The organism is gamma proteobacterium symbiont of Scutellera amethystina, assembly GCF_059730845.1.
In genome coordinates, this window is sequence record NZ_AP035935.1 from 4,114,319 (window position 1) to 4,169,709 (window position 55,391).

At 58.2% G+C, this 55,391-nt stretch carries 56 protein-coding genes and 1 riboswitch (2 of these 57 running past the window's edge); of the genes, 30 read left to right on the forward strand and 26 right to left on the reverse strand.

The window, feature by feature from the left end; genetic code table 11:
• The 3 genes from eptB to AC6I79_RS19410 form a co-directional block, all read right to left on the reverse strand.
• Positions 1 to 90: the start of a kdo(2)-lipid A phosphoethanolamine 7''-transferase gene (gene eptB, locus AC6I79_RS19400; RefSeq protein ID WP_104094238.1), read on the reverse strand. It extends 1,605 nt beyond the left edge of the window; 90 of the gene's 1,695 nt are visible here — the first part of the coding sequence; its start codon is at positions 88 to 90; its stop codon lies beyond the left edge, outside the window.
• A gap of 269 nt (positions 91 to 359) precedes the next feature.
• Complete coding sequence (locus tag AC6I79_RS19405) at positions 360 to 788, reverse strand: organic hydroperoxide resistance protein (RefSeq protein WP_021507024.1); 429 nt, start codon at positions 786 to 788, stop codon at positions 360 to 362.
• Between the two features lie 96 nt (positions 789 to 884).
• Positions 885 to 1,349 carry a MarR family winged helix-turn-helix transcriptional regulator gene (locus AC6I79_RS19410; RefSeq protein WP_010616544.1) on the reverse strand — a complete coding sequence of 155 codons (465 nt, stop codon included), beginning with the start codon at positions 1,347 to 1,349 and terminating at the stop codon, positions 885 to 887.
• A 60-nt stretch (positions 1,350 to 1,409) separates the two neighbouring features.
• On the opposite strand from AC6I79_RS19410, the gene AC6I79_RS19415 reads away from it, so the two are divergent.
• A complete protein-coding gene (locus tag AC6I79_RS19415; protein ID WP_021507025.1) occupies positions 1,410 to 2,003 on the forward strand; it encodes an HD domain-containing protein in 594 nt (197 codons plus the stop codon).
• A 46-nt stretch (positions 2,004 to 2,049) separates the two neighbouring features.
• Here the strand turns inward: AC6I79_RS19415 and AC6I79_RS19420 are convergent, their stop codons facing one another.
• From AC6I79_RS19420 to AC6I79_RS19450, 7 genes are all read right to left on the reverse strand, one after another.
• A complete protein-coding gene (locus tag AC6I79_RS19420) occupies positions 2,050 to 2,346 on the reverse strand; it encodes an HTH-type transcriptional regulator (RefSeq protein ID WP_021507026.1) in 297 nt (98 codons plus the stop codon).
• Positions 2,347 to 2,611: 265 nt separating this feature from the next.
• Positions 2,612 to 6,211, reverse strand: a complete 3,600-nt coding sequence (gene uca / locus AC6I79_RS19425) for an urea carboxylase (protein ID WP_498027485.1) — start codon at positions 6,209 to 6,211, stop codon at positions 2,612 to 2,614.
• Between the two features lie 80 nt (positions 6,212 to 6,291).
• On the reverse strand, positions 6,292 to 6,927 hold the full coding sequence (locus AC6I79_RS19430; protein WP_021507029.1) for an urea amidolyase associated protein UAAP2: 636 nt from the start codon (positions 6,925 to 6,927) through the stop codon (positions 6,292 to 6,294).
• Positions 6,927 to 7,634 (reverse strand): urea amidolyase associated protein UAAP1, encoded by a 708-nt coding sequence (locus AC6I79_RS19435; protein ID WP_136548400.1) that lies wholly within the window; start codon positions 7,632 to 7,634, stop codon positions 6,927 to 6,929. The genes AC6I79_RS19430 and AC6I79_RS19435 overlap by 1 nt, the downstream gene beginning before the upstream one ends.
• An 11-nt stretch (positions 7,635 to 7,645) precedes the next feature.
• Positions 7,646 to 8,407 (reverse strand): ABC transporter ATP-binding protein, encoded by a 762-nt coding sequence (locus AC6I79_RS19440; RefSeq protein WP_136548398.1) that lies wholly within the window; start codon positions 8,405 to 8,407, stop codon positions 7,646 to 7,648.
• A 10-nt stretch (positions 8,408 to 8,417) separates the two neighbouring features.
• Positions 8,418 to 9,230 carry an ABC transporter permease gene (locus tag AC6I79_RS19445; RefSeq protein WP_058771035.1) on the reverse strand — a complete coding sequence of 271 codons (813 nt, stop codon included), beginning with the start codon at positions 9,228 to 9,230 and terminating at the stop codon, positions 8,418 to 8,420.
• A gap of 14 nt (positions 9,231 to 9,244) precedes the next feature.
• Complete coding sequence (locus AC6I79_RS19450; RefSeq protein ID WP_058758070.1) at positions 9,245 to 10,303, reverse strand: putative urea ABC transporter substrate-binding protein; 1,059 nt, start codon at positions 10,301 to 10,303, stop codon at positions 9,245 to 9,247.
• Positions 10,304 to 10,366: 63 nt separating this feature from the next.
• A riboswitch (guanidine-I (ykkC/yxkD leader) is annotated at positions 10,367 to 10,461 on the reverse strand.
• A 270-nt stretch (positions 10,462 to 10,731) separates the two neighbouring features.
• Here AC6I79_RS19450 and AC6I79_RS19455 point away from each other — a divergent pair.
• The 5 genes from AC6I79_RS19455 to rraA all read left to right on the forward strand — a co-directional run bounded on the left by AC6I79_RS19455 (position 10,732) and on the right by rraA (position 16,319).
• A complete protein-coding gene (locus AC6I79_RS19455; RefSeq protein WP_010616539.1) occupies positions 10,732 to 11,448 on the forward strand; it encodes a DUF3053 domain-containing protein in 717 nt (238 codons plus the stop codon).
• A 433-nt stretch (positions 11,449 to 11,881) separates the two neighbouring features.
• On the forward strand, positions 11,882 to 13,816 hold the full coding sequence (locus AC6I79_RS19460; protein ID WP_058771034.1) for a PTS mannitol transporter subunit IICBA: 1,935 nt from the start codon (positions 11,882 to 11,884) through the stop codon (positions 13,814 to 13,816).
• A 94-nt stretch (positions 13,817 to 13,910) separates the two neighbouring features.
• On the forward strand, positions 13,911 to 15,059 hold the full coding sequence (gene mtlD, locus AC6I79_RS19465) for a mannitol-1-phosphate 5-dehydrogenase (protein ID WP_021507035.1): 1,149 nt from the start codon (positions 13,911 to 13,913) through the stop codon (positions 15,057 to 15,059).
• A gap of 60 nt (positions 15,060 to 15,119) precedes the next feature.
• Positions 15,120 to 15,668: a mannitol operon repressor MtlR gene (mtlR, locus tag AC6I79_RS19470; RefSeq protein ID WP_264441806.1), complete on the forward strand. Its 549-nt coding sequence runs from the start codon at positions 15,120 to 15,122 to the stop codon at positions 15,666 to 15,668.
• A gap of 165 nt (positions 15,669 to 15,833) precedes the next feature.
• Positions 15,834 to 16,319: a ribonuclease E activity regulator RraA gene (gene rraA, locus AC6I79_RS19475; RefSeq protein ID WP_021507037.1), complete on the forward strand. Its 486-nt coding sequence runs from the start codon at positions 15,834 to 15,836 to the stop codon at positions 16,317 to 16,319.
• Positions 16,320 to 16,370: 51 nt separating this feature from the next.
• On the opposite strand, the gene zapB is transcribed toward rraA, so the two are convergent.
• A complete protein-coding gene (gene zapB, locus AC6I79_RS19480) occupies positions 16,371 to 16,610 on the reverse strand; it encodes a cell division protein ZapB (protein WP_021507038.1) in 240 nt (79 codons plus the stop codon).
• Between the two features lie 416 nt (positions 16,611 to 17,026).
• Here zapB and AC6I79_RS19485 point away from each other — a divergent pair, with 416 nt between their 5' ends.
• From AC6I79_RS19485 to glpX, 3 genes are all read left to right on the forward strand, one after another.
• Positions 17,027 to 17,875, forward strand: a complete 849-nt coding sequence (locus AC6I79_RS19485; RefSeq protein WP_021507039.1) for an MIP/aquaporin family protein — start codon at positions 17,027 to 17,029, stop codon at positions 17,873 to 17,875.
• 29 nt (positions 17,876 to 17,904) lie between these two features.
• Positions 17,905 to 19,416 (forward strand): glycerol kinase GlpK, encoded by a 1,512-nt coding sequence (gene glpK / locus AC6I79_RS19490; protein WP_021507040.1) that lies wholly within the window; start codon positions 17,905 to 17,907, stop codon positions 19,414 to 19,416.
• 96 nt (positions 19,417 to 19,512) lie between these two features.
• The gene (glpX, locus tag AC6I79_RS19495; RefSeq protein ID WP_125309586.1) at positions 19,513 to 20,523 is read left to right on the forward strand and encodes a class II fructose-bisphosphatase; all 1,011 of its coding nucleotides are present in this window, start codon (positions 19,513 to 19,515) and stop codon (positions 20,521 to 20,523) included.
• Here glpX and emrD read toward each other — a convergent pair.
• The gene (emrD, locus tag AC6I79_RS19500; RefSeq protein WP_325970617.1) at positions 20,513 to 21,706 is read right to left on the reverse strand and encodes a multidrug efflux MFS transporter EmrD; all 1,194 of its coding nucleotides are present in this window, start codon (positions 21,704 to 21,706) and stop codon (positions 20,513 to 20,515) included. The genes glpX and emrD overlap by 11 nt on opposite strands.
• Before the next feature lie 291 nt (positions 21,707 to 21,997).
• Here emrD and fpr point away from each other — a divergent pair, with 291 nt between their 5' ends.
• The 3 genes from fpr (at position 21,998) to tpiA (ending at position 24,329) form a co-directional block, all read left to right on the forward strand.
• On the forward strand, positions 21,998 to 22,744 hold the full coding sequence (gene fpr / locus AC6I79_RS19505) for a ferredoxin--NADP(+) reductase (protein ID WP_241798869.1): 747 nt from the start codon (positions 21,998 to 22,000) through the stop codon (positions 22,742 to 22,744).
• A 105-nt stretch (positions 22,745 to 22,849) separates the two neighbouring features.
• Positions 22,850 to 23,440: a YiiQ family protein gene (locus AC6I79_RS19510; protein WP_241798868.1), complete on the forward strand. Its 591-nt coding sequence runs from the start codon at positions 22,850 to 22,852 to the stop codon at positions 23,438 to 23,440.
• A 121-nt stretch (positions 23,441 to 23,561) separates the two neighbouring features.
• Positions 23,562 to 24,329: a triose-phosphate isomerase gene (tpiA, locus tag AC6I79_RS19515; RefSeq protein WP_125309590.1), complete on the forward strand. Its 768-nt coding sequence runs from the start codon at positions 23,562 to 23,564 to the stop codon at positions 24,327 to 24,329.
• A 66-nt stretch (positions 24,330 to 24,395) separates the two neighbouring features.
• Here the strand turns inward: tpiA and AC6I79_RS19520 are convergent, their stop codons facing one another.
• The 5 genes from AC6I79_RS19520 to cpxP form a co-directional block, all read right to left on the reverse strand.
• Positions 24,396 to 25,148: a CDP-diacylglycerol diphosphatase gene (locus AC6I79_RS19520; RefSeq protein WP_498027486.1), complete on the reverse strand. Its 753-nt coding sequence runs from the start codon at positions 25,146 to 25,148 to the stop codon at positions 24,396 to 24,398.
• A gap of 127 nt (positions 25,149 to 25,275) precedes the next feature.
• Entirely contained in the window at positions 25,276 to 26,265 is a 990-nt protein-coding gene (locus AC6I79_RS19525; RefSeq protein WP_211725470.1) for a sulfate ABC transporter substrate-binding protein, read from the reverse strand.
• 147 nt (positions 26,266 to 26,412) lie between these two features.
• Positions 26,413 to 27,375 carry a 6-phosphofructokinase gene (gene pfkA / locus AC6I79_RS19530; protein ID WP_021507047.1) on the reverse strand — a complete coding sequence of 321 codons (963 nt, stop codon included), beginning with the start codon at positions 27,373 to 27,375 and terminating at the stop codon, positions 26,413 to 26,415.
• Positions 27,376 to 27,582: 207 nt separating this feature from the next.
• A complete protein-coding gene (gene fieF / locus AC6I79_RS19535) occupies positions 27,583 to 28,485 on the reverse strand; it encodes a CDF family cation-efflux transporter FieF (protein WP_494260559.1) in 903 nt (300 codons plus the stop codon).
• Between the two features lie 194 nt (positions 28,486 to 28,679).
• Positions 28,680 to 29,192, reverse strand: a complete 513-nt coding sequence (cpxP, locus tag AC6I79_RS19540; RefSeq protein ID WP_021507049.1) for a cell-envelope stress modulator CpxP — start codon at positions 29,190 to 29,192, stop codon at positions 28,680 to 28,682.
• A 150-nt stretch (positions 29,193 to 29,342) separates the two neighbouring features.
• Here cpxP and cpxR point away from each other — a divergent pair, with 150 nt between their 5' ends.
• Genes cpxR through trmL form a run of 3 tightly spaced genes read left to right on the forward strand, consistent with a single transcriptional unit; the run spans position 29,343 to position 31,923 of the window.
• Entirely contained in the window at positions 29,343 to 30,041 is a 699-nt protein-coding gene (cpxR, locus tag AC6I79_RS19545) for an envelope stress response regulator transcription factor CpxR (protein ID WP_007885339.1), read from the forward strand.
• On the forward strand, positions 30,038 to 31,414 hold the full coding sequence (cpxA, locus tag AC6I79_RS19550; RefSeq protein ID WP_031279625.1) for an envelope stress sensor histidine kinase CpxA: 1,377 nt from the start codon (positions 30,038 to 30,040) through the stop codon (positions 31,412 to 31,414). Before cpxR ends, cpxA begins: the two co-directional genes overlap by 4 nt.
• 35 nt (positions 31,415 to 31,449) lie before the next feature.
• Positions 31,450 to 31,923, forward strand: a complete 474-nt coding sequence (gene trmL / locus AC6I79_RS19555; protein ID WP_058775484.1) for a tRNA (uridine(34)/cytosine(34)/5-carboxymethylaminomethyluridine(34)-2'-O)-methyltransferase TrmL — start codon at positions 31,450 to 31,452, stop codon at positions 31,921 to 31,923.
• Here trmL and cysE read toward each other — a convergent pair.
• The 5 genes from cysE to AC6I79_RS19580 form a co-directional block, all read right to left on the reverse strand.
• On the reverse strand, positions 31,920 to 32,735 hold the full coding sequence (gene cysE / locus AC6I79_RS19560; RefSeq protein ID WP_021507052.1) for a serine O-acetyltransferase: 816 nt from the start codon (positions 32,733 to 32,735) through the stop codon (positions 31,920 to 31,922). The two genes, trmL and cysE, sit on opposite strands and share 4 nt — an antisense overlap.
• Before the next feature lie 68 nt (positions 32,736 to 32,803).
• On the reverse strand, positions 32,804 to 33,823 hold the full coding sequence (gene gpsA, locus AC6I79_RS19565; protein ID WP_021507053.1) for an NAD(P)H-dependent glycerol-3-phosphate dehydrogenase: 1,020 nt from the start codon (positions 33,821 to 33,823) through the stop codon (positions 32,804 to 32,806).
• The gene (gene secB, locus AC6I79_RS19570) at positions 33,823 to 34,287 is read right to left on the reverse strand and encodes a protein-export chaperone SecB (protein ID WP_021507054.1); all 465 of its coding nucleotides are present in this window, start codon (positions 34,285 to 34,287) and stop codon (positions 33,823 to 33,825) included. The genes gpsA and secB overlap by 1 nt, the downstream gene beginning before the upstream one ends.
• Positions 34,288 to 34,327: 40 nt before the next feature.
• On the reverse strand, positions 34,328 to 34,582 hold the full coding sequence (gene grxC / locus AC6I79_RS19575; RefSeq protein ID WP_010616518.1) for a glutaredoxin 3: 255 nt from the start codon (positions 34,580 to 34,582) through the stop codon (positions 34,328 to 34,330).
• 19 nt (positions 34,583 to 34,601) lie between these two features.
• Complete coding sequence (locus AC6I79_RS19580) at positions 34,602 to 35,033, reverse strand: rhodanese-like domain-containing protein (RefSeq protein WP_058759412.1); 432 nt, start codon at positions 35,031 to 35,033, stop codon at positions 34,602 to 34,604.
• 249 nt (positions 35,034 to 35,282) lie between these two features.
• Here AC6I79_RS19580 and envC point away from each other — a divergent pair, with 249 nt between their 5' ends.
• The 4 genes from envC to AC6I79_RS19600 all read left to right on the forward strand — a co-directional run bounded on the left by envC (position 35,283) and on the right by AC6I79_RS19600 (position 39,694).
• A complete protein-coding gene (gene envC, locus AC6I79_RS19585; protein WP_104094245.1) occupies positions 35,283 to 36,584 on the forward strand; it encodes a murein hydrolase activator EnvC in 1,302 nt (433 codons plus the stop codon).
• Between the two features lie 3 nt (positions 36,585 to 36,587).
• The gene (locus AC6I79_RS19590) at positions 36,588 to 37,493 is read left to right on the forward strand and encodes a divergent polysaccharide deacetylase family protein (RefSeq protein ID WP_104094275.1); all 906 of its coding nucleotides are present in this window, start codon (positions 36,588 to 36,590) and stop codon (positions 37,491 to 37,493) included.
• 67 nt (positions 37,494 to 37,560) lie between these two features.
• The gene (locus tag AC6I79_RS19595) at positions 37,561 to 38,790 is read left to right on the forward strand and encodes a glycosyltransferase (RefSeq protein ID WP_104094246.1); all 1,230 of its coding nucleotides are present in this window, start codon (positions 37,561 to 37,563) and stop codon (positions 38,788 to 38,790) included.
• A complete protein-coding gene (locus AC6I79_RS19600) occupies positions 38,783 to 39,694 on the forward strand; it encodes a hypothetical protein (RefSeq protein ID WP_058775481.1) in 912 nt (303 codons plus the stop codon). The genes AC6I79_RS19595 and AC6I79_RS19600 overlap by 8 nt, the downstream gene beginning before the upstream one ends.
• Positions 39,695 to 39,724: 30 nt before the next feature.
• Here the strand turns inward: AC6I79_RS19600 and tdh are convergent, their stop codons facing one another.
• Both tdh and AC6I79_RS19610 read right to left on the reverse strand, forming a co-directional pair.
• Positions 39,725 to 40,753 (reverse strand): L-threonine 3-dehydrogenase, encoded by a 1,029-nt coding sequence (gene tdh, locus AC6I79_RS19605; protein WP_058759416.1) that lies wholly within the window; start codon positions 40,751 to 40,753, stop codon positions 39,725 to 39,727.
• Positions 40,750 to 41,961: a glycine C-acetyltransferase gene (locus AC6I79_RS19610; RefSeq protein WP_159377802.1), complete on the reverse strand. Its 1,212-nt coding sequence runs from the start codon at positions 41,959 to 41,961 to the stop codon at positions 40,750 to 40,752. The genes tdh and AC6I79_RS19610 overlap by 4 nt, the downstream gene beginning before the upstream one ends.
• 231 nt (positions 41,962 to 42,192) lie before the next feature.
• Here AC6I79_RS19610 and rfaD point away from each other — a divergent pair, with 231 nt between their 5' ends.
• From rfaD to rfaC, 3 genes are read left to right on the forward strand one after another with little or no spacing between them, the layout of a single operon-like run.
• Positions 42,193 to 43,125, forward strand: coding sequence for an ADP-glyceromanno-heptose 6-epimerase (gene rfaD, locus AC6I79_RS19615; protein ID WP_021507062.1), 933 nt, complete (start codon positions 42,193 to 42,195; stop codon positions 43,123 to 43,125).
• A gap of 17 nt (positions 43,126 to 43,142) precedes the next feature.
• Positions 43,143 to 44,186: an ADP-heptose--LPS heptosyltransferase RfaF gene (gene rfaF, locus AC6I79_RS19620; RefSeq protein WP_104189248.1), complete on the forward strand. Its 1,044-nt coding sequence runs from the start codon at positions 43,143 to 43,145 to the stop codon at positions 44,184 to 44,186.
• A gap of 2 nt (positions 44,187 to 44,188) precedes the next feature.
• On the forward strand, positions 44,189 to 45,160 hold the full coding sequence (gene rfaC / locus AC6I79_RS19625; protein ID WP_159377803.1) for a lipopolysaccharide heptosyltransferase RfaC: 972 nt from the start codon (positions 44,189 to 44,191) through the stop codon (positions 45,158 to 45,160).
• Positions 45,161 to 45,174: 14 nt separating this feature from the next.
• On the opposite strand, the gene AC6I79_RS19630 is transcribed toward rfaC, so the two are convergent.
• Complete coding sequence (locus AC6I79_RS19630) at positions 45,175 to 46,140, reverse strand: polysaccharide deacetylase family protein (protein ID WP_159377804.1); 966 nt, start codon at positions 46,138 to 46,140, stop codon at positions 45,175 to 45,177.
• A gap of 314 nt (positions 46,141 to 46,454) precedes the next feature.
• On the opposite strand from AC6I79_RS19630, the gene AC6I79_RS19635 reads away from it, so the two are divergent.
• The 8 genes from AC6I79_RS19635 to coaD all read left to right on the forward strand — a co-directional run bounded on the left by AC6I79_RS19635 (position 46,455) and on the right by coaD (position 54,624).
• The gene (locus AC6I79_RS19635; RefSeq protein ID WP_159377817.1) at positions 46,455 to 47,579 is read left to right on the forward strand and encodes a glycosyltransferase; all 1,125 of its coding nucleotides are present in this window, start codon (positions 46,455 to 46,457) and stop codon (positions 47,577 to 47,579) included.
• A gap of 43 nt (positions 47,580 to 47,622) precedes the next feature.
• The gene (locus tag AC6I79_RS19640; RefSeq protein WP_058759423.1) at positions 47,623 to 48,744 is read left to right on the forward strand and encodes a glycosyltransferase family 9 protein; all 1,122 of its coding nucleotides are present in this window, start codon (positions 47,623 to 47,625) and stop codon (positions 48,742 to 48,744) included.
• A complete protein-coding gene (locus tag AC6I79_RS19645; protein WP_072208994.1) occupies positions 48,725 to 49,726 on the forward strand; it encodes a glycosyltransferase in 1,002 nt (333 codons plus the stop codon). Before AC6I79_RS19640 ends, AC6I79_RS19645 begins: the two co-directional genes overlap by 20 nt.
• A gap of 73 nt (positions 49,727 to 49,799) precedes the next feature.
• The gene (gene rfaQ / locus AC6I79_RS19650) at positions 49,800 to 50,876 is read left to right on the forward strand and encodes a putative lipopolysaccharide heptosyltransferase III (protein ID WP_021507069.1); all 1,077 of its coding nucleotides are present in this window, start codon (positions 49,800 to 49,802) and stop codon (positions 50,874 to 50,876) included.
• A complete protein-coding gene (locus tag AC6I79_RS19655; RefSeq protein WP_159377805.1) occupies positions 50,869 to 52,002 on the forward strand; it encodes a glycosyltransferase family 4 protein in 1,134 nt (377 codons plus the stop codon). The genes rfaQ and AC6I79_RS19655 overlap by 8 nt, the downstream gene beginning before the upstream one ends.
• Positions 52,003 to 52,087: 85 nt before the next feature.
• Entirely contained in the window at positions 52,088 to 53,362 is a 1,275-nt protein-coding gene (gene waaA / locus AC6I79_RS19660; protein ID WP_021507071.1) for a lipid IV(A) 3-deoxy-D-manno-octulosonic acid transferase, read from the forward strand.
• Positions 53,363 to 53,365: 3 nt separating this feature from the next.
• Positions 53,366 to 54,142: a glycosyltransferase family 2 protein gene (locus AC6I79_RS19665; RefSeq protein WP_498027487.1), complete on the forward strand. Its 777-nt coding sequence runs from the start codon at positions 53,366 to 53,368 to the stop codon at positions 54,140 to 54,142.
• Positions 54,139 to 54,624, forward strand: coding sequence for a pantetheine-phosphate adenylyltransferase (gene coaD / locus AC6I79_RS19670; protein WP_021507073.1), 486 nt, complete (start codon positions 54,139 to 54,141; stop codon positions 54,622 to 54,624). The genes AC6I79_RS19665 and coaD overlap by 4 nt, the downstream gene beginning before the upstream one ends.
• On the opposite strand, the gene mutM is transcribed toward coaD, so the two are convergent.
• Positions 54,625 to 55,391 carry the 3' portion of a bifunctional DNA-formamidopyrimidine glycosylase/DNA-(apurinic or apyrimidinic site) lyase gene (gene mutM, locus AC6I79_RS19675; RefSeq protein WP_159377806.1) on the reverse strand. Its footprint extends 43 nt past the window's final position, so 767 of the gene's 810 nt are visible here — the last part of the coding sequence; the start codon falls outside the window, past its right edge — the gene reads right to left on this strand; the stop codon is at positions 54,625 to 54,627. It abuts the gene before it with no gap.

Consider the following 55,391-nt stretch of genomic DNA (forward strand, 5'->3'; position numbering starts at 1 on the left):
ATAAAAGATTGGCAAATTCAATAAGATGCCAAGATAGAGCGCCAGCAAAAGCGACAACTTTTGCTGCGTTAAACTTTTAATGTAATTCATATAAATTTCTGTTCCCGACCTGGTGTCGATGCTTCAACCGTAAATGTGACTGTGCAAAGAGCGTAAGGTTCGCTTGCGTAGCAGAAAAGCGTGACCTGGCGAGTAGGATCGGGACGAATCTGAACCCAAATAATTACGATGATGCACGGAGCGCAGCAGTAGAACATTTAACCAATGGTAAGACCAGAAAATTCTTTAGTTCGATGGGATGCGGGATGGTGTTCGTGATAAAAAAGGCTCCCGCAGGAGCCTTTTATGCATGCATCAACTTAGTTGATGATATTCAGCGTCACGTCGATGTTGCCGCGCGTCGCATTTGAGTACGGACAAACAATGTGTGCCGCATCAACCAGCTTCTGCGCTTCCGCCGCGTCCATCTCTGGCAGATGGATATTCAGTTTTGCTTCAATGCCAAAACCGGTGGGGATAGGACCAATCCCCACTTCGCCCTCAATCCACGCGTCTTTTGGCATGGCGATTTTGTCGCGGCCGGCGACAAATTTCATCGCGCCGAGGAAGCAGGCAGAGTAGCCGGCAGCAAACAGCTGCTCCGGGTTCGTCACCTCGCCGCCCGCGCCGCCCATCTCTTTTGGCACGCCCAGCTTCACGTCCAGCACGTTATCAGACGAGGTGGCGCGGCCATCGCGGCCACCGGTTGCTTTGGCTTTGGCGGTGTAAATCACTTTTTCTAAAGACATCATAACCTCACTATTCGCTATACAATCGCGTGCTATTTATAAGGCACAAGGGAAAACTTCACTCTCAGGATGCCGCCGCAGCGACATCCCTGATGCTCAGGTGGCGCGATTCAGGTTGCCGCGCAGATCGTCCAGCTGCTGTTTCAGCGCCGCCATAGTGTCGGTATCGCAGGCGGTCGCACACTGTACCGCTTCCGGAATGCTGGCGGCTTTTTCCTGCAGCGCGCGCCCCTGGTCGGTCAGCGTGACCACGACCTGGCGCTCATCCTGACGCGAACGCTGGCGGCGCAGCAAACCAGCGCTCTCCAGTCGTTTCAGCAGTGGCGTCAGGGTGGCCGAATCGAGAAACAGCTTTTCACCAATCTCCGATACCGTCAGATCATCCTGATGCCACAGCACCAGCATCACCAGATATTGCGGATAGGTGATCTCCAGCGCCGCCAGCAGTTGGCGATAGACTTTATGCATCGCCAGGTTCGCCGAATAGAGCGCGAAACACAGATGCTGATCAAGCTGGAGTGGCGCAGGCTTCACTTTTTTGTCATCTTGATTACTGTTCATGCGACTCAATATAGATAGCGCGCTAGATAATTGCAAGCAACTTTTTCCTGGAGTGTGAAGATGCGTGATTCACTGGAAGAGCAGGCGCGCCGTTATGCCACGCAGGCACATGCCGATGCGGGCCAGCGTCGCAAATACACCGACGAACCCTATATTGTGCATCCGGCTGCCGTCGCGGAGCTGGTACGCAGCGTCAGCGATGACGAAGCGATGATCGCTGCCGCCTGGCTGCACGACACGGTGGAGGACACCGCTAGTACCTTACAGGATATTGAAGAACACTTTGGTGCGCGCGTTGCACACCTGGTGGACATGCTCACCGACAGCGCCCAGCCGCAGGCAAAGAATCGTACCGCCCGTAAGCTGGCACACTTTCGCCACACTGCCGAAGCCTCGCCCGAGGCGCAAACCATCAAGCTGGCCGATATCATCGATAATACCCGTGCCATCGTGCAGTTCGATCCCAATTTTGCCCGGGTTTACCTGGTCGAGAAACAGATTCAGATTCAGCTGTTACAGCAGGGGGATCGGCGTTTATGGCAGCAGGCGAATCACATCATTGAACAGGGCATCGCGCAGCTGGCAAAACCGCCGTACAGCGTGCCGGAAAGCTGGTTTGTCAAACAGGCGGCGAAATACGGTGGCTTAAGCTGAAAAAAACCCGCCGTGCAGGCGGGTCACAGAGAACCGATAGTCGGCGTTATTCCAGCAGCTGTCGGCCCAGATACGGATTGGCCTGCAGCAGTTTCATCAGTTTGCGAGCCGTGGCGGATGGGCGCGTACGTTGCGCTTCCCAGCTTTTTACTGACGAGACGCTCACCCCCATCACGCGGGCGAATTCATCCACCTGCATGCCGGTCATCTCGCGTAAACGCTGCGGTTCGGGAACGGAAACGGTATTGAGTGCAATTTCTGATACGGGAGTCTGTGCATCACGTGTCAAAACAATTTGCTCAAGACTGCTGAGTAATTCGACCATTGGATCTTTTATTTCCATAGAGAACTCCTTAAAACTCACTATGAAGCACGTGAAAGTAGAGAGGTAAGCGCCACCAGGCGCTGAAACCGGCCTTATCAGGCTGTATCCCGAAACAGTTTTCCCTTATCAGGGCGAAAATAGTGTTTTAATGAAACCGTTACGGGACACAGCCTGTTGCACACTGCGAAAAGATGTCAGGGCAATGCAACATTGAACCGGGTCTCTAAGTATGGGTCAGATCCCCGGCTTTGCTGCCTGTTTCCTGATTATTTTTTCTTCTTTCTTATACTGCAAACGGATCGATCACCATAAGTAACTGACCCGCCTGCACTTGCTGCCCGGCCTGGCGTTGCAGGCTGTGGATTTTGCCACTGACCGGCGCCACGATCGGGATTTCCATCTTCATGGATTCGAGAATGCCTACCGTGGCACCCGCGGTCACATCACTGCCTTCCGCCACCAGCCATTGCCACACGCTGCCCGCCACCTGGCTCTCCACGCTGTGGCAGCCCGCCGGCACCACCACTTCCTCGCTGCTCTGCGCCTGCAGCTGGCTGTCGAAGGTGAACTGGCCATCGGCGCGCCAGCGCGCCAGCTCTGCGTCAAACGCCTGCTGACGCTTCTGCTGGAACGCGTCGATCTCCGTCGCCTGGGCAGTCAGCAGCGCCTGATACTCGGCGAGCCGGAACTCACCGGCTTCCACGCGCAGCGGATAATCGCCCCACGGGAAACGTTCGCGGATTTGCAGCAGTTCGTCGGCACTGACCGGATAAAAACGGATTTGGTCGAAGAAACGCAGCAGCCACGGCTGGGTAAAGGCGCTGGTGCGGCGATCGCGATTCCACATCTGCAGCGTACGTCCGACGAACTGGTAGCCGCCCGGCCCTTCCATGCCATAAACACACAGATACGCGCCGCCGATGCCCACCGAGTTTTCCGCCGTCCAGGTGCGCGCCGGATTGTATTTGGTGGTCACCAGGCGGTGTCGCGGATCGAGTGGCGTCGCCACCGGTGCGCCGAGATAGACATCGCCCAGCCCCATCACCAGATACGAGGCGCTGAACACAATCTGTTTCACCGCCTCCACGCTTTCGAGCCCGTTGATGCGCCGGATAAACTCAATGTTGCTCGGGCACCAGGGCGCATTCGGACGCACCGACTGGCTATAGCGTGTCACGGCTTCACGGCAGGCGGCATCATCCCAGCTGAGCGGCAGCCACACAGTGCGCGATGGCACAGCCGCGTCGGCGAGGTCGCCCAGCAGATTATCAGCTTGCAAAATTTGCGCCAACAACTCACTTCTTGCGCACTGCTGCGCATCATAATGCACCTGTAACGAGCGGATGCCGGGCGTCAGCTCCAGCTGACCCGCCAGCGGATGCGCCTCCAGCCACTGCATCAGGGCGTGAACGCGGAAACGCAGCGCGATGTCCAGCGTCAGCGCGCCATACTCCACCAGCAGAAAACGGTCTCCCGCGGCGCGCACGCACAGTGCAGGCCGCCCTGCGGTTGCTGCATGCTGGTGCAAGATCGGATCGATCAGCGGCAGTGCTGGCGCCACGCGCACTGCTTCCGCTTGCAGATGCGCGATCTCGCTGCGCTGCGCCTGTGCCAGACGATCGGCATCAGCAAGGGCGATCGGCACAAAGCGCAGTCGATCGCCCGCTTTGAGCTGACCCAGCTTCCACAGATCGGCGTCGATCACCGTCGCCGGACAGACAAAGCCGCCCAGCGAAGGGCCGTCCGGCCCGAGGATCACCGGCATATCGCCGGTAAAATCCACCGTACCAAAGGCATAGGCGTTGTCGTGAATATTGGACGGATGCATGCCCGCCTCACCGCCGTCGCTGCGCGCCCAGTCAGGTTTCGGGCCGATCAGCCGAATCCCGGTGCGGCTGGAGTTGTAGTGCACCTGCCACTCGGCAGCGAAAAATTCGCTTATATCGTCATCGGTAAAAAAGGCGGGCGCGCCGTGCGGACCATAAATAACGCGCAGCTGCCATTCACCGTTAAGCGGCGGCAGCAGCGTCTCAGGCAGGCGCGCCGCCGTAGCCTGACGCGGCGCGGCCAGCTGCAGCACGTCGCCGGCGCGCAGCGCCCGCCCGGCATGACCGCCAAACTTACCCAGCGTAAAGGTACTGCGGCTGCCCAGATAGCGCGGCGTATCCAGCCCGCCCGCCAGCAGCAGATAGCTGCGGCAGCCGTCGCGCACGTCACCCAGCGTCAGGGTTTGCCCGGCCTGCGCATGCAGCACCTGATGCATCGCCAGCGGCTGGCTGTCGAGGTTGGCTGCCAGCGGCGCGCCGCTCAGTACAAAGCTGCACGCCTGATTAAAGCGCAGCGTCGGGCCGCGCAACGTGATTTCCAGCCCGGCCGCCTGGGCCTCATTACCCAGCAGGCGATTGCCGAGCTGAAAGGCGCGGCTGTCGAACGGCCCGGAAGGCGGTACGCCGACGTGCCAGTAGCCGACGCGGCCCGGCGCATCCTGCACCGTGGTGAGAGTGCCGCCGCTGAGGATATCCAGCGTCGGCGGCTGCCACGCCACGCTGCCGAGCGTGGCGGTAATGATGCGTCCCTGCTGCACGTCCGGCAGCGTACAGAGCTGACGCAGCCAGCGCAGGTTGGTCTCGATGCCATACAGCTCACTCTGCGCCAGCGCCGCGATCATGCCATCAAGCGCGCGGCGGCGATCGGCCGCGTGTACGAGGATCTTCGCCAGCATCGGATCGTAAAACGGTGAAACTTCCATGCCGCTCTCTACACTGCTGTCGATGCGCAGCGTAGCGTGATCGAGCGCCGTCGGGAACTGCACGTGGCTGAGCAGTCCGGCGCTTGGTTGAAACTGCTTCGCCGGATCCTCAGCGTACAGCCGCACCTGAATGGCATGGCCCTGCGCCACCGGTTGCAGCGTCGCCAGCGGCGGCAGGCGCTGCTGCGCCAGTTCGACCATCCAGCGCACCAGATCCACGCCGTACACCAGTTCAGTGACGCCATGCTCAACCTGCAGGCGGGTATTCACCTCCAGGAACCAGAATTGCTGGCTGACCTCATCATAGACATACTCCACCGTCCCGGCGCTGCGATAGTTAACCGCGCGCGCCAGCCGTACGGCGGTGGCCTGCAACTGCGCGCGCACCGCATCGCTGAGCCGCGGCGCGGGGGTCTCCTCCAGCACCTTCTGATTACGGCGCTGCGCCGAGCAGTCGCGTTCGCCCAGCGCAATCACGTTGCCGTGGCCATCGCCAAAAATCTGTACTTCGATATGGCGCGCCCGGGCAATAAATTTCTCTAAGAAGACGCCATCGTCGGCGAAGTTGTTACCAGCCAGACGCTTCACGCGGGTAAAGGCGTCTTCCAGCTCGTCCGCGCTGTTGCAGCGCTGCATGCCGATGCCGCCCCCGCCGGCGGTGCTTTTCAGCATCACCGGATAGCCAATCTGTTGCGCGGCAGCCTGAGCCTGCTGCAATGAGGTCAGCAGGCCGCTGCCCGGCAGCAGCGGCACCGCGTTCTGCTCAGCCAGTTCACGTGCGCGATGTTTCAGGCCAAACGCCAGCATCTGCGCCGCGTCCGGTCCGAGAAAATGCAGGCCCGCCGCTTCGCAGCGCGTGACGAACTCCGGTTTTTCACTGAGAAAGCCATAGCCCGGATGCAGCGCCTGTGCGCCGCTCTGCGCGGCAATCGCCAGCAGTTTGTCCTGGTTGAGGTAAGTGTCGCGCACCTGGCCCTCGCCCAGCGACCAGGCTTCGTCGGCCAGCCGCACGTGGCGCGCGTGGCGATCGGCTTCGGCATAGACGGCAATCGCCCGGATATTCATGGCCTGCAGGGTACGGATAATGCGCACGGCAATCGCGCCACGGTTGGCAATCAATACGCGATCAATCATGACTGAATACTCTTATTGCGGCAGGTCGTCCTGCACCAGCTGTGACGGCGTATAACGGGTCGTCCCGTTGCGTCAGAGAATCACCACACGCTGACGGCAATCGGCGTTGGGTTGTAACCGTTACAGGGATTGTTGAGCTGCGGACAGTTGGAGATCAGCACCAGAATGTTCATCTGCGCCACCATCTCAACATATTTACCCGGCGCGGAGATGCCATCGGCAAACGTCAGGCCGCCGTCGTGGGTCACCGGCACATTCATGAAGAAGTTAATGTTGTGCGTGATATCGCGGCGCGTCAGGCCAGACTCCGGATGCGCGGCGACCGCCAGCATCCAGCTGTCACGGCAGGAGTGCATGTGGCGCTTTTCGAGGTCATAACGCACCGTATTACTCTCGCACGAGCAGGCGCCGCCGAGCGTATCGTGACGGCCACAGGTATCGGCGGTGATGGTCAGCATCGGCCGATCAAGATTAGAACGCAGCACGCTGCCGGCCGTGAGAAACACGTTGTGCTGGCCGCGCAGCGTCTCGCTCATGCTGTAGCGCTCGGCGGTATCGTCGGCGTTGAAAAACAGCGTATCCGCCGCCTGATTGCCTTCCAGATCGGTAATGCGCAGCGTTTCTCCGGCGGCAATGCGCTGCAGCCAGTAATCACCGGCGTCGATCTGCTGCTGCAGACGCGCCTGCGCCGGGTTTCGTTCACTCTCTTTAATCATCACACTTCTCCCTGCAGTTGATAAAGGGCGTTATTACGCAGGCCGCGCTGGTTTTCCGCGCGCTGCAGACAGATTTCCGGCAGCGGCGCGCGCTGCGCATCCAGCGTCAGCTGCAGCGGCTGACGCGGATAATCGCTTGCCGGGCTGAGCGGGTGCGGACAGGTGTGCAGCAGCACCAGCGTGTCCATGGCGAAACGCAGCCGAACCTGCGCGCCGGCTTCGCCCTGCCGTTCCAGCGTTAAGCGCCCGCTGTCATCGGCGCGCACCTGCGCAAACAGGTTGAGGCTGGCCGCCATGTCGCGCTGGCCAAGGCCATATTTCGCCAGCTCGACGAGGAAGCTGTCGTAGCCGTTTTGATGGCGCAGGTTGCGCGCCTGCTGATAGTCGCTGACCCCATAGCGCGCGGCCGTTTGTGCCGCGTTCAGCGTGCCGCACACACTCTCGTGCCAGCCGAAACTGTCGTGTTCAATGCCGCAGAAAATGCGCCCCATGTCCGAGTAGAGACAGTGGCCGGCGGTGAGCCGGAAAGTGTGCTGGCACTTGAGCGTGTCCGGCGCGTTGTAGCGCTCCAGCAGGTTTTCCGGGTTATAAAACAACAGGCTGGCGCTGGCGCCGCCCTCCACATCGGTCAGCGTCAGCGCGCTGCCGCTGCGCATGACAAAAGACCAGTGCGCCCCGGCGGGCAGCAGGGTTTGGTATGGCTGCATCGTGCTCTCCTTTAAGCCACCTGCGTTGCGGACAGCACTTCAGCGGCGGGCTGAGTGCGATCCAGCGGCAGGTCGTAAGTGATAGTGGCGCCCCAGGCTTGCGGCGCGTGCGGATCGTGGCGCAGTTTGTCGAACACCAGCAGGCGTGACGCGAGGCTGAAGCCCTCTTTCAGATCGTGGGTGATCATGAAAATGGTCAGCTGATGCTGCTGCCACAGCTGGGTGATCAGCTGATGCATCTCGCTGCGAATACCGGGATCGAGCGCGCCAAAAGGTTCATCCAGCAGCAGAATGCGCGGCTGTTTCATCAGCGCCTGCGCCAGGGCCAGACGCTGCTGCATGCCGCCCGACAGCTGATGCGGATATTTGCTCTGCGCCTGTTCCAGTCCGACCTGCGCCAGCATTGCCTGCGCGCGCTGGCGAATCGCCAGACGTTTGCGCCCCCAGACGCGTCCCAGCCAGCGTGCGCTGCTGAACTCGTCGGCCAGCATCACGTTGCCGAGCACCGTCAGATGCGGAAACACCGAGTAGCGCTGAAACACCACGCCGCGATGGGCGTCCGGCTCGTCGGGAATCGGTGCGCCATCCAGCAGCAGCTCGCCTTTGGTCGGCGCTTCGGTGCCGAGCAGCATATTCAGAAACGTGGTTTTGCCGCAGCCGGAGGCGCCGACAATCGCCACGAACTCGCCGCGCTCGACCTGTATATTCAGCCGCTCCAGCACCACCTGATCGCCGTAGTGTTTTTCCAGATTTTTCAATTGCAGTAAGGGCATCGCGCATTCCTTATTTGGCGTGATACCACGGCCAGCAGCGTCGGCTGACGAGCCGCAGCAGCAGGTCGAGGGCAAAGGCCAGCAGGGTGATCCATGCCACGTACGGCAGAATCACATCCATGGCCAGATAGCGGCGCATCAGGAAGATGCGATAACCGAGGCCTTCCGTGGCCGCAATCGCTTCGGCAGCAATCAGGAACAGCCACGCCGAACAGAGCGACAGCCGCACCGCATCGCACAGGCGCGGCATCAGCTGCGGCAGAATCACCCGCCACAGAATCTGTGCGCTATGCGCACCCAGCGTCTGCGCTTTGACCAGCTGCTCCTGCGGGATTTTCTGTACCTGCAGCTGCAGATCGCGGGCGATCAGCGGCGTGATGCCGATAACGATCAGCACCACTTTGGAGACTTCCCCGAGGCCAAAGCAGATAAACAGAATCGGCAGAATCGCCAGCGGCGGCACCAGCGCAAACAGCGTCACCAGCGGCGCCAGCACCGCGCGCACCACCGGCAGCGCGCCGGTGAACAGGCCAATTGCCAGCGCCAGCAGCGCGCTGATAGCAACGCCGCTCAGCAAACGCAGCAGGCTGGCGGCGGTATCGCTCCACAGCAGATACTCGCCGGTGCGCGGGCTGGGCTGAAACGCCATCCGGCTGATGGCCTCGCCCATGGCGTTGAATCCCGGCAGCAGTTTGTCTGCCGCGTTCAGGCTGAGGCGCGCATCCGACGCGAACAGATACACCAGCAGCACCGCCAGCAGCGGCAGAATGCCAAGCAGCAGGCGGCCGAGCGGCAGCGGTTGGTAGTTGATCAATTTACGCATCGGCAGCGCCTCGCTTACAGCTGACCGGCGGCGGCCAGTTTGGTGAAGGTGTCGGTAAAGCGCAGTTTGATGTTGCCGGCATCGCCCCAGTTACCGGCCGGGGTCGCGACCCCTACCGCATCGGCCCCCGGCGCGCCTTCGCCCAGCAGGCCGTGTTTAAAGGAGAATTCGGCCACCAGCTGCATCGTGGCTTTTAACTGTGGGCTGTCGACAAAATCCAGCGTGGTTTTGGCATCGCTGAACAGGTGTGTCGCGGCAAGCTGCTGATCAAAACCGGCCAGATCGGTACCGGATGCCTGCGCCATCTGCGTGCGCGCCGCTTTGGCACTGTCGCTCTGTCCGGCCATGCTGTGCAGCGTCTCGTACCAGGCGCCGGTCAGCGCTTTGCCGAGCTGAGGATATTTGTTGAGCGTGGCGGTGTTGACCACCAGCAGGTCGAGGATTTCGCCCGGGATCTGCGCTGAGGAGAACACCAGATGGCTGTCCGGCTGCTTCTCTGCTTCCGCCAGCAGCGGATTCCACGTGACGATGGCGTTAACGTCAGCAGTGCCAAACGCCGCCACCAGATCGGCATCGGCGGTGTTAACCACCCTGACGTCTTTCTCGCTCATGCCGGATTTCTCCAGCGCGCGCGCCAGCAGATAGTGTGAGACCGAGAGTTCGACGAGGTTGATGGGTTTGCCTTTCAGCGCGCTGACGCTGTCCGCGCCTTTAAGCAGAATGCCGTCGTTACCGTTGGAGTAGTCGCCGACAATCAGCGCGGTGCTGTCGACGCCGCCAGTGGCCGGAATGGTCAGCGCATCCATGTTGGTCATGGTGCAGCCGTCAAAGCCACCTGCGGTGTACTGATTGACCGACTCGATATAGTCGTTAACCTGCACAAACTGAATATCGATGCCGTACTTATCGGCCCACTTTTTCACGATGCCGCTTTGCTGGGCGTAATCCCACGGCATCCAGCCAGCGTAGATGGACCAGCAAAGCTTAAAGGATGGTTTAGCGGCGGCCAGCGACGGAACGCTGAACAGGGCGACGCTGCAAATCAGCAGCAGGCGCAGACAGGCTTTAATCATGATGATTCCTCTGGCGTTAACGGACGAAAATCAGGCAGGAGGCGGCGAGCAACGTTCTCGCTTTCCTCCCGGGCTTTTTTCCCGCCGTGTAACCGTCAGAGGACGGTCGGTCACTCTCGGACCAGCATCTCGCGATCGGAACCCTAGTGACCCATTGCAAATTGTGTGGCGACGTCGGTTGCCCGCGATCGCTCCTGCATCTGCCAGAAAGCAGGCAATATCAATGCCAGGTTGCTATCAGCCTGAATTACATATGTTATTGCACAGCGCTGCGCTCGCAGGCAGGCTGGGCTGCACAGTTCTGCAGCAGGCACGCACCAGCGTGAAGCACTGCAGACCAGCCGTTGTACAGCCGGGGCCATTGCACTATTCTTTAGGACCTTTCCCAGCGAATCGAATTTAGCCATCGTCACAACAGGAGTTGAATTATGGCGTCAGGAATTTCCCGCATCTGGATGCGTAGCGGCATGCTGCTGACCGGCGTGCTACTTGTGCTGCAGCTTACCGCCTGCGGCGATAAAGAGGGCGATCAGCGCAAAGCCTTTACTGATTTTCTGCAAAACACCGTGATGCGCAGCGGTGAACATCTGCCCAGCCTGAGCGAAAACCAGAAGCAAACCTTCGGTAATTACGCCAGTGATTACGCCATCCTGTATGGCTTCTCGCAGCAGGTGAATCAGGCGGTGGATCAGGGCATGCGCCCGGTGGTTGATGAGCTGGCGGCCATCCGCGTGCCGCAGGATTATCTGACGCGCCGCGACAGCCTGCGCCAGGCGAGCGGCAATCTGAGCGTGCTGACGCAGCAGATTCAGAGCGCCAAAATGCAGGCCGACAGCAGCAAAGCCACGCTGAAGCAGCCGGACGATCTGAAGAAAGTGTACGACAGCGTGTACGCTAAAGTGGTGACTCAGCCAGCCAGCACGCTGATTCCGCTGCTGCCGCAGCTGCAGGCGCTGAGCCAGTCGGCAGTTCAGGCCGGCGATTATCTGCAGTCGCAGGGCGCACGCGTCAGCTTCAATGACGGCGGCGTTCAGTTCCCGACGCAGGAGCAGGCCACGCAGTACAACACGCTGATGAGTAATCTCGCCAGCAATACGCAGGCGCTGACCCAGGCACAAAATGCCGTACAGGGTGGTTTGCAGTAAGCCGCTCAGCGGGCAGTTCTCCCCTGCCCGCTTTTTCAGATTTTCGTCACTTCCTTACATCGGCTTTTTCTGTCAGCACAGAGTGTGATCTGGCGCATTTTCAACCAAAAATAGTTTGTGATCTCAATCACATTTGTGAAACAAACCGGCCCAGGTGAAAGGTGATTTTTGTCACATTTCTACCGCTAATGCGCGCATTTTTTCGCCGGCGTTGCTTTCTTACAGGGTATTTTTGTGATCAAAGTCACCTTTAATCCCCCTGCCCACCCCAACTTAGCGTGATATGTATCACACTTTTTCCTGACGCTACGCAGTGTAATCAACTAGTGCTAGAGTCCGCGTGCATACAGTAATGCCACGGCCCCCGCCGTAACGTCTTAACAAAAACAAACGCGCTCTCTTATTGCAGCGCGTCTCAATAAGGGGTGGGTTTATGTCCTCATCAGTCAAGGTCAAGGTTCAGAGCTTTGGTCGCTTTCTGAGTAATATGGTGATGCCAAACATCGGTGCGTTTATCGCCTGGGGTATCATCACAGCACTGTTCATTCCAACCGGATGGATTCCTAACGAAACGCTGGCCAAGCTGGTCGGCCCGATGATTACCTACCTGCTGCCGTTGCTCATCGGCTTCACCGGTGGTCGTCTGGTGGGTGGCGATCGCGGCGGCGTGGTCGGTGCCATCACCACCATGGGCGTGATCGTCGGTGCCGATATGCCGATGTTCCTTGGCTCGATGATTGCCGGTCCGCTGGGCGGCTGGGCGATCAAGTCGTTTGACCGCGCGGTTGACGGCAAAATCAAAAGCGGCTTCGAGATGCTGGTCAACAACTTCTCGGCCGGTATTATCGGTATGCTGCTGGCGCTGCTGGCCTTCCTCGCTATCGGTCCGCTGGTAGAAGGTCTGTCACACATTCTCGCCGCCGGCGTAAACCTGATGGTGCAGAACAACCTGCTGCCGCTGACCTCAATCTTTGTTGAACCGGCGAAAATCCTGTTCCTCAATAACGCCATCAACCACGGTATCTTCTCGCCGCTGGGTATCCAGCAGGCCAGCGAAGCGGGCAAATCGATCTTCTTCCTGATTGAAGCGAACCCGGGTCCGGGTATGGGCGTGCTGGTTGCTTATATGATCTTCGGCCGCGGCAGCGCCAAGCAGTCGGCGGGCGGTGCAGCGATCATCCACTTCCTTGGCGGTATCCACGAAATCTACTTCCCGTACGTGCTGATGGCGCCGCGCCTGCTGCTGGCAGTAATCCTCGGCGGTATGACTGGCGTGTTCACCCTGACGCTGCTGAACGGCGGTCTGGTATCACCAGCTTCACCAGGTTCGATTCTGGCCGTGCTGGCGATGACGCCAAAAGGCGCTTACTTCGCTAACATCGCGGCTATCGTTGCGGCTTTCGCCGTCTCCTTCGTGGTCTCCTCGATTCTGCTGAAAACCAGCAAAGTAAAAGAAGAAGACGACATTGAAGCGGCGACCCAGCGCATGAAAGACATGAAAGCGCAGTCAAAAGGCCAGGCCGTTGCCGGTTCACCGGTGGTAGCCGATGCCAGCAGCGTTGACGTCAGCCACGTGCGCAAAATCATCGTCGCCTGTGATGCCGGTATGGGCTCCAGCGCGATGGGTGCAGGCGTGCTGCGCAAGAAGGTGCAGGATGCGGGCCTGAGCAATATCTCTGTGACCAACAGCGCGATTAACTCGCTGCCGGGCGATGTTGATCTGGTGATTACTCACCGCGATCTGACCGAACGTGCGATGCGTCAGGCGCCACAGGCGCAGCACATCTCGCTGAACAACTTCCTCGACAGCGCGCTGTACACCAACCTGACTGAGCGTCTGGTGGCGGCGAACCGCAGCGAAGCCCACCGTGAAACAGTGCAGACCGCGCTGGCAGACAGCTATGACGACGGCAGCGCGCACCTGTTCAAACTGGGCGCTGATAACGTGTTCCTCGGCCTGAGCGCCAGCAATAAAGAGCAGGCGATTCGCTTCGCCGGCGAGCAGCTGGTGAAAGGCGGTTACGTGCAGCCGGAATACGTTGAAGCGATGCTGGCGCGCGAGCAGCTGACGCCAACCTACCTCGGTGAATCCATCGCTGTGCCGCACGGCACCGTCGAAGCCAAAGACCGCGTGCTGAAAACCGGCGTGGTATTCTGTCAGTATCCGGCCGGCGTGCAGTTTGGCGATGAGCCGGACGAAGTCGCGCGACTGGTGATTGGTATTGCCGCACGCAATAACGAACACATTCAGGTGATCACCAGCCTGACCAATGCGCTCGACGACGATAGCGTAATTGAGAAGCTGGCGAACACCACCAGCGTGCAGGATGTGCTGGATCTGCTGTCTGGCAGCACTGCCAACGCGTAATTCGCGGTTTTAACTTCCCTGGGGCGGGCAAGCCCGTCCCCACTTTCCGGGGCGGACATGCCCGCCCCTTCGTCATTTGATATGGGTCAAATTTATGAAAGCGTTACATTTTGGAGCAGGTAACATCGGCCGTGGATTTATCGGTAAGCTGCTGGCGGATGCCGGTATCGAACTGGTGTTTGCTGATGTGAATCAGGTGGTGCTTGATGCCCTTAACGCCCGTCATGAGTATCCGGTTCACGTGGTGGGCGAGCAGGCGCAGGTTGAAATCGTTACCGGCGTCAGCGCGGTGAACAGCACCAGCGACGACATCGTCACGCTGATTGCTGAGGTTGATATCGTTACCACGGCGGTTGGTCCGCAGATCCTTGAGCGCATCGCAGGCAGCGTGGCGCAGGGTCTGGCCAAACGCAGTGACAACGGTAATGTCCGTCCGCTGAATATCATCGCCTGTGAAAACATGGTGCGCGGCACCAGCCAGCTGAAGCAGCACGTACTGAAAGCGCTGCCGCAGCAATATCATGCGTGGGTTGAAGAGCACGTTGGCTTTGTTGATTCGGCAGTTGACCGCATCGTGCCGCCATCTGAAGCCGGCAGCACCGATCCGCTGGAAGTCACGGTAGAAACCTTCAGCGAGTGGATCGTCGACAAAACCCAATTCAAAGGCGCATTGCCGGACATTCCTGGCATGGAGCTGACCGATAACCTGATGGCATTCGTCGAGCGCAAGCTGTTTACCCTCAACACCGGCCACGCCATTACCGCTTATCTTGGCCAGCTGGCCGGTCACGCCACCATTCGCGAAGCCATTCTTGACCAGAAAGTACGTGCCGTGGTGCAGGGCGCGATGCAGGAGAGCGGCGCGGTGCTGATCAAGCGTTATGGTTTCGATGCGGAGAAACATGCCGCGTATATCCAGAAAATCCTCACGCGTTTCGAAAACCCGTACCTGAAAGATGACGTCGAGCGCGTGGGCCGTCAGCCGCTGCGCAAGCTGAGCGCCGGCGATCGCCTGATCAAGCCGACGCTGGGCACGCTGGAGTATCAGCTGCCGCACGCCAGCCTGGTGCAGGGCATTGCCGCCGCGATGCACTATCGCAGCGAAGCCGATCCGCAGGCGCAGGAGCTGGCGTCACTGATCGCGCAGAAAGGCCCACAGGCGGCGCTGGCGGAGATTTCTGGCCTTGATGCCAATAGCGAAGTGGTGAGCTCAGTGGTGAGCGCTTACCACGCTATGGCATAATGCGCGCCCTTTAGTGGTCAATTCGGGCACGGCAGCCGCGTGCCCGTCGACGGTAGCTGAATGATGCAGGCAATAATGGAAGAGAAGCAGGCTTTTGAAAACCGGGTGCTTGAGCGGCTGAACGCCGGTCGTTCGGTGAGAAGCTTCCTGATCGCCGCTGTCGAACTGCTGGCGGAAGCAGTCAATCTGCTGGTGCTGCAGGTCTTTCGCAAAGACGACTACGCGGTGAAATATGCGGTGGAACCGCTGCTGCTGGGCGACGGCCCGCTGGGCGAGCTGTCGGTACGCCTGAAGCTCATCTACGGCCTGGGGGTGATCAATCGCCACGAATACGAAGACTGCGAGCTGCTGCTGGCGCTGCGTGAGGAGCTGAATCACGACACCAGCGACTACCGCTTTACCGACGATGAAATACTCGGCCCGTTCGGCGAACTGCACTGCGTGCTGGCCTGGCCGCCGCAACCCGATTTCACCCGCGACGACGCCGCGCTGCGCGCCATGCAGCAGCAGCGCTACCTGCAGATGGTGCGATCCACCATGGTGCTGTCGCTGACCGAGCTGATTTCCCGTATCTCGCACAAACAGGCCTTCAAGAAGCCCGCCTTGTAACGCTTCCCCTGCGGCGCTGTCGCCACGCGCCGCTGTTCTCTCCGCCGCAGACAAAATATTACGCAGGATATTGATGCAGCGCTTTTTTTGGCGGTTGATGATTTTGCCAACAATCGTCAGATAGCGATATACTTACCGCTCCTGTGGCAAACAGACGACATCCCTATGAAATACGATACATCTGAACTCTGCGACATCTACCATGAAGAAGTGAACGTTGTTGAACCGCTTTTTTCGAACTTTGGTGGGCGCACCTCATTCGGTGGTCAAATTACCACAGTGAAATGTTTCGAAGACAACGGCCTGCTGTATGACCTGCTCGAAGAGAACGGTCGCGGTCGCGTGCTGCTGGTCGATGGCGGCGGCTCAGTGCGGCGCGCGCTGGTTGACGCACAGTTAGCAAGACTGGCGGCGCAAAACGAGTGGGAAGGCATCGTGGTGTACGGCTCGGTTCGCCAGGTCGATGAGCTGGAAGAGCTGGAGATCGGCATTCAGGCGATTGCGGCCATTCCGGCTGGCGCCGCAGGCGAAGGCATCGGCGAGAGCGACGTGCGGGTTAACTTCGGCGGCGTCACCTTCTTCTCCGGCGATCATCTCTACGCCGACAACACCGGCATGATCCTGTCTGAAGACGCACTCGACATCGAGTAAGCGACAAACAAAAACGGGTGCCGCGGCACCCGTTGGTTTAAGCGCTGAGGCTTAAACTTCTTCCATTTTTCCCAGCAGTGCACGCAGGCGCTCCTGCCATACATGCTGCTCTTCTTTCAGGTGCTGATTTTCACGCGCCAGCGCTTCGTGATTGCCGGATGCCTGGCTCATTTCGTTTTTCAGGTTATTATTCTGCTCTTTCAGCTCTTCAATTTCCATCTGCAGCAGGGTGATGGTATCAATCGCCTGCTGTACTTTCGCTTCCAGTTTCTCGAATACTTCAAATGACATCTTTCTGACCTCTCCTAAATCGTGCAAGGCGTTGATAGACCGGGCGTGCCTTAAAATAGTGCGTCCAGCCACGATGTCCCGATTGTATGTAGCCACACCCGGCAAGTCCAGCAGCACAAGGCCTGCGAGGGAAGTCTGTAACACTTTTCAGTTTATACCTGGAAAACGCGCAACTTCGCGCATTTTGCGCGCGGTCACACGCGCGAGGTGCAGCGCAGCGGGGGTTTTTGGCCCTAAACACAGGCAAAAGACGCGAAAACGCGCATTTTTATGACACGGCACACAAAATTCGATTTCGCTATTTCTCGTTTATGCTCGTTAACGATAAATTCACATCAACCCTACATTAGAGCTGGGCGACTCAAGGATTGAGAACAAAAACTGATAAAATTTAACCTCGCTTCAGGAATTCCATTATGAGTCAGACAACGAACACACTCAAAGGTCAGTGCATCGCCGAGTTCCTCGGTACCGGTTTGATCATCTTTTTTGGTGCCGGCTGTGTGGCGGCGCTGAAGCTGGCCGGTGCCGCATTCGGCCAGTGGGAAATTTGTATCATCTGGGGTCTTGCTGTCTCCATGGCGGTTTATCTGAGCGCAGGCGTATCCGGCGCTCACCTCAATCCGGCAGTCACGGTTGCCCTGTGCCTGTTCGCCAACTTCGAAGGCCGCAAAGTTTTACCTTATATTGTGTCGCAAATCGCTGGCGCGTTCTGTGCGGCGGCGCTGGTCTACGGTCTTTACTACAATCTGTTCTTTGATTACGAAGCCAGCCACCAGATGGTACGCGGCAGCGTGCAGAGCCTCGATCTGGCCGGTATCTTCTCCACCTATCCGAACCCGCACATCACCGTGGCGCAGGCGTTCCTGGTGGAAATGGTAATTACCGCCGTGCTGATGGCGGTGATCATGGCGCTGACCGACGACGGCAACGGCGTACCGCGTGGCCCGCTGGCGCCGCTGCTGATTGGTCTGCTGGTGGCGGTGATTGGTGGTTCCATGGGTCCGCTGACCGGCTTCGCCCTGAACCCGGCGCGTGACTTCGGTCCGAAGCTGTTCGCCTTCTTCGCGGGCTGGGGTAACGTGGCGTTCACCGGTGGTAAAGATATTCCTTACTTCCTGGTGCCAATTTTTGGCCCGCTGGTCGGTGCCTGCCTCGGTGCCTTCGGTTATCGTGCGCTGATTGGCCGTCACCTGCCGGGCAACCTTGCAGAAACCAGTAAAACAGAAAAACCGGTCGCGCGCGCTGAGCAGCGTAAAGCGTAAGTTTCATCGTTAATCATCAGGAAACCATAATGACTACGACTGATAAAAAATATATTGTCGCGCTCGATCAGGGCACAACCAGCTCACGTGCCGTGGTGCTCGATCATGACGCCAACATCGTCGCCGTCTCACAGCGCGAATTCACCCAGATCTACCCGAAAGCCGGCTGGGTTGAACACGATCCGATGGACATCTGGGCCTCGCAGAGCTCCACGCTGGTGGAAGTGCTGGCGCACGCTGATATCCGTTCTGACCAGATCGCCGCCATCGGTATCACCAACCAGCGTGAAACCGCGATTGTCTGGGACAAAGAGACCGGCAAACCAATTTACAACGCCATCGTCTGGCAGGATCCACGTACCGCCGACTACTGTAACAAGCTGAAGAAAGAGGGTCTGGAAGAGTACATCCAGCACACCACCGGCCTGGTGATTAACCCGTACTTCTCCGGCACCAAGGTGAAATGGATTCTCGACCACGTGGAAGGCGCACGCGAGCGGGCGAAACGCGGCGAACTGCTGTTCGGTACCGTCGACACCTGGCTGGTGTGGAAAATGACCCAGGGCCGCGTGCACATCACCGATCACACCAACGCATCGCGTACCATGATGTACAACATCCACAAGCTGGAGTGGGATGCACGCATGCTGGAGATTCTGGACATTCCGCGTGAAATGTTGCCGGAAGTGAAAGGATCGTCCGAAATCTACGGCCAGACTAACATTGGTGGTAAGGGCGGTACGCGTATTCCTATCGCCGGTATCGCCGGTGACCAGCAGGCTGCGCTGTATGGTCAGCTGTGTGTGCAGCCTGGCATGGCGAAAAACACCTACGGCACCGGCTGCTTTATGCTGATGAACACCGGTACCGAAGCGGTTACCTCGACTCACGGTCTGCTGACCACCATCGCCTGCGGTCCACGCGGCGAGGTGAACTACGCGCTGGAAGGTGCCGTGTTCATCGGTGGTGCGTCCATTCAGTGGCTGCGCGATGAGATGAAGCTGATCAGCGATGCGGGCGACTCCGAATACTTCGCGATGAAAGTCAAAGACACCAATGGCGTGTACATGGTGCCGGCCTTTACCGGTCTCGGCGCACCGTACTGGGACCCGTATGCGCGCGGCGCAATCTTCGGCCTGACCCGTGGTGCCAATGCCAACCACATCATTCGCGCCACGCTGGAGTCCATCGCTTACCAGACGCGTGATGTGCTGGAAGCGATGCAGAACGATGCCGATACCCGCCTGCAGTCGCTGCGCGTAGATGGCGGTGCGGTGGCCAACAACTTCCTGATGCAGTTCCAGTCCGATATTCTCGGCACGCGCGTGGAGCGTCCGGAAGTGCGCGAAGTGACTGCGCTGGGTGCGGCTTACCTCGCCGGTCTGGCGGTCGGCTTCTGGAACGATCTGGAAGAAGTTCGTGCTAAAGCCGTGGTGGAACGCGAATTCCGTCCAAGCATCGAAACCACCGAACGCAACGTGCGCTATGCCGGCTGGAAAAAAGCCGTGGCACGCGCCCAGGCGTGGGAAGAAGAAGAGTAACACTGTGCTGACCCGCGGCGCCCTGCCGCGGGTTTTTCCCGTCCCCCCTGCCCCGCTGTGCTACACTGCCCGCCTGTTTTTTGTCAGGTGCAGACCATGAAACGAGAACTCGCGATTGAATTTTCCCGTGTGACCGAAGCCGCTGCGTTAGCGGGCTATCACTGGTTAGGACGCGGCGACAAGAATGCCGCCGACGGCGCCGCCGTCAACGCCATGCGCATTATGCTCAACACCATCAACATCGACGGCCAGATCGTGATTGGCGAAGGCGAAATCGACGAAGCGCCGATGCTCTACATTGGTGAGAAAGTCGGTACCGGCCACGGCGATGCAGTGGACATTGCAGTCGATCCTATCGAAGGCACGCGCATGACTGCGATGGGCCAGGCCAACGCGCTGGCAGTGCTGGCGGTGGGCGATAAAGGCAGTTTCCTGCACGCACCTGATATGTATATGGAAAAGCTGATTGTCGGTCCGGGCGCGCGCGGCGCTATCGATCTCAACCTGCCGCTCGCTACTAATCTGCAGGCGATTGCGCAGGCGCTTAATAAACCGCTCAGCCAGCTGACGGTGTCGATTCTCGCCAAACCGCGTCACGATGCGGTCATCGCCCAGCTGCAGCAGCTGGGCGTGCGCGTGTTTGCGTTCCCGGACGGTGACGTCGCGGCCTCGATTCTCACCTGCATGCCGGACAGCGAAGTGGACGTGCTGTATGGCATCGGCGGCGCGCCGGAAGGCGTGGTGTCAGCGGCGGTGATCCGCGCCATGGATGGCGACATGCAGGCGCGCCTGCTGGCTCGTCATCAGGTTAAAGGGGATTCGACCGAAAACCGCCGTCTGGGTGAGCAGGAGCTGCAGCGCTGTGTCGAAATGGGCATCAACGCCGGGGAAGTGCTGACGCTGCAACAGATGGCGCGTAACGATAATGTGATTTTCGCGGCGACCGGCATCACCACGGGCGATCTGCTAAAAGGCATCACGCGCCAGGGCAACATCGCCACCAGCGAAACGCTGCTGGTGCGCGGCAAATCGCGCACCATTCGCCGCATTCAGTCGATCCACTATCTGGACCGCAAAGACGCGGCGCTGCACCCTTTTATCCTGTAACCGTCTGCTTGCCGCTCTCCGGATGACGCGAGAGCGGCCACCAGCACAGCAGCATCACAAGCGACGTCACAAACATCAGCATGCCGAGGCTCGACTGATCGTGCTGCGGCAGCAGCGCTGAGAGCCACGCCACCACGCCGGAACCGAGATTCTGCAGACCGCCAATCAGCGCACCGGCGCTGCCGGCCAGCCACGCGTAGGGCTCCATCGCGCCAGAGGTCGCCAGCGGAAACAGCATGCCGGCACCAAAGAAGAACAGCGCAGCCGGCACCAGCAGCGTCCAGATGTTCATCACGCCAAACCACGCCGGCAGCCACATCAGCAGGCCCGCCAGCAGGCAGCTGTTCACGCCGTACCACATCAGCGTATGCCAGGACTTTTGCTCGCGGCCGGCAAACCAGGCACCGAAAAACGCCGCCGGAATCGGCAGAATAAACAGGATGCTTACCGTCAGCCCGTCCAGCCCCAGCACGCCCGCCATCAGCACGCCACAGCTGGCCTCAAATACCGCGATGCCCGCCAGTGCGCCGATCAACAGCAACAGATAACGCACAAAGTTGCCGTCGCTGAGCAGCGTGATGTAGCGGCGCAGAAACGGTGTCGCGGGCGCATCCGCCGGACGGGTTTCCGGCAGCCAGCGCGCCATCGCCGCCGTTACGCCAACACACAGCAGCAGCAGGAAAGCAAAGCAGGCGTGCCAGCCAAACAGATGGGTCAGCAGCGCGCCGATTACCGGCGCCAGCAGCGGGCTGACCAGAATGCCCATGTTGAGCAGGCTGTTGGCCTGGCGCAGCGCAATGCCAGAATAGAGATCGCGCGGCATGGTGCGCGCCATCACGCCAGCCACGCCGGTGCCCAATCCCTGTACCGCACTGCCCAGCACCAGCACACTCAGCGACGGCGCAAACAGGGCGATCAGCGCGCCCGCCGCGAAGATCGTCATGCCCGCGAGGATCACTGGACGCCGGCCAATGCTGTCCGACAGCGGGCCGTAGATCAGTTGCGATCCGCCGTAGGTCATCAGATAGGCCGCCATCACCTGCTGCATGGCGCCGCTGCGCACGTTAAGCGCCTCTGCCATGTTCGCCATCGCGGGCACATAGATGGTCTGGGCCATCTGTCCGACCGCCACCAGCACAATCAGCATGAACAGCAGGAAGCGGTTTTGCGTATTACTCATCATCATGGAACAAAATGTCTGCCTGAGAAACAAAGTAAAGACAGCACTAAACAGGGCTGTCAGAGAGTTATGGCGGCAAAAATATCAGGAATTGCTGACAAAGCGAGAGGCAGACGTAAAGCGGGAGGACGGGCACCGTCAAGCTTCTGCACCAGGCTGTAACGTGGCCGCTACAGTTGCTGTTCCGTGCTAATGATTTGTCGCAGAGAGCCCTTTGCCCGCTGCGGGGCTGGAAATCTGGCGCTGGGCTGACGAAGATAGTAAGAGAGGAATAAGTCATCATCAGGAGCAAACATGGCTGAGTGGATCAATGCAGAAGTAAAAGAAGTGAAAAACTGGACCGATGCACTGTTCAGTCTGCGCGTTACTGCGCCCATCAACCCTTTTACCGCCGGACAGTTTGCCAAGCTGGCGCTGGAAGTCGATGGTGAACGCGTGCAGCGCGCCTATTCCTACGTTAACGCGCCGCACGATCCGCTGCTGGAGTTCTATCTGGTGACGGTGCCGGAAGGAAAGCTCAGCCCGCGCCTGCAGGCGCTGCAGCCCGGCGATCAGGTGATGGTGACCAAAGAGGCGGCCGGTTTCTTTGTGCTGGATGAGATCCCCGACTGCCAGACGCTGTGGATGCTGGCGACCGGCACGGCGATCGGTCCGTACCTGTCGATTCTGCAACAGGGTGAAGGGCTGGAGCGCTTCGACAACATTGTGCTGGTGCACGCTGCGCGCTATGCCGCCGACCTGAGTTTTCTGCCGCTGATGCAGCAGCTACAGCAGCGTTATCAGGGCAAACTGCACATTCAGACAGTGGTCAGCCGCGAGCAGATGCCCGGTTCACTGCATGGCCGCGTACCGCAGCTGATCGAGAGCGGAGAACTGGAAAACGCCGTGGGCCTGCCGATGCTCGCCGATAGCAGCCATGTGATGCTGTGCGGTAACCCGCAGATGGTGCGCGATACCCAGCAATTGCTGAAAGAGACCCGCGATATGCGTAAGCATTTCAAACGTAAACCCGGCCACATGACCAGCGAGCATTACTGGTAATCGCGCCGGCAGTAAAATGTCAGATTTTTCCCGGCGCGGGTTTTGACTTTCAGCGGTAAAAACCGTTCTAATCGTGGGCTAAGTGAATGATTTAGGGCCGAAGCAATGAAGAATCTGCCAGTCGCGCTGCTGCTCAGCGTCGCACTGACATTTCCCGCCTGGGCGGAGGACGCGCCCGCGCAGGATCGCAACGATCACCTGCCTGCGGCGCCGTATCTGCTGGCGGGTGCGCCCACCTTTGATATGACCATCGCGCAGTTCCGCGAAAAGTACAACGCCGCCAATCCTGACCTGCCGCTGCAGGAGTATCGCGCCATCGACAACCGCGATGACAAGAGCCACCTGACGCGCGCCGCCAGCAAAATCAGCGAAACGCTGTATGCCTCTACGGCGCTGGAACAGGGCACCGGCAAGATTAAAACGCTGCAGATTACCTGGCTGCCGGTACCCAGCCCGGATATGAAAGCGGCGCAGACGCGCGCCATGGATTACATGACTGCGCTGCTGCGCTTTTTTGTGCCCGGTTTATCGCCGGAAGAGGGACACAAAAAGCTCGATGCGTTGCTCAGCGCCGGCAAGGGCGCACGCTATTTTGCCCGTACCGAAGGTGCGCTGCGCTTTGTGGTTGCCGACAACGGTGACAAAGGGCTGACCTTCGCCGTCGAGCCCATCAAACTGGCGCTCGCTACCCTCTGATCTCCCCGGCAAAAATGACGAAAAGCAAAGCCAGCGACCCATTTGATCTCTATACTGTCTGGCAGACATCGCTGCCCCGATGGCAGCGCTATTTCATGAATCGCGTTATGCGGAGGAAAGAATGCGACATCCACTGGTTATGGGTAACTGGAAACTGAATGGCAGCAAGCACATGGCGGGCGAGCTGATTGAAGGTCTGCGCAAAGAGCTGTCAGGAGTGGAAGGCTGCGGTGTGGCGATTGCTCCGCCGGCGATCTATCTGGATCAGGCTAAACACGCGATTTCCGGCAGCCACATTGCGCTGGGTGCGCAGAACGTTGACGTGAACCTGTCTGGCGCTTTCACCGGTGAAACCTCTGCCGAGATGCTGAAAGACATCGGCGCGAAATACATCATCATCGGCCACTCTGAGCGCCGCACCTACCACAAAGAGAGCGACGAGTTCATCGCGAAGAAATTCGCCGTGCTGAAAGCTGCTGGCCTGGTGCCGGTACTGTGCATCGGTGAGACCGAAGCGGAAAACGAAGCGGGCAAAACCGAAGAAGTGTGCGCACGTCAGATCGATGCCGTGCTGGAAACCCAGGGCGCTGCCGCCTTTGAAGGCGTGGTTATCGCCTATGAGCCAGTCTGGGCCATCGGTACCGGCAAATCAGCCACCCCAGCGCAGGCGCAGGCAGTACACAAATTCATTCGTGACCACATCGCGAAGAAAGATGCCGCAATCGCTGAGCAGGTAATTATTCAGTACGGCGGTTCGGTTAACGACAAAAATGCCGCTGAACTGTTCACCCAGCCGGACATCGACGGCGCGCTGGTGGGCGGTGCATCTCTGAAAGCCGACGCTTTCGCCGTGATCGTCAAAGCCGCTGCAGCAGCGAAAAACGCGTAAGTTTCTCACGCAGAGAAAGGCGGCTGATGAGCCGCCTTTTTATTGCCTGATTGGTCGCGACGCGACTTACTCCAGCAAACGGCACTGGTGATCCTGCAGTTCTTCCGCCGAACCGCGATTCAGCTTCAGCCAGTTGCGCTCCAGCGCCAGCAGGGCCAGACGGCCATCCGGCAGCTGGGCCAGCGCCAGCCCGTATTTGCCCATCTCACCGCGCGCATGCGGCACCTCCTCTGCCAGCCGGATGAACACGCTCTGCTGCGCCAGTTCGGCGGTGCTTAGCGTGCGAATCAGCCAGCTATGCCGCAGCAGCGTTGCCGTTTGCCACTGTGCGTTCAGCTTCGGTGCCAGCGTATCCAGCTGCTGACGCACATCCGGTCGCAGGCAGGAGATATGGATGTGCAGCTGATTCTGGGTCCGGCCATACTGTGCGTTGATGGCCAGCGACAGCACGCGGTCGTCGACAGGCGCACCGCGTTTCTGCGCCAGCAGGCTGCGCTGCTGCCAGGCGGCGGCAAACAGATTGGGCGTGGTGGGTTCGAGAAGTATCGGGCTTTCCATGCCGGTGATTTTCGCTATCGGCATCAGCAGATATTGCAGCGGGCCGTTCAAATCTTTGAGCGTCACATAACCCTGCGCCAGATTGACCTGCTGACAGGGTGCCGGCTTACCGTGTTGTGTCATATCCGGCACGCACTTTTCGCTGACGATCTGCCACAGTGCATCAGCGTTTTTATGGAAATGCAGCGCGCCGGCGATCAGTCCGGCAATCAATATGATGAATGCGACAAGCAGCAACTTAAGAGTACGGCGCCCCTGCATGGCCAGATCCTCAGTGATAAGCTGCCAGCATCCTCACCTGTCGCCGATGGAAAGTCACGGCTTTTTCCGCGCCGCAAAGCAAAACGGCCAGCACAGAGCTGACCGTTTCGTTACGATGAAAACGCGGTTACGGTTTCATGACCTGATCGTAGCTGCCACCGTCGGCAAAATGCGCTTTCTGCGCTTTGCTCCAGCCGCCAAACTTGTCATCAATGGTGAACAGTTTGACCGGCGCGAAGCTGCTGGCAAACTTCTTCGCCACCTCAGGATCGCGCGGACGATAATAGTTTTGCGCCGCGATGGTCTGGCCTTCCGGTGAGTAGAGATATTTCAGATACTCTTCTGCCACCTTACGCGTGCCCTGCTCATCCACTACTTTATCGACTACCGAGACCGTCGGTTCAGCAAGGATTGATTCGCTCGGCGTAACGATTTCAAACTTATCTTTGCCCAGCTTATCGACCGCCAGATAGGCTTCGTTTTCCCATGCAATCAGCACATCGCCGATACCGCGCTCAACGAAGGTATTGGTCGCGCCGCGTGCGCCGGAATCCTGCACTTCAACGTTTTTAAACAGCGCTTTGACGTAGGCCAGCGCTTTCGCCTGGTCACCGTGGTTTTGATCCAGCGCCCAGCCCCAGGCCGCCAGATAGTTCCAGCGTGCACCGCCGGAGGTTTTCGGGTTTGGCGTGATCACGGAAACGCCTGGCTTAATCAGATCCGGCCAGTCATGAATGCCTTTAGGATTGCCTTTGCGCACCAGGAACACAATGGTGGAAGTATAAGGTGCCGAGTTGTCTGGCAGACGTTTGATCCAGTTTTTATCAATACGACCGCGGTCAGCAATAGCATCGACGTCGGACTGCAGCGCCAGCGTAACCACATCCGCGCGAATGCCATTGATCACGGAAGTCGCCTGCTTACCGGAACCGCCGTGCGACTGGCGAATCACTACGTTATCGCCGGTTTCCTGCTTGTAGTGCGCGCTAAATGCTTTGTTGTACTGCTCGTACAGCTCACGGGTTGGATCGTAAGAGACGTTTAACAGCTGAATATCCTTAGCCAGAACACTGGTTGAAGCCAGTAACAGGGTGACACCAATACTCCACTTGTTCATTGCTTGCTCTCCCGAGGTCGTTATAGAACAAGACTGACACAAAGCATTCTACGGATTAAAGAATTAAAAATAAGCTGTTATAACTATGGGGAATATAGAGGGGCATAAAAAAGGGCGCGAAAGCGATCGCGCCCGATTTGTCATTGATTAGTAGAGTTTTTTCGCGGTATCCAGCCAGTCACGCTTGAACGGACGCTTCATGTTTTCAATCGCGTCGATGATGTCGTGGTGCACCATCTTCTCGTTCTGAATACCCACGCAGCGACCGCCGTAGCCCTGCAGCAGCAGCTCAATCGAATAAGCGCCCATACGTGATGCCAGGATACGGTCGTAAGCGCATGGCGCACCGCCGCGCTGGATGTGGCCAAGCACGGTGGCTCGGGTTTCACGCTTGGTTTCCGCTTCAATAAAGTGCGCCAGATCGTCGATGTCACAGATGTGTTCGGTGATCGCCACGATGGCGTGTTTTTTACCTTTCGCGATGCCAGCCTGGATTTCTGCCACCAGCTCTTCGCGCGTGTAAGGGATTTCAGGCAGCACGATGAACTCACAGCCACCGGCGATGGCCGCCGCTAAGGTCAGGTCACCGCAGTAGCGGCCCATCACTTCTACGATGGAGATACGCTGATGCGAAGAAGAGGTGTCGCGCAGACGGTCAATCGCTTCAACTACGGTTTCCAGCGCGGTGAAATAACCGATGGTGTAATCGGTACCGGCGACGTCATTGTCGATGGTGCCCGGCAGGCCAATGCACGGGAAACCCATTTCGGTCAGGCGTTTGGCACCCATGTAAGAACCGTCACCGCCGATTACCACCAGCGCATCAATGCCGCGCTTTTTCATGTTTTCGATCGCGACCTGACGCACTTCTTCGTTGCGGAACTCCGGGAAACGCGCCGAACCGAGGAAGGTGCCGCCGCGGTTAATCATGTCCGACACGCTGTAGCGGTCGAGGTTGATCATGCGGTCTTCGTACAAACCCAGATAGCCGTCATAAATACCAAAAACTTCAAGGCCTTCACTCAGCGCGGAACGGACAACTCCGCGAATGGCTGCGTTCATGCCTGGGGCGTCGCCGCCGCTGGTCAGTACTCCGATTTTTTTGATCATGACAACCTCTGGATTGTTCAAAACTAAGGATTATTCCTGCCTGTCGACCGGTGTGGACCAGCTCGCGATCGCACGGCTTAATAGTTGCAGATAGTATATCAAAGGCTTGATGCTGAATTGATTCAGGTCAGACAAGTTTTCGCTAATTTTTTACAGAGTTGTTAGCGTTACGTCATTTTTTTCACGCAATACTATGTTTTATAACGGCTAAAACTGAAAAAAACCCTGCTGATTTTGCGGCACGACAGAACAGGGGTCCTGATGAATGATCACATCTGAGCCGGGAAATTTTTGCCGTAATGCCTGCTCAATTTGATCGGCCACCTGATGCGCCTGCACCAGCGGGAGATGATCGTCCATCTCCAGATGAAGCTGAATAAACCGCGTCGGGCCGGACTGCCGCGTACGTAACGCATGGGCACCGCGTACGCCGGGCCAGTGGCTTACCAGCGCGATAATCGCCTGTTTTTCCTGCTCCGGCAGCGCACGATCGAGCAGCGACTGCACAGCTTCATAGCCCATGCGCAGCGCGTTATAGAGGATATATACGCCGATGCCGAGCGCAAACAGCGCATCCGCACGCTTAAAACCATAACTGCTTAAGCCCAGTGCAACCAGAATCGCGCCGTTCATCACCAAATCCGACTGATAATGCAGCATGTCCGCGCGAATTGCCTGGCTGCGGGTACGCCGCACCACCCAGCGCTGAAAAGCGACCAGTACTAGCGTGGAGCTGAGGGCGATCAGCGTCACAACTACGCCAACCAGCGGCGCGCGCAGCGTTTCCGGCGTGGCCAGATGCTGCAGCCCGGTAAGAAACAGAAACAGCGCCGATCCGGAGATAAACATGCTTTGCGCCAGTGCCGCCAGCGATTCCGCTTTGCCATGACCAAAGGTGTGATCGTCATCAGCAGGCTGCAATGAATAGCGCACCACCAGCAGATTGGTCAGTGACGCGGCGATATCGACCAGCGAATCCACCAGCGCCGCCAGCACGCTGACCGAACCGGTGTACCACCAGGCGAAAATTTTCACGATTAGCAACAGCGTTGCCAGCGTGGTCGCCGCCAGCGCCGCGCGGTTTACCAGTTTTGCGTAGGAAGGTTCCATGCCTTGCCTCGTCAGGCGCTGCAGCACGCCATGCAGTGGAAAATGGCTCAAGTTTATCACCGTCCCGTGCAGACTGCGTGACAGGATAGCGAAACGGATGCAGTTTGCCCGCGAATTCAGGGCAAAAAAAACCCCGCCATCATGGCGGGGAAGACAGGGATGGTGTCTATGGCAAGGAAAACAGGGATACTATGTTACTGGTTACTGCTGGTACTACTCACTGCTTGCAGCGGTGATGATGGCTGCAATCCGGAGAGCCGACGCGCTTCATTCAGGCGCCGCTCAAAATTCTTCTGCAATGTCGCTTGCTGTGCAGGCGTTAGCAGGTGATACATCTGATTACGAACCCGGGCCATCTCGATTTGCAGTTCTACCTGCTCGCGGGCCTGTTTCTCTGCCTGCTGGCGAATAGCCGATTCGTTAAATTTGTCTGCAATGACAAGGTCATGCATAGTTTCTATGTCCTGAACGCTTAACACCGGGCGTTCATGGCGCGCTTGCTGCATCAGGTCGCGCATCTGTTGCCGCTGTTGTTCAGTCAGCTCAATGCCATCGAACATGTGGCTTTGCGGATTTTGCGTCATACTGCCTGTCGTCAATCCGCCGTTATGATGCATCTCGTCAATCGTCGTCGTGTCTGCTGCTTCTGCGCTGGCGTGACTGAGAACCATCGCTGAGGCAAAGACGACGGCGGTTAAGTAGCGCATCGTTTACTCCCGGTTCGTTCCGTTTTGCGATTCAACGAGAGCTAGTGTACGGCGACAGCTGCAAACATCCGTCAGGGGGTGTAAAACTACGTAAAGCGTTGGATTGCCACTATAGGAACACGGTATTTTGCCTGCGGAGGGCAACAAAAAATGAATAAAATCCTGTTGGTTGATGACGACCGCGAATTGACTTCGCTGCTTAAAGAACTGCTTGAAATGGAAGGTTTTGAGGTGATTGTCGCCAGCGATGGCGAGCAGGCGCTCAATCTGCTGGACAACACCGTCGACCTGCTTTTGCTCGATGTCATGATGCCGAAGAAGAACGGTATCGACACGTTAAAAGAGCTACGCCAGCAACATCAAACCCCTGTCATCATGCTGACCGCCCGCGGTAGCGAGCTGGACCGCGTTCTGGGCCTGGAACTGGGCGCGGATGACTATCTGCCAAAGCCGTTCAACGATCGCGAACTGGTGGCGCGTATCCGTGCGATTCTGCGCCGTTCCAACTGGAGCGAACAGCAGCAACAGCACGATAACAGCTCACCGACGCTGGAAGTGGATTGCCTGCGCCTGAATCCGGGCCGTCAGGAAGCCAGCTTCGACAGCGAAACGCTGGATCTCACCGGCACCGAGTTCACCCTGCTCTACTTACTGGCGCAGCATCTTGGCCAGGTGGTGTCACGCGAGCATCTCAGCCAGGAAGTGCTGGGCAAGCGCCTGACGCCGTTTGACCGCGCCATCGATATGCACATCTCCAACCTGCGTCGTAAGCTGCCGGAACGTCGTGATGGTCATCCGTGGTTCAAAACTCTGCGCGGACGCGGCTATCTGATGGTTTCGGCATCATGATTGGAAGTTTGACCACCCGCATCTTCGCCATCTTCTGGCTCACCCTGGCGCTGGTGTTGATGCTGGTACTGATGGTGCCCAAACTCGATTCGCGCCAGATGACCTCGCTGATGGAGAGCGAACAGCGCCAGGGCACCATGATTGAGCAACACGTTGAGGCGGAGCTGTCACAGGATCCGCCCAACGACCTGATGTGGTGGCGCCGGCTGTTTCGCGCCATCGACAAATGGGCACCGCCCGGTCAGCGCCTGCTGCTGGTGACCAGCGAAGGACGGGTGATCGGTGCGCAGCACAATGAAATGCAGGTGATCCGTAACTTTATCGGCCAGTCCGATAATGCCGATCATCCGCAGAAGAAAAAGTATGGCCGCGTCGAGATGGTCGGCCCCTTCGCGGTGCGCGACGGCGAAGACAATTACCAGCTGTATCTGATCCGTCCCGCCACCAGTTCCCAGCTCGATTTCGTCAACCTGCTGTTTGACCGTCCTCTGCTGCTGCTCATCGTCACGATGTTAATCAGCTCACCGCTGCTGCTGTGGCTGGCGTGGAGCCTGGCGCGTCCGGCACGCAAACTAAAACATGCCGCGGATGAAGTGGCGAGCGGAAATTTGCGTCAGCATCCGGAACTGGAATCGGGCCCGCAGGAATTTCTCGCAGCCGGCTCCAGTTTCAACCAGATGGTGAGCGCGCTCGAACGCATGATGACGGCACAGCAGCGACTGCTGTCGGATATCAGCCATGAATTACGCACGCCGCTGACGCGTCTGCAGCTGGCGACTGCGCTACTGCGCCGGCGTCATGGCGAAGGCAAAGAACTGGAGCGTATTGAGACCGAAGCGCAGCGTCTGGACGGCATGATCAACGACTTGCTGGTACTGTCGCGCACCCAGCATAAGAACGCGCTGGTGAGCGAAGCGATGAAGGCCAACCAGCTGTGGAATGGCGTGCTGGAAGATGCCAAATTCGAAGCGGAGCAGATGGGTAAAACCATGGACGTGCCGTATCCGCCCGGTCCGTGGCCGCTGTACGGTAACCCGCACGCGCTGGAAAGCGCGCTGGAGAACATTGTGCGCAACGCGCTGCGCTATTCGCACACGCACATCAGCGTTAGCTTTGCCGTGGATATTCAGGGCATTACCGTGCACGTCGACGACGACGGTCCCGGCGTCAGCCCGGAAGATCGCGAGCAGATTTTCCGTCCGTTCTACCGCACCGATGAAGCGCGTGACCGTGAATCCGGCGGCACCGGGCTCGGGCTGGCGATTGTCGAAACCGCCGTGCAACAGCACCGCGGCTGGGTGAAAGCCGATGATAGCCCGTTAGGCGGTCTGCGCCTGACGCTGTGGCTGCCGCTGTACTCCGCCCGGCAATAATTTGCTATGCTGCGGCCCTCGTTTCCGGGGGCCTTATGCTAAACATCGTCTTATTTGAACCTGAAATCCCGCCAAATACCGGCAACATCATCCGCCTGTGCGCCAATACCGGCTTTCAGCTGCACCTGATTGAGCCGTTAGGCTTCGCCTGGGATGATAAACGCCTGCGCCGCGCCGGACTGGATTACCATGAATATACCGCGCTGAAAAAGCACGCCAGCTACGTCGCTTTTCTGGCGGCGGAAGCGCCACAGCGCTTATTCGCGCTGACCACCAAAGGCACACCGGCGCACAGCGCCGTCAGCTATCAGCCGGGCGACTATCTGCTGTTTGGCCCGGAGAGCCGTGGCTTACCGCCAGAAATTCTTAATGCGTTACCGGCAGAACAGAAGATCCGCATTCCGATGCGCGCGGAGAGCCGCAGCATGAACCTGTCGAATGCAGTTTCAGTGGTGGTGTATGAGGCGTGGCGCCAGCTGGATTATGCGGGCGCGCTGATCAAAGGCTAGATGCCGTCGCCGTACTCAAACCCGGCGCCGGTGAAATGCTGATCCATATCCATCGACGGTTTGTCGCTGGCTGGTTTACCGACAATGCGCGCCGGCACGCCGGCCGCCGTGGTATGGGGCGGCACCGGCTGCAAGACCACCGAACCGGCGCCGATTTTGGCACCGCGCCCGACTTCAATATTGCCAAGGATTTTGGCACCCGCGCCAATCATCACCCCTTCACGGATCTTCGGATGGCGATCGCCGCTGGTTTTACCGGTACCGCCCAGCGTGACCGACTGCAGAATGGAGACGTCATTTTCCACCACAGCCGTTTCACCAATCACGATGCCGGTGGCGTGATCCAGCATGATGCCACGCCCGATGCGCGCCGCCGGATGAATATCCACGGCGAATGAGACCGAGATTTCGTTTTGCAGATACACCGCCAGCGCGCGCCGTCCCTCTTTCCACAGCCAGTGGCCAATACGGTACGCCTGCAGCGCGTGGAAGCCCTTCAGATAGAGTAATGGCGTGGAATATTTGTCGACCGCCGGATCGCGCTGACGCACTGCCTGAATATCGTACGCGGCCGAGACAATCATCTCAGGATCCTGACGATAGGCTTCTTCAACAATTTCGCGTATGGCAATAGCGGGCATGATCGGGTTAGCGAGCTTGTTAGCCAGCATGTAGCTGAGCGCGCTGCCGAGATTTTCGTGCTTGAGCAAGGTCGCATGGTAAAAACTGGCCAGCATCGGTTCACAATCGGCCAGCGCTCTGGCTTCGGCTTTGATATGGTTCCAGACCAGTTCTAACTCTTCAGACGACATTGCTGTTTGCTCCCGATAAAAAAGCGCCCGATTAGGCGCTACAGGTGATAATGCTTAAGCATCCTGCTTTAGCTTTGGCTGTTCTCGTCCTTCCTTGTACGACCAAGCAGGCTCAATGCTGCCTCTCGCGCCGATTTTTCGCAATATAATACCTGATAAATTTGCTCGGTTATTGGCATTTCCACGCCCACATGCGCAGCTAACGCTTTGACTTCTTTGGTATTTCTGTAGCCTTCTACAACTTGTCCGATAATGCGTTGCGCCTCATCCACGCTTTCGCCCTGCCCCAGCATCATGCCGAAACGGCGGTTGCGCGACTGATTATCGGTACAGGTCAGCACCAGATCGCCAAGACCCGCCATGCCCATAAAGGTCGTCGGATCGGCACCCAGCGCAGCACCGAGACGGCTCATCTCCGCCAGACCGCGGGTGATGAGTGCCGTACGCGCGTTGGCACCAAAGCCAATGCCGTCGGAGATTCCGGCACCAATCGCAATGACGTTTTTCACTGCGCCGCCCAGCTGCACGCCGATGAAGTCCGGATTGTTGTAAACGCGGAAGCTTTTGCCGCAGTGCAGCTTTTGCTGCAGATCGTCGGCAAACTGCGCGTCAGTGGCCGCCAGCGCAATCGCCGTCGGCAAACCGGCCGCCAGCTCTTTGGCAAAGGTCGGGCCGGAAATCACCGCCAGCGGAATGCTGTCGCCGAGGATTTCGCGCGCCACATCCTGCAGCAGCCGTCCGGTCTCTTTTTCCAGTCCTTTGGTCGCCCAGACAATGCGTGAGTCGGCACGCAGCAGCGGTTTGAGCTGCATCAGCACGTCGCCGAACACATGGCTTGGCACTACCACCAGCAGATCGCGGCTGGCGCTGACGACGCGGGCCAGATCGGCTTCAGGAACGAGATTATCGGGGAAAGGAACATCGGGCAGGAAAGCGGTATTGCATCGGTCAGCCTGCAGCTGCGCCACGCTTTGCGGATTGTGGCCCCACAGCAGCACCGGGTGGCCATTACGGGCCAGCGTAATGGCCAGTGCGGTGCCGTACGAGCCGGCACCGATGACGCTAATCGAAGCGTTGAGTGTAGTCATCAGGCATCCTGACGTGGCGCTTCGCCTTCACCCTGCTGCTGCAGATAATTCATGAACAGCGCATCAAAGTTGACCGGCGCCAGATTGAGCTGAGGGAAGGTACCGCGTGACACCAGGCTGGTGACACATTCACGCGCATACGGGAACAGAATGTTCGGGCAGTAAGCGCCGAGGCAATGTGCCATCTGCGTGCCTTCGATACCGCTGATGGTGAAGATACCGGCCTGCTGTACTTCGCACAGGAACGCGGTGTCTTCGCCCACGGTGGCGGTGACAGTAACGCGCAGCACGACTTCATACACTTCATCCGCCAGCTGAGAAGAGGCGGTGTCCAGATCCAGCTTCACTTCCGGTTCCCACTCTTTCTGGAAAACCTGAGGTGCGTTTGGCGCTTCAAATGAGACGTCTTTGGTGTAAACGCGTTGAATCTGGAACTGCATTTCGTTGCTGCTATGCTCTGACATGTTACTGAATCCTTTAAGTGAAAATTGTCGGTCGAAAATGTTATGCGCGGAGCAAGGGATCGAGTCCCTGACGCCCGTCCAGCGCGTAGAGATCGTCACAGCCGCCAATGTGCTGCGCGTCAATAAAGATCTGTGGCACCGTGGTGCGGCCGCTGCGTTTGATCATCTCTTCGCGCTTTACCGCGTCCCCATCAATGGGAATCTCCTGGTATGACACGCCTTTTTGATCCAGCAACGCCTTCGCCCGGTGGCAGTAAGGACAGGTCACTTTGGTGTAAATCTCAACATTAGCCATGCGGTGATACCTCAGGAAGTTATTTACCGCGAACCAGCGGCAGGTTTTCGCCACTCCAGCCGCTCACACCATCTTTCAGCACGGTCACTTTGTCAAAACCCGCTGCGCTAAGGGTGGCTGCCGGTTCTGCGGCGCTCTGGCCGGTGGCACATACCACAATTATGGGCTGCGACTTGTGCTTTTCCAGCTCGCCGAAGCTGCCTTTTTTGATATCGGCTGCGGCGATGTTAATAGCCCCTGAAATGTGTCCTTTGCGATAGTCGTCGCGTGAACGAACGTCTACCACCACCGCATCCTCTTTGTTGATCAGGTGGGTTGCTTCACCACGGCTGATGGTTTTTACCTTAGAGAACATTCCTTTAACGGTGGTTACAATCACCAGAATAAGTAAAGCGACCCATGCCAGACTAAGGATGGGGTGATTGCTTGCAAACTGCATAATTTCTTGCATGAGGGGTAACGACTCCAGACCGGGGCTAATAAGCTAAAACAAGGGTTCTGAGTATACCTGCGCCACTTCGCATGTACAGTCGCGAAGCGGGCAGAGTTACGATTTGTGCGTCATTTTCCAAAAAAAGTGTTCTAATCGCAAAATTGAGACAATCTTTATCCCGCTAAGCTGTGGCCGACATCTTTCGTAAAGCAAAACCCGGCCGGGATAACTGGTAAGCGGCTGTTCATCGTGGAATAATTATCGACTATGAAGGGAAAAGCGACCGTTACACACACAAGGACCCGTTACAACGACCCGGCATCTCCGTTGTCATTTCGCTGGTCCGATATCTCCCTTAGCCTGCTTTGTGCGGGTGCGTTGCTGTTGCCCGTCGCCGCGCATAGCGCCGATGACAGCAAAACGCAGCTAAAGTCCATTCAGCAGGACATCGCCGAAAAAGAGAAAAGCGTTAAAGCGCAGAAGCTGCAGCGCAGTAAGCTGCTGGATCAGCTGCAGAGTCAGGAAAAAGTGATTGCCCAGGCCAGTCGCCAGCTGCGTGAAACCCGCAATAGCCTGAGCGCGCTGAACGGCGAAATCGCCCAAACCACCGCCGCCATTGCCCGGCTGGAAAAGCAGCAGGCGCAGCAGGAAAAACTGCTGGCGCAGCAGCTGGATGCCGCGTTTCGTCAGGGCCAGCACAACGCCGTACAGCTGCTGCTCGGCGGTGAAGAAGCACAGCGCAGCGAACGTATTCTGGCCTATTTTGGCTACCTCAATGCCGCCCGGCAAAAAAACATCGACGAGCTTAAGCAGACTCAGCAGGAACTGGCGCAGCAGCGTCAGGCGCTGCAGGGCAAGCAGGAGCAGCAAAAGTCGCTGTTAGCGCAGCAGCAGACGCAACAGAACAAGCTGGAAACCGCCAGCGCCGCACGCAAGAAAACACTGTCCGCACTGGAGAGCGCGCTGGAGAAAGACCAGGCCGATCTGGTCGAGATGCGTCAGAACGAAAGCCGCCTGCAGGACAAAATCGCCAAAGCCGAACGTGAGGCGCGCGAACGGGCGCAACGCGAAGCGCGCGAGGCGGAAAAAGTGCGCCAGCGTCAGGCCCAGGCAAAAGCCAAAGGCTCCAGCTATTCCCCTACGCAAAGCGAGCGCGAGCTGATGGCGCGCACCGGCGGCCTTGGCCGGCCGGGCGGACAGGCCACCTGGCCAGTGCGCGGTCGCATTGAACATCGCTTTGGTGAAGCAATGCAGGGCGAACTGCGCTGGAAAGGTCTGGTGATTGATGCGCCGGAAGGCACTGAAGTCAAAGCCATTGCTGATGGTCGCGTGCTGATGGCCGACTGGCTGCAAGGCTACGGCCTGGTTGTGGTCGTCGAACACGGTAAAGGCGATATGAGCCTTTATGGCTACAATCAGAGCGCGTTGGTGAGCGTCGGTGCGCAGGTGAAGGCAGGACAGCCTATCGCCCTCGTGGGCACCAGCGGCGGCCGCGGCACGCCCTCGCTCTACTTTGAAATTCGTCGTCAGGGACAGGCCGTCAACCCACTGCCGTGGTTAGGAAGATAAGTGTTGTTTCAGTCCCAAAAGCTTAGCGCCGCCCTGTGCGGGCTGTTTTTTACCTTTGCCGCCCATGCGGGAAAACTGGCTATCGTCATTGACGACTTCGGCTACCGCCCGGCTGAAGAGAATAAAGTGCTGCAGATGCCCGCCGCGGTTTCTGTGGCGGTGCTACCCAATGCGCCTCATGCGCGTGATATGGCAACCAAAGCGCATCAGGGTGGTCATGAGGTGCTGATTCACCTGCCGATGGCGCCGCTGAGCAAACAGCCGCTGGAGAAGGACACGCTGACGCCGGAGATGAGCAGCGAAGAGATCGCGCGCATCGTGCGTGAAGCCAGCAACAAAGTGCCGTATGCGGTTGGCCTGAACAACCATATGGGCAGCAAAATGACCTCCAGCCTGCCCGGCATGCAGAAAGTGATGCAGGTGCTCAATCACTACAACTACTACTTTCTCGATAGCATGACCATTGGCAACAGCCAGTCGGTCCCGGCCGCACAGGGCACGCAGGTTAAGGTGCTGAAGCGGCGCGTATTCCTCGACGACAGCCAGAATGAAGCGGCGATTCGCACCCAGTTCACCCGCGCAGTGAAGCTGGCACAGCGCGATGGCTACACCATCGCTATTGGCCATCCGCATCCCACCACGGTACGGGTGTTGCAGCAGATGTTGCCGACGCTACCGGGCGATATCACCCTGGTCCGCCCCAGCCAGTTGCTCAACGAACCGCTGCGCCAGGGCGCTACGCCGCCGGCCAGCACGCCGGTGAAACCGCGCACCCCGGTATTCCGTGCGCCGGGCGTGTGTAAGCCTGCACAGCCGCTGCCTGCCGTACCGCAGAGTCGTGCGGTGGAGGTGGTGACAGAGAGCATTACCGGCAGTCCACTCGTGCAGTCGCTTAAACAGCTATTCTGATTATCAGGCGCAGCGTGCTGCGCCTTATTTAACGCCACACCTTTTCCGCGCAAGGATATCGGAACAGATGACGTCAACCAGAAAGAAAATTCTGCTGCTGGATACCGGGCGCGAATGGGGCGGTGGTACCAACAGCATGCTGGAATTACTCAAGCGCATCGATCGCCAGCGTTTCGCTATCACCTGCTGTTTTTATCAGAATTATGCGCGTGGCAATCAGGAGACCATTGCCTCGGTATTAGAGGCGATCGGCATTCCGGTGACATTTATTGCGCAGCGTCGCCAGCCGCTCTGGGCAAAAATCACCAAAGAGTTGCTGCGCACCCTGCTGTTTTTTAACCGCGCGGTGAAAAAAAACGCCATCGACCGCATCGATCGCCAGTGGCGCATGCAGCCTAACGCCCGCCAAATCGCGACGATTTTACGCGACGGTGGCTATGATGCGCTGTACATGAATAATCAGCCCAGCACCAACGTTGAAGGCTATCTCGCCGCTGAACAGACTCACGTGGCGTTAATTCAGCACTGCCGCATTGATCCGTTACTCAATAATGCGCTGGTCAAGATGATTAATCGGCATTGTGATGCGGTGATTGCCGTGTCACAGGGCGTACACCGCACCCTGAGCGAAAGCGGTGTTGATGCGCAGCGCTGCTTTACCGTATCCAACGCTATCGATATTCATCAGCCGCTGCCGGTGCGTGAGGCGGTGCGTCAGCGCTTTGATTATCCCGCCGATACCTTTATTTTCGGCTCCATCGGTTCCCTGATTGCGCGTAAATCTAACCATCATATTTTGCAGGCGTTAGGTGCATTCAGCCGCGCGCATCCTGCCGCTAAATGGAAAATGGTGATCGTCGGTGCCGGCCCGGAGCAGCAGCACTTACAGCAGCTGGCGCAAAAAGAGGGGATTGCCGCGCAGGTTATTTTTACCGGCTTTCAAAATAACGCACTGGATTATCTGGCGGCATTCGATACGTTTATTCTCGCCTCAGCCAGTGAAGGGCTGCCGCGCGTGGTGCTGGAAGCGATGCTGGTGAATACGGCGGTGATAGGTTCGAATGTCGTCGGTACGTCGGAATTAATTCAACACGGCGAGACCGGTTTACTGTTTGACTATGGCAATACGCAACAGCTTAGCCAGCATCTTAGCGCGCTGTGGCAGGATACTGCACTGCGCCAGCGTTTAATCGCCGCCGCCGCCGCCCGGGTGCGCGAGCGCTATAGCATCGAACATTACGTGTCGGGCGTGGAAAACATTCTGGAAAACGTCATGGAGAGAAAAAAGCATGTTTGATTTTTTAAATAAACACCGTCGCTACATTCTCTCGCGCCACAACATTCCCGCCACGCAGGCGGATGCGCAGGGCACCATTGCCGTTAGTTCCGTAGTCATCCCCTGTACCGGCGCTGATTACATTGAAGAAGCGGTGCTCAGCGCTTATTTTGCCAGCCGCTGCGCCGACACCATCAGCGAAATTGTCATTGTCAGCGATCAGCCTTCCAGCGCTTTTCCGCCGCTGCCGGCACGCGTGCGTGTGGTGACGCTGGAGGTGCCGTTTCGTGAAGAAAACTACCGCTATAAACAGATCTACCGCAGCCGCCTGATTAAACTTCAGGCCCCCTTGCAGGCAACCGGTGAAGGTATATTGATGATCGATTCCGATCTCAATTTATTAAAAACGCCGGATATTGCGATGCGTGAGCATCATCTGTACAGCAGCTTCCGTCAGGGCAAGATGATCGCCAAACTGGCCGGCGCGCCAGAAGAACATATTCCGGCCTATTACCACCACACCGTTCGCCCTTATTTGCAGGATCACGTGAATGGCGCCTATCTGGCGGCCTCCCGTCGCACATGGCAGCGTATTTGTCCGCTGTGGCTGACGTTATTTAATGATACCTGGGAATTGATGAACGACGACCAGCCGCCAACCGATCAGCTACCGCTCGCTGCCCTGCTCGACCTGCTGGATCTCCGCACGGTCAATCTGGGCGAATGGGCTAACTGGCCGGTGTCGAAACGCATTGGTGGTCAGTCGGCCGTGATTCCACCGCAGGTGATTGGCGCGCATGGCGGCTTTCCCTTAAGTGAATGGCAAAAATATTTGCAGGATCCGCACCAGCCGCTGAGCTTCAAAGGCCAGGATTACACGCGTAAGGTGCGTTACCTGACCGATGCGGAAAAACAGCAATCCTGAGCGTCACCGGCCCGCAGGCCGGTGTGTCGTTTAATCCCAGCTCAGCACCACTTTGCCTGAACGCCCGGAACGCATCTCGTCGAAGCCCTGCTGGAAGTCGTCGATGTGATAGCGATGCGTGATGATCGGCGTCAGATCGAGGCCGGACTGAATCAGCGCGGCCATTTTGTACCAGGTTTCAAACATCTCACGGCCGTAAATCCCCTTGATAAACAGCCCCTTGAAGATAACCTGATTCCAGTCAATCGACATTTCACCCGGCGGAATGCCCAGCAGCGCGATGCGTCCGCCGTGATTCATGGTCTCCAGCAGGGTACGAAACGCCGGCGGCGCGCCGGACATCTCCAGTCCGACATCAAAGCCTTCGGTCATCCCCAGTTCCGTCATCACCTCGCGCAGATTCTGCTGCGCCACGTTGACCGCACGCGTCACGCCCATTTCACGCGCCAGCCCGAGGCGGTACTCATTGATGTCAGTGATCACCACGTTTCGTGCGCCGACGTGCTTACACACCGCTGCCGCCATAATGCCAATCGGTCCGGCACCGGAGATCAGCACGTCTTCACCTACCAAATCAAACGAGAGCGCGGTATGCACCGCGTTACCGAACGGATCGAAAATCGCCGCCAGCTCGTCGGAAATATTGTCGGGAATTTTGAACGCGTTAAACGCCGGGATCACCAGATATTCAGCGAAGCAGCCCTGACGATTAACCCCGACACCCACGGTATTACGGCATAAATGGGTACGGCCGGCGCGACAGTTGCGGCAGTGGCCACAGGTGATGTGACCTTCACCCGATACGCGATCGCCAATGGCGAAACCCTTCACTTCCTGACCGATGCCGACCACTTCACCCACGTATTCGTGGCCGGTGATCATCGGCACCGGAATGGTTTTGCGCGACCAGTCGTCCCAGTTATAGATATGCACATCGGTGCCACAGATGGCGGTTTTGCGGATTTTAATCAGCAGATCGTTATGACCGGGCTCCGGCACCGGCGCGTCGTGCACCATCCAGATCCCCTCTTCCGCTTTCAGTTTAGCCAGTGCTTTCATCCGTTGGCTCCTGCAGTGATAACCCCTAACTGATGTCCGATGCGCGTGAAGGCCGCCACCGCGTGCTCCAGCTGCGCCTGAGTGTGGCCGGCAGAAATCTGCGTGCGAATGCGCGCCTGGCCCTGTGGCACCACCGGATAGAAGAAGCCGGTAACGTAGATGCCTTCCTGCTGGAGCAGACTGGCAAACTGCTGCGCCACTTTGGCATCGCCCAGCATCACCGGAATGATGGCGTGATCGGCACCGGCCAGCGTAAAGCCCGCGGCGGTCATTTTTTCCCGGAAGAAGCGGGCGTTTTCCCACAGCCGCTGCCGCAGCCCATCGCCTTCGTTCAGCAGATCCAGCACGCGCAGCGACGCGGCCACAATCGCCGGTGCCAGCGAGTTAGAAAACAGATAAGGGCGCGAGCGCTGACGCAGCCATTCAACCACCTCGCGTTTTGCCGCCACGTAACCGCCGGACGCACCGCCCAGCGCTTTACCCAGCGTGCCGGTCAGAATATCCACGCGATCCATCACGCCGCAGTATTCATGCGTGCCGCGTCCGCTTGCGCCGACAAAGCCCACCGCGTGCGAGTCATCCACCATCACCAGCGCATTAAACTCATCGGCCAGGTCGCAAATGCCCTGCAGGTTAGCGATCACGCCATCCATGGAGAACACGCCGTCGGTGGCAATCAGCAGATGGCGCGCGCCTTTGTCGCGGGCCTCCTGCAGGCGCGCGCGCAGCTCAGCCATATCATTGTTGGCGTAACGATAGCGCTGGGCTTTGCACAGGCGGATGCCGTCGATGATCGACGCATGGTTGAGCGCATCCGAGATAATCGCGTCTTCCGCGCCCAGCAGGGTCTCAAACAGCCCGCCGTTGGCGTCGAAGCATGAGGAGAACAGGATAGCTTCTTCCATGCCGAGGAACTCCGCCAGCCGGCGCTCCAGCAGCTGATGGCTGTCCTGCGTGCCGCAGATAAAACGCACCGACGCCATGCCAAAACCATGCGTATCCATACCGTCTTTGGCGGCCTGAATCAGCGCCGGATGGTTCGCAAGGCCGAGATAGTTATTGGCGCAGAAGTTAATCACCGGCGGGCTATTGGCGACGTTGATTTCCGCCTGCTGCGCCGAGGTCAGGGTGCGCTCCTGTTTGAACAATCCGTCCTGCCGCGTTGTCTCAAGCTGTTGCCGGATTTGTGAATAGAACTGATCGGACATGATTCTGCTCCTCAGATAGCAAAATTTTGGCACATATTACTGATCGAAAAGCGAATGGACGACAATTCAGCCAGGGAAATCTCCGTTTTGCAGCATAGTTCACGCGGCGCGCAGGATTTGTGCAGCGCGATCGGCGTCATCTGGCTGTCCGCATCGGGCTGAAATGTTATGATGTTAGGTATTCGTGCGTGAAACCTCCTGTTTCACCCCAACTGTTTAAAGGCAAAGCATATGATTATCGTAACCGGCGGCGCGGGCATGATTGGCAGCAACATTGTGAAAGCGCTCAACGATCGCGGTCATACCGATATCCTGGTGGTGGATAATCTGAAAGATGGCACCAAATTCGTGAACCTCGCGGATCTGGACATCGCGGATTACATGGATAAAGAGGAATTCCTCACTTACATCATGTCGGGTGAAGATCTGGGTCCGATTGAAGCGGTGTTCCATGAAGGTGCCTGTTCAGCCACCACCGAGTGGGACGGTAAGTACATGATGGACAACAACTATCAGTACTCAAAAGATCTGCTGCACTTCTGCCTCGAACGTGAAATTCCGTTCCTGTATGCCTCATCGGCCGCCACCTACGGCGGGCGTAACGAGAACTTCATTGAAGAGCGCCAGTACGAGCAGCCGCTCAACGTGTACGGCTACTCAAAAATGCTGTTCGACCACTATGTCCGCCAGATTCTGCCGGAAGCGGATTCACCAGTGTGCGGCTTCCGCTATTTCAACGTGTACGGGCCGCGTGAAGGCCACAAAGGCAGCATGGCGAGCGTCGCGTTCCACCTCAACACGCAGATCAGTAACGGTGAAAATCCTAAGCTGTTCGAGGGCAGCGACAGCTTCCGTCGTGACTTCATCCACGTCGATGATGTGGTGGCAGTCAATCTGTGGTGCTGGGAAAACGGTGTATCCGGCATCTATAACTGCGGTACCGGCCGCGCCGAATCTTTCCAGGAAGTGGCGGATGCGGTGCTGAAGTTCCACCAGCAAGGCCAGATCGAATACATCCCGTTCCCGGACAAACTGAAAGGGCGCTACCAGGCCTTTACGCAGGCTGATCTCAGCAAACTGCGCGCCGCGGGCTATGACAAACCGTTTAAAACCGTTGCCCAGGGCGTAGGCGAATATATGGCCTGGCTGAACCGTCACGCATAAGGAAACCGGCACCGGCGATGAAAATTCTGGTTATTGGCCCCTCCTGGGTCGGCGATATGATGATGTCGCAAAGTCTCTATCGCACGCTGAAACAGGCGCACCCTGAGGCGGTAATTGATGTGATGGCGCCGGCCTGGTGCCGGCCGCTGCTGTCACGCATGCCGGAAGTGAATCAGGCGCTGGCGATGCCGCTTGGCCACGGTGCGCTGGCGCTGGGTGAGCGCCGTCGCCTGGGCAAAGCGCTGCGGGCCAGCGGTTACGATCGCGCCTATGTGCTGCCAAACTCGTTTAAATCGGCGCTGGTGCCGTTTTTTGCCGGCATCAAACGCCGCATCGGCTGGCGCGGCGAAATGCGCTATGGCGTGCTGAATGACGTGCGGGTGCTGGACAAAGCCGCGTTTCCCTTAATGGTGGAGCGCTATGTGGCGCTGGGCTATGACCAGCCGGTTGCGGCGGCAGCACAGTTGCCTCAGCCGCTGTTGTGGCCGCAGCTGCGCGTCGACGACGATGAAAAACGCATGACCGCGGCGCAGTTTGCGCTGTCGGCGGATCGCCCGGCCATCGGCTTCTGCCCCGGTGCCGAGTTTGGTCCCGCGAAGCGCTGGCCACACTATCACTACGCCGCGCTGGCGGCACAGCTGATTACTGAAGGCTATCAGGTGCTGCTGTTCGGCTCGGCTAAAGATCGGGAAACCGGCGAGGCGATCCTGCAGGCGCTGCCGGACACGGCACGCGCGCACTGCCGCAATCTGGCGGGCGAAACGCAGCTGGAGCAGGCGGTGATTCTGATCGCCCACTGTGCTGCGGTCGTCAGCAATGATTCCGGACTGATGCACATTGCCGCCGCGCTCAACCGGCCGCTGGTGGCGCTGTATGGCCCGAGCAGCCCGGATTTCACGCCGCCGCTATCCCATCAGGCGCGCATCATTCGCCTGATTACCGGCTACCACAAAGTGCGCAAAGGCGATGCCGCAGAGGGCTATCACCAGAGCCTGATTGATATTCAACCGGCACGCGTGCATCAGGAACTCAATGAGTTACTGCATCCGGTGCAGGAGTAACCATGCACGTTTTGATTGTTAAAACCTCGTCGATGGGTGATGTACTGCACACGTTGCCGGCACTGACCGATGCGATGCAGGCGATTCCCGGCATTCTCTTCGACTGGGTGGTGGAAGAGAATTTTGCGCAGATCCCCGGCTGGCATCCGGCCGTCGATAAAGTCCTGCCGGTGGCGATTCGTCGCTGGCGCAAACACTGGTTTGGCAGCCAGCAGCGCGAAGAGCGCGTGCAATTCAAACGCGAGCTGCAGTCACGTCAGTACGACGTGGTGATTGATGCCCAGGGGCTGATTAAAAGCGCCGCGCTGGTGACGCGCCTCGCCAAAGGCATCAAACATGGTCAGGACAGCCGCAGCGCACGTGAACCGTTCGCCAGCTGGTGGTATGACAAGCGTCATGAGATTGGTAAGCAGCAGCACGCCGTGGAACGCACGCGCGAACTGTTCGCGAAAAGTCTGGGCTATGAAAAACCGGCCACGCAGGGCGACTATGCCATTGCCGGTCATTTTCTCGCGGCACAACCGCAGGATAGCCAACCGTACCTGGTGTTTCTGCACGCCACAACGCGCGACAACAAACACTGGCCGGAAGATCACTGGCGCCAGCTCATCGCGCGGGTTCAGCCCACTGGCCTGCGCGTCAGGCTGCCGTGGGGCGCCGAACACGAGCACCAGCGCGCGCAGCGGCTGGCAGCAGGGTTTGATCATGCAGAGGTGTTGCCGAAGCTGACGCTGGAGCAGGTGGCGCAGCAGCTGGCGGGCGCCCGGGCGGTGGTCTCGGTGGATACCGGTTTGAGCCATCTGACCGCCGCGCTGGATCGCCCCAACATCACCCTGTTCGGCCCGACTGACCCGGGTCTGATTGGTGGCTATGGCAGGAATCAGCATGCGTTACGGCCCGCGCAGGGCAGCAGCAGCATGGCAGACATTCAGCCTGACGACGTGATGGCCATGCTGGCTGAGATCGCGCTGTAACGCGATTGGGCTGTTTAGCGCTGCTGGTGCTTCAGCTGCGCAAATTCAGTGAGCGTCATGCCCTGCGTCCGGGTCGCCAGCCAGCTGAACAGGTCTTCCAGATCGTCATACAGGCGTTCAATATCAGCCTCCGTTTTAAATGTGGGGCTGCCATCTGGCATAAACTCGGATGAATGCAGCATGAACTCCACATAGTCGTTGCCCTGTGCGAGCGTCTGTTCTGCCACCTGTTTCATCTGGGCCAGATTCCCCCCCACCGGACGCAGCCAGTTCACTGAAGGTCCACGCTGCCTGCCGCGGATGCCATTCCACATTTTTTTAAGCTGATTGGTCAGCGTGCCATAGCGATACTGAATGCTCATCGGAAGTTCCAGCAGCGGGCTGTCGCCCGGCCTGGAAATATCCTGTTCATCAAGGAAATAAGCGCGATCGGGGAAATGGCTGTAATCCGTTCCGCCCTGTCCCTGCGGTGCACCCTGCGCATTACGCCAGCTCACGCGCGGCGTAACCGAGCAGTCAACCAGATAGCCCTGATCGATCAAGGCGCGGGCGTACACTTCATTAAATGCCCAGCGGCCGGCGCGGTGGCTGGTCATTTTACGCTGAAAAGCGTTCTCCAGCAGATCGGTCATAAAGGCGACTTTATCGCGCAGGACGTTTTCCGGATATTCGATCAGATAAGGTTGGTAACGCCACTCATCGTCGGTCAGCGCATATTCAGGTGGACTGTACCAGGCATGTAAATGCATACCGATTTCGCCCTGACCGCGCGCCAGCAGATCGCGCCCGAACTCGACATAAGCCGGGTCACTGGCCATCTCATAGTTGGTCAGCCAGGTCGGTTTAAAAGCGTATTTCTCACACAGCGCCTGGAAGCGCGGTAAAAACCGGACGTTATGGGTAGTGACCTTGCCGCTGCGATTGCGCCACAGGTTATCCCCTTCGGTATCAAGGGTAATTAAAAAGGCAGGTTTTTCCATAACTTATCCGGTGAATTACAGTGTTATAATCGCTATGGTACGCAACGCTCCTGACGGGCGCAAACTTTTCCCATGCGGGTTCAGGGGGAAGTCGATAGCGGTATAAGATTAGTTAAACTAGAATAATTTAAACTCTTCACTGGCCTGAATTTTAGCAATTAACCGAGCGCACGTTCGTGTAAAATTACCTGGCCATAAAAATAATTAATTGAATTTTCTTATATTAAGTCCTGATAGCACCGGGAATGATAGCAGCTAAGTCTTTACAGCAGACTGGCATGTAGGGGTAAAAAATTTTGTCGAAACGCATTTTAATGGTGATTGATGGCCTGCCGGGCGGCGGCGCCGAAAAAGTCGTACTGACTCTGGCGGGGGGCTTCCTCAGTCAGGGACACCAGGTTTCGATCTTCTCTTTGCGGAAGGTATGTGATTACCCTATTCCGGCTGGCGTGGATTACCAGGTGATTCTTGATCGCTGTAACCACCCGTGGCGCAAGCTGACAGAAACATGGCGCCGCGCGCGTCTGCTGGATCGTGCGGTGCGCGACAGTGAAGCGCGGCACGGCAAATTTGATCTGATCCTCTCTCATCTGCATAAAACCGACCGCATTGTCAGGCAAACGCCGGCGCTCGATGGAGACAGGACCTGGTTCTGTCTGCACGGCGTGTTTTCTGCTTCGTATCTGGCACGTAAAACCGGCTTCTCGCTGTGGCTGAAGCGGCTGAAAATCCGTCACGTTTATCAGGATCGCCAAATCGTTGGGGTTTCGCAGTACGTCATCGACGATATGGTGCAAAACATTGGCGTACAGCCCCGCCAGGCCAAAGTGATCGCCAATCCTTTCGATTTTGACAGCCTCGCCCGGCTGGCCGCTGAACCTTGCCCGTTAGCCGGCACCGATTTCCTGGTGCACGTGGGACGCTTCCATGAAACCAAACGCCATGACCGCCTGCTCGAAGCCTATGCCCTGAGTGGCATCACCGCGCCGCTGGTTTTACTGGGTCAGGGAAGCGAAAAAATAACGCAAAAATTGCGTGAGCAGGCGCAGAATTCAGGCATTGCGGAGCGCGTGCGCTTCGAGGGTTTTCAGCGCAACCCGTATCCCTGGATACGGCACGCGCGCCTGCTGGTGGTCAGCTCCGACAGTGAAGGTTTTGGTAATGTGCTGGTCGAAGCCCTGAGCTGCGGCACCCCGGTGGTCAGTACGCGCTGTCCGGGCGGTCCTGTTTCGATCCTCACCGGCGAACTGTCACACGGTCTGGCAGAGATGAATGCAACATCGCTGGCAGAAAAAATGCGAGAAATTTATACAACTCCCCCCAGGTTGCAACATCTGGACTTAAGCATTTATAGTTTGAGCGTTGTTTGCCAGCAATACCTGCAGCTTATTCAGGTGGCGGAGACGTCATTTTCAACCACGCAGCACGTTTCAGGTTAACAGGTCCCCCATGACGGTGTGACCGAATCATGGGGATGACTACTTGACGTACGTACTACTGTTTATTCTTTTTTCGCCGGTCAAATGGGTGATGAAGTTTGTTCATGGCCGCACCGGTAAAAATCTGGTGATACAGACCGCTAAAATTGGCGACTATATTAATATCACGCCGTTATTATCCCACCTGGGAAAAAGCGATGCCCTGCTGAGCTATAGTGTCGCCCCGCTGGCTGAACGTGACGCCACGCTGGAGCACATCTGGTATATCGAAGATCACCGCTCCGGTTTGATGAAAAAAATAAAACTGGTGTGGCAGCTGCTCAATCGCTACGACAATATTTATTTGCTGCATCCCACCAATCTCAATTTATTTATTGCCGCCTGCTGCAATGCCAGCAACAAACAATTTCTTTCCAGCTATCGGCGCAAAGGCTATCAGGGCCTGTTTTATTTAACGGCCAGCGGCGTGGTTTATCACGAGAAAAATACCTTAACGCTGGAAAATTACCTGAAACTGGCCGATCGCTCTTTTACCAAAGAGAGTTATCCCAAACATGCCACCCTGCCACTGTGGCAACCGGAAACGCTGCCCGCGGAAATTACGCAGGCGCCGGGCATCCGCATTGGTATTAGCGTAACGGCAGGGAATCAGGCCAAAACCATTCCGCCGTTAATCTGGTGTCGGCTTTTCGACCACCTGAGCGATCTCCCCTGCACTTTTTTTGCTTTCGGCGCACCGAATGAACAATCACGCGTTCAGGAGTTGTTTAAAGTTGCCGGTCAGCGAAACAATCTGGTGAGTCTGGTAGGTAAAATTCCGCTCGAGGCGCTGCCTGCCGCCATTAACGAGATGGATTTCTATATCGCCTCAGATTCCGGCAATGTGTATATTGCCGACGCGCAACAGGTACCGGTGATTTTAATTTATGGTCCCTGCTGCGTAGAGGAGCAAAGGCCGCTGGGTGACGTGCTCTTAATTGGCCCGAACCACATCGCGCCCTCTTCGTTTGTGTTCGCTGCGCAATACAAATTTGCCCATCCGGTTGAACAGCTGTTCGAGCTGGATGAACGCAAGCTAAATGATATCCATGATTTTATCCGCACCCGGCAGCAGCAGCGCCTGGCGCGACGGAACAACGAAGAACATGACAGCGCAGCCCGATAGCTCATCCCCGCTACTCAGTCTCATTATCCCGATGTTTAACGCTGGTGCTGACTTTACCGGCTGTATCAATGCATTGCTGGCGCAAACCCTGACGTCGCTGGAGATCATCATTGTTGATGATGGCTCCACCGACGGTTCCGGCGAGCGCGCCGACGCGCTGGCGCAGCAGTACCCACATATCCAGGTGATTCATCAGCCGAACGGTGGCGTGTCGCGTGCGCGCAATGCCGGGCTGGCCGTGGCGCGGGGTAAATACGTCAGCTTTCCTGACGCCGACGACACCATGGACCCGGCGATGTACCAGACGCTGGTCGACATGGCGGAGCGCGATCGGCTGGACGCTGCGCAGTGCAACGCCGAGTGGTTTTTCAAGGCCAGCCAGACAATTAAGCCGATGATTCCGCGGGATCGCCTCACCAGCACTGGCGTGTTAAGCGGGCCGGAGTGGCTCGACAAGGCGCTGAAAACCCGGCGTTACCTGCACGTCGTGTGGCTCGGTATCTACCGCCGTGAGCTGATCGAACAGCTTAATCTGCAGTTTGAACCCGGTCTGCATCATCAGGACATCCCGTGGACCACTGAGTTCATGCTCAATGTGCAGCGCGTGCGCTACACCGATCGGGTGCTGTATCGCTACTACATGCACGATGCGTCGATCAGCAACCGCAAGCGCACCGGCCAGCACAACGTCGACTATCAGCGTCACTACCTGAAAATCGCGCGCATGCTGGAAGAGATCAATACGCGCTATCGTCACAAGGTGAAGATTTACCCGAGCTTCCACGCGCAGATTACCCGCGAAGCGCTCAGCGTGTGCCACGCTATCCGGCGCGAACCGGACGCCGCAGCGCGCCAGGCAATGATCGCCGATCTGTTTAGCAGCCAGACGCACAAACGCATGCTGCGCAATGCGCGCGGCGCGCGTCAGTGGTATCAGCTGCTGCTGTGGCTGAGCCGCATTTATCGCTGGCGCAATAAATAAGCGCCCGCCGCGGCTTTAACCCCTCCAGGGTTTGCCCTACAATCAGCTCACTGAATTTTGAGATGATTTGAGTATGGCAAGCCCGATTCCAGCCCACTTTGCACCGCAAAATATTTTGCTGATAAAGCTGCGTCATCATGGCGATATGCTGCTGACCACGCCTGCCATCAATGCGCTGCGCCAGCGCTATCCGCAGGCCAACATTGATGTGCTGCTGTACAAAGAGACGCGCCCGATGCTGGAAGCGCATCCGGCGATCCGTCAGCTGCATATCATCGATCGCAACTGGAAAAAGGAAGGCGGCTGGCAGAAGTTTCGCCATGAGGTCGCGCTGGTGCGGGCGGTGCGCGCCTGCCATTACGATGTGGTGATTAATCTGGCCGACCAGTGGCGCAGCGCCATTATTACCGGCCTGTCCGGTGCGCCGGTGCGCATTGGCTTTGCGTACCGCAAGCGCGACAACGCGTTCTGGCGCTGGTGCCATAACCAGCTGGTTTCCACCGACCGTCACCATCAGCTGCATACCGTGGAACAAAACATGACGGCGCTGCAGCCGCTCGGCATTCCCACCGCCGGGGCGACAGCCTCCATGCATTTCAGCGCCGCCGACCAGCAAAAAGTGCAGGACGTCCTCGCTCAGCAGTCGATTACCGGCCCGTTTGTGGTGCTGCAGCCCACCTCGCGCTGGGTTTTTAAGTGCTGGGAAGATGAAAAGGTGGCGCAGCTGATTGATGCGCTGGCCGCTGATGGTCGCAGCGTGGTGCTGACCGCCGCGCCCGATCAGAAAGAGCTGGCGATGATCGCCCATATCCAGTCGCTGTGCCGCACGCCGAACGTGGTGTCGCTGGCAGGCCAGCTCTCGCTGCCGCAGCTGGCGGCGCTGATCGACGCCGCACAGCTGTTTATTGGCGTCGATTCCGCACCAATGCACATGGCCGCGGCGCTGCAGACGCCGTGCCTGGCGCTGTTCGGCCCGACCAAGCTGCAGCACTGGCGCCCGTGGGGCGACAATAACCGCGTTATCTGGGCGGGCGACTATGCGCCGCTGCCGTCACCGGATTCGATCAATACCAATACCGAGCAGCGCTATCTGTCTGCCATCCCGGTTGAGGATGTGCTTGCCGCCGCCAGGAGCCTTTTGCATGACTAAGTTACGGCTGGCGATTGTCCGGCAGAAATACCGGCCGGACGGCGGTGCCGAGCGTTTTATCTCACGCGCGCTGGAAGCGCTGGACGGCGAGCAGCTCGATCTCAACATCATTACCCGCAGCTGGCAGGGCACGCCGAACCCGGCCTGGCACCTGCACATCTGCAATCCGGCAAAGTTCGGCCGCATCTCGCGTGAACGCGGCTTTGCCCGCGCGGCGCGCGCCTGCTGGGAGCGGGAAAAGTTCGATATCGTACAGAGCCACGAGCGCATCGCCGGCTGCGATATTTTCCGCGCCGGCGACGGTGTGCATCGCGTATGGCTGGAGCAGCGCGCGCGCATTGTTTCGCCGTGGCAGCGGCTGAGCGCCAGCCTGAGCCCGTATCATCGCTATGTGCTGCAGGCGGAAGCGGAGATGTTCAACGCGCCCTCGCTGAAAGCGGTGATCTGTAATTCGCACATGGTGAAGCAGGATATTTTGCGCCACTTCGCGCTGGATGCCAGCAAAATCCACGTGATTCACAACGCCATTGATAGCCAGCGTTTTCAGCCTGCCAGCGATACGCTGCGTCACGCCGCGCGTCAGCGACTCAACCTGCCGCAGGACGCCACGGTGATGATCTACGTCGGCTCCGGCTTCGAACGCAAAGGGCTAAAGGCCGCTATCGAAGCGGTCGCTAATAGCGATCGCTACCTGGTGGTGGTCGGCCAGGACAAACAGCTGGCGCGCTATCAGCAGCTGGCGAACCAGCTTAACTGTCTTGACCGCCTGCGCTTTGCGGGCGTGCAGCAGGACGTTCAGCCGTTTTATCACGCTGCCGATGCGCTGCTGTTGCCAACGCTGTACGATCCGTTCCCCAATGTGGTGCTGGAGGCGATGGCCTGCGGGCTGGCAATCATTACCAGCACCGGCTGCGGCGGCGCAGAATTTATCACCAACGGTGAACAGGGTTTTGTCTGCGATGCGTTGGATATCAAAGCGTTAAACGAAGCGGTAATAGCGACGCCCGCACTTTCGCACAATCCGGCGCTGGGCGAAGCCGCACGTCGCAAAATTGAACCTTATGGTCCGCAGAGACTGGCGCAGGCACTGACTTCGCTTTATCAGCACGTCCTGCAAACCCGTTGACGAAGTGGTATGAGCAGGCGGTCAGTTTCTGTTAACATGCCGCCTTTCCTGTGTTTTTTGACGCGAACTGGTCGTAACCTTAACTATGACGACTCTCTATACAGCCCTGCTTTATCTGATTCAGCCACTGATCTGGCTGCGCCTGTGGCTGCGCGGTCGAAAAGCACCGGCCTATCGCAAACGCTGGGCGGAGCGCTACGGCTACTGCAGCGGTAAAGTGGCGCCGCACGGCATTGTGCTGCACTCGGTTTCGGTCGGTGAAACGCTCGCCGCCGTACCGCTGGTGCGCGCGTTGCGTCATCGCTATCCGACGCTGCCCATTACCGTGACCACCATGACGCCCACCGGCTCCGAGCGCGCCCAGTCGGCGTTTGGCAAAGACGTGCACCACGTCTATCTGCCGTACGATTTGCCCGGTTCAATCAACCGTTTCCTCGATACCGTCGACCCGCGGCTGGTGATTATCATGGAAACCGAGCTGTGGCCGAACATCATTCGCATTCTGCATCAGCGCCAGATTCCGCTGGTGATTGCCAATGCGCGCCTGTCTGAACGCTCCGCCAGAGGTTATAAAAAGCTCGGCGGTTTCATGCGTGACCTGCTGCAGCGCATTACGCTGATCGCCGCGCAGAACGTTGAGGACGGCGATCGTTTCCTCAGCCTTGGCCTGAAGCGCTCGCACCTGGCCGTGACCGGCAGTCTTAAGTTTGATATCTCCGTTACGCCGGAGCTGGCGGCACGCGCGGTGACACTGCGCCGCCAGTGGGCATCGCGCCGGCCGGTGTGGATCGCCACCAGCACGCACGAGGGCGAAGAGGCCATCGTGCTCGACGCCCATCGTCGCCTGCTGCAACAGTTCCCGGACCTGCTGCTGATTCTGGTGCCGCGCCATCCGGAACGTTTTAAAGATGCCTGCAACCTGACGCAAAAACGCGGCTTCAGCTTTACCCTGCGCAGCAGCGGCGAGATCCCCTCCAGCGCCACGCAGGTGGTGATTGGCGATACCATGGGCGAACTGATGCTGCTGTACGGCATCGCCGATCTGGCCTTTGTTGGCGGCAGCCTGGTGGAGCGCGGCGGCCACAATCCGCTCGAGCCCGCTGCACATGCCATTCCGGTGCTGATGGGCCCGCACATCTGGAACTTCAAAGATATCTGCGCCCGTCTGCAACAGGCGGAAGGGCTGATCACCGTTACTGATGTGGTGTCGCTGGAAAAAGAAGTGGCGAACCTGCTGCAGGATGACGATTATCGCCGCTACTACGGCCGCCACGCGGTAGACGTGCTGCACCAGAATCAGGGCGCACTGCAGCGTCTGCTACAGTTACTCGAACCGCATCTGCCTCCACGAGCTCATTAACGCATGTCGCAACGCCAACGTCTCTCCGTGGTGATGATCGCCAAAAACGAAGCTGAACTCCTTCCGGAGGCGCTGGCTTCCGTCAGCTGGGCAGATGAAATCATTCTGCTGGATTCGGGCAGCAGCGATGCGACCATCGAGGTGGCACGCGCGCACGGTGCGCGGGTCTATCAGGCAGACGGCTGGGCCGGCTTTGGCAAGCAGCGTCAGCGCGCCCAGGCCTTTGCCAGCGGCGATATGATTCTGATGCTGGATGCCGATGAACGGGTTACGCCAGAACTGCGCCGTGCCATTGAGCAGGTGCTGACACAGCCACCCAGCGATAAGGTTTATAGTCTCGGGCGCAGTAATCTGTTTCTCGGCCGCTTTATGCGCCACAGCGGCTGGTATCCCGACCGCGTGCTGCGCCTCTATCCGCGCCATCTGCGCTATAACGACAATCTGGTGCACGAATCGCTGGAGACGCAGGGCACGCCGGTGGTGGCGCTGCCGGGTGATTTGCAGCACCTGACCTGCCGCGACCTGATCGCCTTCCAGCGCAAGCAGATGAACTATGCCGAAGCCTGGGCGCAGGAGCGCTTTCAGCGCGGCAAGCGCTGCAGTATTCTCTCTGTTTTCAGCCACACCGCAGGCGCGTTTATTAAGACGCTGCTGCTGCGCGCCGGTTTTCTCGATGGTAAACAGGGCTGGATTCTGGCGGTGGTCAACGCACAATACACCTTTAACAAATACTCGGCGCTCTGGGCGCTGCATCACACCTCAACACAGGGCCGCGTATGAGCACAAAAGCGATTTATCCCGGCACGTTTGACCCGATGACGCTGGGCCATCTGGATATCGTCACGCGCGCAGCGCAGATGTTTGATCGCATCGTGCTGGCAATTGCCGCCAGCCCGAGTAAGAAGCCGCTGTTTAGCCTTGATGAACGTGTCGATCTGGCGCGCCAGGTTACGGCCCATCTGCCCAATGTTGAGGTGGTTGGCTTTAGCGATTTGATGGCGAATTTTGCCCAGGCGCAGAACGCGAACGTGCTGGTGCGCGGTCTGCGTGCGGTATCGGACTTTGAGTATGAGCTGCAGCTGGCGCACATGAACCGTCATCTGCTGCCCACGCTGGAGAGCGTGTTTCTGATGCCGTCCGAAGGCTTCTCATTTGTCTCATCGTCGCTGGTCAAGGAAGTAGCGCGCCATCAGGGTGACGTGCAGGCATTTCTGCCTGCCGTGGTGCATCAGGCGCTGCTGGCGAAGCTGGCGCAGCCGTAATCAGTGCTGGCAGCGTGGACACCAGAAGGTGCTGCGCTGACCGTGTTTACCGCTGAGGATCGGCGTACCGCAGGCGCGACAGGGCTCGCCTGCGCGGCCATACACCTGCAGCTGCTGCGCAAAATAGCCCGGCTTACCGTCGGTTTGCAGGAAATCACGCAGCGTGGTGCCGCCCTGCTCAATCGAACGCAGCAGTACGGCTTTGATGGTGTTCGCCAGCAGTTCCGCTTCCGCTTCACTCAGGCTCATCGCCGGACGATCGGGTAAGATCCCGGCGGTAAATAGCGATTCGCTGGCATAGATGTTCCCCACGCCCACCACCACTTTGTTATCCATCAGCCACTGCTTGATCACCGTGCGTTTGCCGCGCGACTTTTCATACAGATACCCGCCGCTGAAGACATCACTCAGCGGTTCCGGCCCGAGGTGCGCCAGCACACTGCTGCCTTCCGGATCGGTAGTCCACAGCCAGGCGCCAAAACGCCGCGGATCGGTATAGCGCAGCACTTTGCCATTGCTCATCACCAAATCGACGTGGTCGTGCTTCGCAGCCGGCAGTTCGCCGGGCAGAACGCGCAGGCTGCCGGACATGCCAAGATGAATGATGATCCAGCCGTGCGGCAGCTCCAGCAGCAGATACTTGGCGCGGCGCTGTACGCTGAGCACCGGCTGGTCGCTCAGCGCATGGATTTCATGGGAAACCGGCCAGCGCAGACGCGGATTGCGCACAATGGCATGCAGAATGGTTTCTCCCACCAGGTGAGGTT

Bases quoted from the DNA above. Each gene is read 5' to 3' on its own strand.
- AC6I79_RS19405 (WP_021507024.1), bottom strand. From the start codon at position 788: ATGTCTTTAGAAAAAGTGATTTACACCGCCAAAGCCAAAGCAACCGGT.
- AC6I79_RS19410 (WP_010616544.1), bottom strand. From the start codon at position 1,349: ATGAACAGTAATCAAGATGACAAAAAAGTGAAGCCTGCGCCACTCCAG.
- AC6I79_RS19415 (WP_021507025.1), top strand. From the start codon at position 1,410: ATGCGTGATTCACTGGAAGAGCAGGCGCGCCGTTATGCCACGCAGGCA.
- AC6I79_RS19420 (WP_021507026.1), bottom strand. From the start codon at position 2,346: ATGGAAATAAAAGATCCAATGGTCGAATTACTCAGCAGTCTTGAGCAA.
- uca (WP_498027485.1), bottom strand. From the start codon at position 6,211: ATGATTGATCGCGTATTGATTGCCAACCGTGGCGCGATTGCCGTGCGC.
- AC6I79_RS19430 (WP_021507029.1), bottom strand. From the start codon at position 6,927: ATGATTAAAGAGAGTGAACGAAACCCGGCGCAGGCGCGTCTGCAGCAG.
- AC6I79_RS19435 (WP_136548400.1), bottom strand. From the start codon at position 7,634: ATGCAGCCATACCAAACCCTGCTGCCCGCCGGGGCGCACTGGTCTTTT.
- AC6I79_RS19440 (WP_136548398.1), bottom strand. From the start codon at position 8,407: ATGCCCTTACTGCAATTGAAAAATCTGGAAAAACACTACGGCGATCAG.
- AC6I79_RS19445 (WP_058771035.1), bottom strand. From the start codon at position 9,230: ATGCGTAAATTGATCAACTACCAACCGCTGCCGCTCGGCCGCCTGCTG.
- AC6I79_RS19450 (WP_058758070.1), bottom strand. From the start codon at position 10,303: ATGATTAAAGCCTGTCTGCGCCTGCTGCTGATTTGCAGCGTCGCCCTG.
- AC6I79_RS19455 (WP_010616539.1), top strand. From the start codon at position 10,732: ATGGCGTCAGGAATTTCCCGCATCTGGATGCGTAGCGGCATGCTGCTG.
- AC6I79_RS19460 (WP_058771034.1), top strand. From the start codon at position 11,882: ATGTCCTCATCAGTCAAGGTCAAGGTTCAGAGCTTTGGTCGCTTTCTG.
- mtlD (WP_021507035.1), top strand. From the start codon at position 13,911: ATGAAAGCGTTACATTTTGGAGCAGGTAACATCGGCCGTGGATTTATC.
- mtlR (WP_264441806.1), top strand. From the start codon at position 15,120: ATGATGCAGGCAATAATGGAAGAGAAGCAGGCTTTTGAAAACCGGGTG.
- rraA (WP_021507037.1), top strand. From the start codon at position 15,834: ATGAAATACGATACATCTGAACTCTGCGACATCTACCATGAAGAAGTG.
- zapB (WP_021507038.1), bottom strand. From the start codon at position 16,610: ATGTCATTTGAAGTATTCGAGAAACTGGAAGCGAAAGTACAGCAGGCG.
- AC6I79_RS19485 (WP_021507039.1), top strand. From the start codon at position 17,027: ATGAGTCAGACAACGAACACACTCAAAGGTCAGTGCATCGCCGAGTTC.
- glpK (WP_021507040.1), top strand. From the start codon at position 17,905: ATGACTACGACTGATAAAAAATATATTGTCGCGCTCGATCAGGGCACA.
- glpX (WP_125309586.1), top strand. From the start codon at position 19,513: ATGAAACGAGAACTCGCGATTGAATTTTCCCGTGTGACCGAAGCCGCT.
- emrD (WP_325970617.1), bottom strand. From the start codon at position 21,706: ATGATGAGTAATACGCAAAACCGCTTCCTGCTGTTCATGCTGATTGTG.
- fpr (WP_241798869.1), top strand. From the start codon at position 21,998: ATGGCTGAGTGGATCAATGCAGAAGTAAAAGAAGTGAAAAACTGGACC.
- AC6I79_RS19510 (WP_241798868.1), top strand. From the start codon at position 22,850: ATGAAGAATCTGCCAGTCGCGCTGCTGCTCAGCGTCGCACTGACATTT.
- tpiA (WP_125309590.1), top strand. From the start codon at position 23,562: ATGCGACATCCACTGGTTATGGGTAACTGGAAACTGAATGGCAGCAAG.
- AC6I79_RS19520 (WP_498027486.1), bottom strand. From the start codon at position 25,148: ATGCAGGGGCGCCGTACTCTTAAGTTGCTGCTTGTCGCATTCATCATA.
- AC6I79_RS19525 (WP_211725470.1), bottom strand. From the start codon at position 26,265: ATGAACAAGTGGAGTATTGGTGTCACCCTGTTACTGGCTTCAACCAGT.
- pfkA (WP_021507047.1), bottom strand. From the start codon at position 27,375: ATGATCAAAAAAATCGGAGTACTGACCAGCGGCGGCGACGCCCCAGGC.
- fieF (WP_494260559.1), bottom strand. From the start codon at position 28,485: ATGGAACCTTCCTACGCAAAACTGGTAAACCGCGCGGCGCTGGCGGCG.
- cpxP (WP_021507049.1), bottom strand. From the start codon at position 29,192: ATGCGCTACTTAACCGCCGTCGTCTTTGCCTCAGCGATGGTTCTCAGT.
- cpxR (WP_007885339.1), top strand. From the start codon at position 29,343: ATGAATAAAATCCTGTTGGTTGATGACGACCGCGAATTGACTTCGCTG.
- cpxA (WP_031279625.1), top strand. From the start codon at position 30,038: ATGATTGGAAGTTTGACCACCCGCATCTTCGCCATCTTCTGGCTCACC.
- trmL (WP_058775484.1), top strand. From the start codon at position 31,450: ATGCTAAACATCGTCTTATTTGAACCTGAAATCCCGCCAAATACCGGC.
- cysE (WP_021507052.1), bottom strand. From the start codon at position 32,735: ATGTCGTCTGAAGAGTTAGAACTGGTCTGGAACCATATCAAAGCCGAA.
- gpsA (WP_021507053.1), bottom strand. From the start codon at position 33,823: ATGACTACACTCAACGCTTCGATTAGCGTCATCGGTGCCGGCTCGTAC.
- secB (WP_021507054.1), bottom strand. From the start codon at position 34,287: ATGTCAGAGCATAGCAGCAACGAAATGCAGTTCCAGATTCAACGCGTT.
- grxC (WP_010616518.1), bottom strand. From the start codon at position 34,582: ATGGCTAATGTTGAGATTTACACCAAAGTGACCTGTCCTTACTGCCAC.
- AC6I79_RS19580 (WP_058759412.1), bottom strand. From the start codon at position 35,033: ATGCAAGAAATTATGCAGTTTGCAAGCAATCACCCCATCCTTAGTCTG.
- envC (WP_104094245.1), top strand. From the start codon at position 35,283: ATGAAGGGAAAAGCGACCGTTACACACACAAGGACCCGTTACAACGAC.
- AC6I79_RS19595 (WP_104094246.1), top strand. From the start codon at position 37,561: ATGACGTCAACCAGAAAGAAAATTCTGCTGCTGGATACCGGGCGCGAA.
- AC6I79_RS19600 (WP_058775481.1), top strand. From the start codon at position 38,783: ATGTTTGATTTTTTAAATAAACACCGTCGCTACATTCTCTCGCGCCAC.
- tdh (WP_058759416.1), bottom strand. From the start codon at position 40,753: ATGAAAGCACTGGCTAAACTGAAAGCGGAAGAGGGGATCTGGATGGTG.
- AC6I79_RS19610 (WP_159377802.1), bottom strand. From the start codon at position 41,961: ATGTCCGATCAGTTCTATTCACAAATCCGGCAACAGCTTGAGACAACG.
- rfaD (WP_021507062.1), top strand. From the start codon at position 42,193: ATGATTATCGTAACCGGCGGCGCGGGCATGATTGGCAGCAACATTGTG.
- rfaF (WP_104189248.1), top strand. From the start codon at position 43,143: ATGAAAATTCTGGTTATTGGCCCCTCCTGGGTCGGCGATATGATGATG.
- rfaC (WP_159377803.1), top strand. From the start codon at position 44,189: ATGCACGTTTTGATTGTTAAAACCTCGTCGATGGGTGATGTACTGCAC.
- AC6I79_RS19630 (WP_159377804.1), bottom strand. From the start codon at position 46,140: ATGGAAAAACCTGCCTTTTTAATTACCCTTGATACCGAAGGGGATAAC.
- AC6I79_RS19635 (WP_159377817.1), top strand. From the start codon at position 46,455: ATGGTGATTGATGGCCTGCCGGGCGGCGGCGCCGAAAAAGTCGTACTG.
- AC6I79_RS19645 (WP_072208994.1), top strand. From the start codon at position 48,725: ATGACAGCGCAGCCCGATAGCTCATCCCCGCTACTCAGTCTCATTATC.
- rfaQ (WP_021507069.1), top strand. From the start codon at position 49,800: ATGGCAAGCCCGATTCCAGCCCACTTTGCACCGCAAAATATTTTGCTG.
- AC6I79_RS19655 (WP_159377805.1), top strand. From the start codon at position 50,869: ATGACTAAGTTACGGCTGGCGATTGTCCGGCAGAAATACCGGCCGGAC.
- waaA (WP_021507071.1), top strand. From the start codon at position 52,088: ATGACGACTCTCTATACAGCCCTGCTTTATCTGATTCAGCCACTGATC.
- AC6I79_RS19665 (WP_498027487.1), top strand. From the start codon at position 53,366: ATGTCGCAACGCCAACGTCTCTCCGTGGTGATGATCGCCAAAAACGAA.
- coaD (WP_021507073.1), top strand. From the start codon at position 54,139: ATGAGCACAAAAGCGATTTATCCCGGCACGTTTGACCCGATGACGCTG.